The sequence below is a fragment of the Carnobacterium sp. FSL E2-0243 genome (assembly GCF_038003605.1).
Lineage (GTDB): Bacteria > Bacillota > Bacilli > Lactobacillales > Carnobacteriaceae > Carnobacterium > Carnobacterium maltaromaticum.
The window spans coordinates 3,460,289-3,517,959 of the sequence record NZ_JBBOPM010000001.1 but is presented as its reverse complement, the minus strand read 5'-3'; the positions used below and the strand labels follow the sequence as shown (position 1 = coordinate 3,517,959).

Below are 57,671 nucleotides of genomic sequence, written 5' to 3'. Positions count from 1 at the left end.
AGAAGGGTTATGAATCCCTTATTTTTTATTTTCACGTTATACTAAGATAAATAAAGAATAGAAAAGGGGAATTAATGTGGAAAATAAAAGTCGGAAGTTTAGTTTACAAGTGATTATGTATCTTTCTTTTTTTGCTATGGTCGCCGTTAATGCACTAGCCAATATTTTGCCATTTAATGGAATGAATACAGGTGAAATTTCAAATCTGTATAATGTATTATTTACTCCAGCAGGGTATGTGTTTAGTATTTGGGGCGTAATTTACATTGCTGTTTTTATTTGGCTGGTAAATCTATCTCTGAATAAGGAACCGATTAGAAAAATTTCAGCTAGTTTATTTATTTTAAGTTGTTTATTAAACGGTAGTTGGATCTTTTTTTGGCATTATCAATTTGTAGGAACGTCTGTTTTTGTGATTACTGCATTGTTTATAACATTACTGCTACTGTATTTATATGAGCGAGGACAAAAAGGACTTGTTTGGCCTTTTTCAATTTATTTAGGTTGGGTAACGGTAGCGACGCTGGCAAATATTAGTTATTATTTAGTAGCAGAGCAGCAAATATCGATGAGTAGTCAAGCGGTATCGGCTAGTTTATTCCTTCTTTTAGGGCTAGTTATAGGGGCGCTGATGTTATGGATTTATCAAGACCGAATCTTTAATTTAGTCTTTATCTGGGCTTACCTAGGAATCTTTTTCAGGGACTATGATTCAAGTCGCCTTGTTTCGTTGATTGCGTTATTTTCGGGTATTGGCCTAATTTTGTTAATTGGAATTAGTTTTTTAAAACGAGGAAAAAATCTAAGTAAGATTAAATAAAATTCATTCAAAACCTTTGATTTGTGATAAGATAAGAAGTAGAAAATGCCGCTTATTGAAAGCCTAAATGTTGAAAGGGCTAAGTAGAATTGAGGAATAAAATGAAAAAGATCATGAATCATCCAGATAAAATTGTAAGCCAAATGTTAAGTGGTTTGTTATATGCCAATAGTGATAAGTTAACTGGTATTAAAGGAACTGGGGTCATTTACCGCCAGACTAAGAGTGAAAATAAGGTTGCTGTAGTCAGTGGTGGTGGGAGTGGTCATGAGCCAGCTCATACTGGATTTGTAGGAACGGGTATGCTAGCTGCGTGTATTTGTGGACCTATTTTTGTACCGCCAACGGCAGAGGAAATCTTAGCGGGTATTAAGGTTGCAGATCAAGGAGCCGGAGTATTTTTAGTGATTAAGAATTTTGAAAAAGATGTAGCTAGTTTTCTAAAAGCAAAAGAGTTGGCTGAAGCAGACGGCTATCAAGTCAGTTATGTAATTGTTAATGATGACTGTTCGATTGAAGAAAATAGTTTTAAAAAGCGTCGTCGAGGTGTTGCTGGAACGATACTTGTTCAAAAAATTGTTGCTGCAGCTGCAGAGGAAGGCTATTCTTTAGAACAATTAACAGAACTAGCGACAAAAGTTGTTCGATCTATGAACACATTAGGTTTAGCTTTATCACCATCGGTTGTTCCGGGGGAAGATCAAGCGCAATTTCAGTTGGCTGAAAATGAAATTTCTTTTGGGATCGGTATTCATGGCGAACCAGGCTATCGAACGGAAATTCTGCATTCATCAGAACGTTTAGCAATTGAATTGGTGAATAAATTGAAAAGTCAGTTTCATTGGAAAAAAGGCGAAAAGTTTGCCATGATGATCAATGGTTTGGGCGGCACACCTTTAATGGAATTGTTTGTTTTTAGTAATGATGTCCGGCGTTTATTAGAATTGGAAGGCCTTCAAGTTGAGTTTAAAAAGGTTGGGGATTTTGTAACATCTAACGATATGTCTGGACTATCCTTGACGTTTCTCCGTTTAGAGGATGAAAAGTGGTTAGAGTGGCTAAAAGTACCTGTTGATACGTATGCTTGGTGAGGTGAAATTTAGGTAGATCAGCATGATTTTATGTGAAATCAGGCTGATGTGTTAGAAGAAATAGTTTTTTTGTAGTATACTGAATATGAAAAGAGAGACATGCTTTGAACATGCCCCTCTAGTATTGGGTTTAGATTTACTAGGCTCAATGATTCTAGTTTTATATTTTAACTATAACCACATCTTGCCTCTACAGCATGAGATGTGGTCTTTTTTTACTCTTCTGGTTTACGTAGCTCAATTGCTAGCTAGATATTCATTTATGATTCATGAGGAAAGCAGGCTCTCTAAGCTTGCTTTTTTATTTGCATAAATGGCATTCAACTCAAGGTTTAAAGCGTTCAATAATGGTTGAAAAAGATTCTTCTAAAAGCAATTGGATGTTTTGGGATAATATTCTTATGAATGTATAGGCATAAAAAGTACGTTATATTTCAATTTAATTTAAGTTATTAATATCATGTGTAGGTTGGTGAAAAAATATTGTGAAAAAAACAGTGTTAGCATCATAATATTGACGGTTCATATTATAAAAAAGTAATTATATATGGTATTATTCTAGAAATATTATTTTTTTATTATGTAGCATATAACAGATTTTAATTATAGTTTAGAGGAGGAGGGGTTATGTTTTCATCGTTCTATGTATTCATTTAATTAATAAGTGCATGTTATGAAATTTTGAAAGCGTTGACTTTTCATAGATAATGCTATATTGTAAGGTAAATATAATGTGTATAAAATTAAAAATAAAGGAGGAGGATAAATCATAATTTATAATAAAGATATTGGAATGAGATTAATAAAAATTCTTAAAGAACTTTGTATTATTGTAGATATGAATGAAGATGTTATTACTTTAGATTCTCTTCAAATTGTCAATTTGATTATTTTGCTAGAAGAAGAATTTGAAATTAGTTTTAATCCTGAAGATTTTAAAATATCGTCTTTTAACACAATTAGTTCTTTAATTAATTTAATTAACAACAAGGGAGGTGAATAGATATGGAAAAAGTAGAATTGAAAAAACCTACTTATGTGGTAGGTAATGAAGAAGTTGTTTTGTACAAAGAAGAAATGATGTAAAAAAATTGGGAAGTAACAATATATTTTTACTTCCCATTTTTTTATAAACTTTAAGGAGTAACTAATGAAAACGATAGTGGCTGTGTTAGATACAGGATGTTCTTTGGAATATAAAGAAAAAAATGAAATATATAGGTATTCATTTGAACATGAAGTAAATGATGATAGTGTTGGGCATGGAACAGCTGTACTGAGTTTAATCGATCAAAGGGTAGAAAACTGTATTATTTACTCAATTTCATTTACAAATAATAAAAATATATCTGATAATTTTAAATTGGCAAGGGCCATACATTGGACAGTTGACAATGTAAAACCTGATGTTATAAATATTAGTTCAGGTGTTAAAACTGATTCTTACGAGTATTTAAAAAAAGCAGTTATTTATGCTAGAAGTAAGCAGGTTGTGGTTGTTTGTGCAGCAGAAAATTCAGGAAATATTTCTTATCCAGCGTACTATTCTGAAAGTATTTCTGTAATGTGGTCTGATGAATGTACTGGTGTTCATGAATTTAATTTTTTAGATAATCAATGGGTTAATATTTTAGGGTTTGGAGGTATACTTAAGGTTCCCTGGAAGAATATGAGTGTGAAAAATGTTTCTGGATCAAGTTTTTCTACTCCGTTAATAACTGCTCAGGTAGTGAAAATCATTCAAGAAAAAAAAACTAAAGATATTGATTTAATAAAAAAATATTTAAAAAAGAAATCTTTTGAAAATGTAAAAAATGATTACGAATATACAGATATTCTAAGTTTGAAAGAAAATATAAGTGAAATAAAAAAAGCTATAATATTTCCATTGAATAAAGAAATGACTTCAATATTAGGAAATCAAGACTTAATTAATTTTGAGATTGTTGGAATATTTGAGCCTCCCTTTAGCTTGAAAATTGGACGATACTTAGAAGAGATAATTTTTGGATTTAATTTTCGAAAACTAAAGGTTCAATCAATAATGGAATTAAATTGGGATGAAATTGAGTTTGACACTATAATAGTTGGGCATATAGAAAAAGTTAGTAGTATCTATAAAACTGATTTTTATAATTATATAAAAGAAAAATGTCTTTACCATAAGAAAAAAGTTTTTTTTCTAGATGAAATTCAAACTATGGTGCCAAAGCAATCTTTTGAAAATAAATCTAGCTTATCATTGTTCAGTTTTCAAACACCGTCTGTAGCTATTATAGGAACATCCCCACAACAGGGGAAATTAAATTTGCAGCATTCTTTGTATAGAGAACTACTAAATATAGGATACAGTATTGGAAGGGTAGGTACTGAGCCAACTTCATTACTATATGGTATGAATTTTATGTATCATTACGGATACTCTTCAAAAATTAATAGTAATTATAATGAAGAAATATTTTATATTAATCATGAGATGAAAATGTTAGATCAAAGAAATTTTGATTTGATTATTATTGGTACGCAGTCCCAATTAGTTCCTTACTCCTTTGGAAACTTAGGATTTTATCCCTTAAATACAACCAATTTACTGTTAGCTACTCAGCCAGACGCTTATATATTGAGTATAAACTTATTTGACTCTTTTTCATATATAGAAAGAACTATTAAGTATGTAGAATCATTTTTTTGTAGAAAAGTTATTACGATTTCAGTCTATCCTTTTTCTAGAGAGTTTAAATGGAATGTTTCTTTGAATTCTCCTAAAGAGCTTGATATAGTCAGCGTAGATAAGTTTAAAAATGAAGTAGAAAAAAAATTTGGAATTCCTACTTTTTTAAACGATTTGAGCAACAAAGGTGTTGTTAAAGCAATAATAGATAATTTTGAGAATTCTTGAACTGACTCAAATGAAATTAGGTGGAAATGTATGGTTAAAATAAATATTAGCAATTTAACAAAAGATTACAAAAAACAAAGAGTTATTGATAATTTGAATTTAAGAATCGATTTTGAAAAAAATAATATTTTAGGCGTCTTAGGTCCAAATGGTTCTCGAAAATCAACAATACTAAGACTATTAGCTGGTGTATTATTAAATACGGATGGAGTTATATCTCTAGAAAATCAAGATGACAACTATGTGAAATGGACTAAACAAAATTCGATATATGTTAGTTCTGGTGAACGTGGACTTATGAGTAAGTTAAATATAATTGATAATGCTATTTACTTTGGAGCGTTAAAAGGTATTTCAAAGGAAAAAATTTTAGATAATCTTTACAAATTAAGTGAAGAGTTTAATTTTATGGATTTAATTAATAAAAAATTTGATACTATGTCTACAGGACAAAGAAAAAAAGCACAATTATTATGTGCCTTGTCATTTGATATGAAACTTATTTTATTAGATGAACCATCTAATGGATTAGACTTAGATTCTCAAAAAGAATTAGAAGCAATTATACAATCTATCGGAAAAAAAGAGGAGACCCAAATAGTTATATCCTCACATGATATTAACTTATTAAGTGACATGTGTAATCAATATATATATATTCGAGAGGGAAAGTTAATTAAGAGCATTGAGAATAAAAAAAGTAACTCTCAATTGATAGATATGTATAATAATTATTTGAAAGAAGGTGAAATTTAATGGAGTGGTTAAGATTAGCAAAAATTCAGTTCATGTTAGAATGGAAAACTAAGATAGGTTACGGTATGTCAACTATAAGTGACATAATATTGTATATAATAACGTATTTAGTCGTTATGTTTGTTTATAATTCTAATGGCATGGCAGAGTTTTATAAAGTTGATGATAATTACTCTAGTGTTCTACTTTTAATTGGATTTATTTTTTGGAATGTAGGTTGTATTTCTTTGGATATGTCTTCTCAAACTATAGAGTCTGATTCAAAAGCAGGGATAATTGAAAATGAAATTCAGAGCAAATATTCTTTCCCTATAATTATTTGGATTAGAAGTTTATGCGTGACCTTATTTAGTTATATTTATCTGTTTGTTTTGGTAGTAGCAACAAATTTTTTTGTTGGACTTTCTTTATTTAATGTAATTGCATTAATTGTAAATCTACTGCTTGTAAGTTTTATCTCTAATATTGGTATGTTTGGAATTGGTCTTTTATTTGGTTCAGCTTCAATGAGATTCAAGCGAATTGGTCAATGGATTGTTATATTCCAAGCTCTTCTTTTATTTGTATCTAATATTGCAATGCCTATGACAAATATATTTCAAAAGATTGCTCCTTTTGGATTTGGAATTGAACTTTCTCGAAATATTTTTTTAGGCTTAAGTTTAGAACTAGAAACAATAATTCTTTATATTCTTATAAATAGCTTTTGGTTTATTCTAGGTTATTTCGCATTTAATTATTCTATTTTTCGGGAGAGAAAATATGGATCATTTGAGCAATTTTAAGCCTGTAGAAAGTATACACTGTTTAAGTAGTATTGTCATAAATATAATAGACAAAATCTATTATCAGGATTTTTTGAAAGAATTTCATTTAGTATACTCCCCTACTATGCTAAATATTAAGGCAAATCGCTTAAGTTTATATTTCGATACTGATATGAATGAAAATATCCAACGATGGTGTAAGGAGAATGGAACTCTTGAAAAAGTAGACTACTCTAATTTAAAAATAGATAATAATTATATTGTAAATATTCCTCAAAAATTTTTAAACTATGCTGAAGTATACAAACAATTTAGGCAATATGATATATGGCATTTTATTCAAATTAATTATAAAGAAATTGAATCTGAAATAACGGACTTATATATTCCTACGCAACCGATTAGTTCTTATTCAGGTAATTATTCTATTCCATTAAATAATGAAATAACTACAAAAATATTTGAGTTTAGTCCTAAAATTAATTTTGGAAAAATTAACCTTGATTTAGAGGTTGTGATAACAAATTATAAAGATGATTTTTTTTGGGATATTTTCTCAAGAATTATTTCAGAAATAAATAAGAATGAAGCTAGTAAAATAGCAATAAATATAAGTAGTAGTTCCATTTTAGCATCAAGAAAAGCATATACAGAGTTGTATTTAAACCAAAATAAAGAGAGTGAATTTATTGAAATAAAAAAAGCGTTAGAAAATTTCGAAAATTCTTTCCATTATTTGAGAATTTTACTGTATAAATATTCTTTAACCGGAGAAGAGTCTGAAAAAAAATCTATAAAAAAAGCAGTTAGATATGTAAAAAAAAATGAAAAGGTATGGATTAATAATTTCAAATTTTAAGGGAGGTATCTTATGGAGATAACATTTGACAATGAGATATATAATAACTCAACATTTGAGGAAGATATTTTTATTTTAGATGATTATTTTAAAGATATTAATAATGCTATTGTCTACGTTGATACACAAAACATACACATATTAATTACATCTATTTTTTCAATTTTAAAAAATAATGGGACGGTTTTATTGACAGGAATAAATGGTTTTAATGAAGAAGTGTTTAATGGAGAAAGTTTAGTTTTACTTAATGATGAAATTTTTTTTGAGAATAAGTATAAGTTGAGAAAAAAAATAAAAAAAGATATATCTAGCTACAGTATGAAAAATATATGGGATAGTTTAGATGATTATTCTAATCAAGTTGCTTTTATTGTTCAAACAAGTGGCTCTACAGCTGCTCCAAAATTAGTTCCTATTACAGTAACGCAAGTTAAACATAAAGTGAATTCACATATAAAGGAATATGATGTAGATTATAAGACTAAAGAATTACTTTGTTTTCCAATGAATTCGTTAACGTCTTTAATAATGCAAATTTTGCCAACATGTATTGGCAATGCAAGTTTAACATATTTGGGATCCAATTTTTCCCCATATAAAATTATTGAACATCTATATATGAACTACGATGTAACTGCGCTAACTCCTACAATGTTAAGTGTTATTAATTCATTAGGAATTAATTGGGGAAAAGTAAATATGAAATATATAGCAATAGGAGGGGAGAAAATTGATTTTTCTTTAATTGAAGAAATAAAAAGCACTTCAGGATTCCGTAGTGACTTATATCCTCTCTATGGAGCAACAGAAACGACTTCATCCATATGTGGAAAAGCTAATGATTACAATAGACCGAAGCGTTCGACAGGTAAGATAGTGGACTATATTGATGTGAAAATAAAAAATAAAATTAGTGGTAAAGAATATGGAGAAATATGGGTTAGGGGAATTAGTGTAATCACTACATATTTAGATTCAGGCAAGTGTGTAGATGACGAAGGATATTTTAATACTGGTGATATTGGTTACGTAGATGGCAATAACTATCTATATATTATTGGAAGGAGAAATAACGTAATAATAGCAGGTGGAGTTAATATTCACATTGAAGAGATAGAGGAAGTATTTCATAAACATGATTCAGTTTTATTAGCTACTGTAGAAAAAGTAGAAAGTGAAATAAAAGGTGAAGAGTTTATAGTGAAAGTTGTAATTAAAAAAGACAAAAAGTTCAATAAAATGAGTTTATATAAACATTGTAAAGATCATTTGAATATAAAAAAACTTCCAATAGATATTATAGAAGATAAAGAAGTAGATTTGATTTCAATGGGTAAAAGGAGGAGAAGCCATGCTTCTAAGTAATTATTTTTTAGAAAAAAAAATAGATAGACTATTATTAAAAACGTCAAAAATAGGTAAAATTAAAATAAGAGACGAGACTAAAATAAGGGATGATTTAGGAATTGATTCTTTGAGTTTTATTACACTTGTTATTGAGTTGGAGAAAAAATTTGATACCAAACTCTTAATTACAGAGAGTGATTTCTCTGAATCACTCTCTGTAATGAGAATAAAAGAGATTGTAAAACTCTCTATAAAAAATAAGTAGTAAACAATATTTTGAGTGTTTTGGGAGGACATCTATTAAGCAATATAAAAAAGACGATAAAGGAGACGAGGTGATATATATATGTTGAAATTTTTAGAAAAAATTGTAAAAAAAATGAATCAATCAGTTGAAGAGTTACAAATTATGAGTTGGTCAATGAATAAAGGAATTTCAAATAAATAAAGCTAGGATAGATGTCCTCCCAAAGCACTCAAAATTAGTTAAAAGTAGAAGTATAGGAGTTGTTAATAAAAATGGAAAAGGTATCATTTGTGATTCCGAAAAATGAAAATGAATATAAGTTTGTTGAAGAGTGTTTTTATAATGAGAGATTTATAAAATATATCCGTATTGGTTGGGAAGCAATGAAAGATGTACATCTTATCAAGATGGAAAATAAAAATATGGGTTTGATAGTTTTTAATATATATGAATCGGGGTCATTAAAAAAAGCTGAACCAATTATTTTTTTAATGAATTCAACTAAATACACTCAAAAAATATTTATAAACATTTTTTTTGATTTATTTAAGGTTAAAAAAATTGATGTACTTATTATAAAAGTGTATTCAATTAATTTTATAATGGAGAACTTGTTGAAGAGGTTCGAATTTAAATATTGTGGAAAAATAAAAAATATTCAAAAAGATATTGATGTATCATATTTTTATTGCGATCGAGTATTGCATGAATATATGGTTGGTTGTTATGATAATTATAAATACTAGTCTTTAGGAGAGATTGCTATGAGTATAAAAGTAAGAAAAGTTAACAGTATAGGTAGCGCAGACATTATATGGGAAAGCCCCTTTACATCCGATGAGTTTCAAGGAGTTTTTGTAGTACAAGTTGATGAGCAGCCCATAATTATAATACATGAAAATGAAATATCTAGTAATATTTCAATGCTGAAGATTAGAATAGTCACTTTGAAAAGTGTAGTAAAAGTGTGGAAATATTTTATTCATAGTAGGGAAGAAAAAAGATATTTAATTCATATTTTAGATAATGATTTTTTTGGTTTGGTTTTTTTAAGAATAATTGGATTTAAAAAAGTTGTCAAAATCCCAAAATATGTTCATCAAAAAAATAAAATAGTTGGCATGTACATATATGAAAAAAGTTTATAGCTTAATTTAAGGAATTATGTGGTTTTAATTTTTATTGAACTGATTTTGTTTAGTGTGTGATTCTTTATTTAAATATGGGCTTCTCAAGATTTAAAGCGTTCAATAATGGTTGAAAAAGATTCTTCTAAAAGCAATTGGATGTTTTGGGATAATAATTCAACAGGTGTTTTGCAGTCAGAAAAAAGCCATTCTTTCGTCATTCCTACGAAGGCGTGGGCATAAAACGTGCAAAAAAACTGAATGGATTCTTCAGGAATAACTACTTGTGCGTTGTTTTGCATATCGGTAACAACCGTTAAAATTAAACTTTTGGTATGTTCGAAAAAATAAAGATCAAAGGAATTTTGTTCCGTTACCTCTAAAGCATTGAGGTAAAATGTTTTATTTTCTTTTAAATAGTAAAAAAGCCGAGTAATAACTTTACTCCAGTGTTCATAATCTAAATAGTCTTCAATATTTTCTGAGGCTTCTTGGTTATAAATCCAAGCTAGCAATTCATATTTATCTTGAAAGTGGTAATAAAAAGTTTGGCGTCTAATATCGGCATGCCCCATGATATCCCGGATAGAAATTTTTTGAAACGGTGTGAGCTGCATAAGCTCTTTTAAGGAATGAGCAATCACCTTTTTTGTAATTAATGAATCATGCATGGGATTTTCCTCCGTTATTTTGACTTCACTTATTTCTATTATACATGGTTTGGACTAAATTAAAAAATTGAGTTTTGAATTGAGTTTTGAAAGCGTATTAATTGACTTGCTAAAAGATTGCCTATACCATTTAAATAACAATAAATAGAAAAGGAGTGAAGAAAATGATTCCTATGTCTAAAGGTATTTTTTTATTGGCATCCTTATTATTATTAGGTGGCTGTATGGAAGGTTCACCAGATTCGATGAAGAACAAAACTTCTGAAATAACGAATAATTCTTCTGAGAATAGTGTTTCTAAGTCAGATCAGTCTTCTGAATCATCAGAAAAAGCAGAAGATTCATCAGTAACTCCAGAAAATGGATTAACGATTGATCAAGTAATGGATACTGTTAAAAATCAGTTAGAAACTCAAGTGGTTATTCGTTTGCCTACAAGTATTCCTTTAAGTAATCCTAATTTACATGTATCGGCAGCAACGGTTTCTGACGCTACAAGTTATCATGTGATTTTTTTTGAAAGTAAAGAACCTATTCCCATCAATAATAATGCGTTGAACGATCCGAATCAAGCTAGCCAAATTGTAACAATTTCTGCTTTACGCTATCCGTCTGTTTCGGAAGCTAATGTGGCAGTGGGGTATCAAAAAGCTGATGCTGGTTACGAAAATGGCGCAAGTGGAATTGATCTAGGTCATGGTTTGACAGGCTATGAAAATGCAGGTGCAGGTTCGCAGTTTATCGGCTGGAATGAAGGCAATTGGTATCTTGATGTGCGTTCAAGTTTGGCTAATACTACTCAGCCAGGTCGTCAGATGGCTACTAAAATTGTTGAAAAATTGGAAAAGGAGTTATTACCAGCACCTAATAGTGTCGGGAAAATTCAAGCCGATGTGACAGACAACAAACCTAATCAAACCAGTATTGTTTGGCAAGAGGAAGACAGTGTATATACGATTGAAAGTTCAATTGATGTTTTGAGTACGATTGGAATTGCAACTAGTTTTGATGATGGAGCGACAGATTAAAAATAAATTGGGGCTAGAAGCGGATGATAAAGCTACTTCTAGCTCCAATTTTTATTTGGAATAAAATCAACTAAAAAATAAAAAGTAGTAAACCTAATGAAAAACGCTTGCATTTGTTAAAGAAAAGGTTTACAATTCATTTGTAAGTTATCTTGTATATACAAGTTGAATGTTTTGCTTATTAAGAGGAGGAGAAAAGAAATGGCAGACTACAAAAATGATGCACAGTTATTGCTAGAGGATATTGGAGGAAAAGACAATATTTCTGCAGTTACTCATTGTGCTACCAGAATGCGTTTCGTGTTAGTTGATCCAAAAGCAGCAGATAAAGAAAAGATTGAAAAAATTCCAGCTGTAAAGGGAACATTTACACAGGCTGGTCAATTCCAAGTTATTATTGGCAATGATGTGGCAACTTTTTATAATGAATTTGTAAAATTATCAGGAACAGAAGGTGTTTCAAAAGATGCCGTTAAATCTGTTGCGAAGCAAAATATGAATCCAGTTCAAAGAGCGATGGCTGTTTTAGCTGAAATATTTACCCCAATTATTCCCGCAATTATTGTAGGTGGTTTGATTTTAGGTTTCCGTAATGTTTTGGAAGGCGTTGAAATGGGCTTTTTGAATGGCCAAACAATTACTGAAGTCTCTGTTTTTTGGAGTGGTGTCAATGATTTCTTATGGTTAATTGGTGAAGCAATCTTCCACTTCTTACCAGTTGGAATTACATGGAGCATTGCCAAGAAAATGGGTACAACGCAAATATTAGGAATTGTTTTAGGGATTACTTTAGTCTCTCCACAATTATTAAATGCGTATTCTGTGGCTTCAACAAAAGCAGCAGAAATTCCGTTTTGGGATTTTGGTTTCTTTACAATTGATAAAATTGGTTACCAAGCCCAAGTTATTCCAGCAATGCTAGCAGGATTTATGTTAGCATATCTAGAAATTTGGCTTCGTAAGTTTATTCCACAATCAATTTCAATGATTTTTGTTCCATTCTTTTCACTAATACCGACTGTAATTGCTGCTAATATGATTTTAGGTCCAATTGGTTGGTGGGTCGGTGATAAAGTTTCAATGATCGTAAATGCTGGGTTAACAAGTAGTGTGAACTGGTTGTTCGGTGCTTTGTTTGGTTTCTTATACGCCCCGCTAGTTATTACAGGACTGCATCATATGAGTAATGCGATTGATTTCCAATTAGTTGCTGATTTTGGTGGTACGAATCTATGGCCAATGATTGCTTTATCAAATATTGCGCAAGGTTCAGCTGTATTAGCGATTATTTTCCTACACCGTGGCAACAAAGAAGAGGAGCAAATCTCGATTCCTGCAGCGATTTCTTGTTATCTAGGTGTAACTGAACCGGCGATGTTTGGGATTAATTTGAAGTATGTTTATCCCTTTATCGCGGCCATGATTGGTTCAGCGATTGCTGGTTTGGTTTCAACCATTTTCAATGTCACTGCGAATACAGTTGGTGTCGGAGGTTTACCAGGTATCTTATCCATTCAACCACCTTACTGGGGCGTATTCCTAGTTTGTATGTTGATTACGATCGTCGTACCTTTTGGGCTAACCGTTCTCTTCCGTAAATATGGTATTTTTAATCAGTTAGATCCGATTGATGAATCTGTTTAATCAAATAGTTAAAAGTAATGTAAAAAGTTAATTTACGTGCTTTATACCAGTTCACTAGGAGAAGTTCTCTTTGGTGAACTGGTAACTTTGTTTTTATAATAGTGTTAAATAATTTTAGAAAGTGGCGATAATAGTGAGTAATTTTCATGATAAAGTAGTCTATCAAGTTTATCCGAAATCTTTTAAAGATTCGAATGGTGATGGAATTGGTGATTTGAGAGGTGTGATTGAAAAGTTAGCATATTTAGCTGATTTAGGGGTGGATATGTTATGGTTGAATCCGTTTTTTACTTCGCCACAAAATGACAATGGCTATGATATTTCCAACTACAAAGAGATTGACCCACTTTTTGGTACGATGGCTGATTTTGAAGAATTGGTGCATAAAGCTGAAGCATTGGGGATGGAAATCATGTTAGACATGGTTTTAAATCATAGTTCAACAGAACATGAATGGTTCCAAAAAGCATTAGCAGGCGATAAAGAGTATCAAGATTATTACTATTTACGTCCAGCACAGGAAAATGGCGATTTGCCAACAAATTGGGAGTCTAAATTTGGCGGGCCTTCTTGGAGCAAATTTGGTCAAACCGATTTGTATTATATGCATTTATTTGATCCAACGCAAGCGGATTTAAATTGGCACAATCCGAAAGTTCGAGAAGAACTCCACCAAGTCGTTAATTTTTGGCTTAACAAGGGTGTAAAAGGCTTTAGGTTCGATGTAATCAATTTGATTGGGAAATCAACGACAGAATTAGTAGATGATCTGACAGGTAATGGGAAGCCATTGTATACGGATCAACCAATTGTACATGATTATCTAAAAGAGATGAATCAAGCCACTTTTGGACGCGTAGCGGATACTGTTACAGTCGGTGAAATGTCATCAACAACGATTGAAAATTGTGTGCTGTATTCAAACCCAACTCGTGAAGAGCTTTCAATGGCTTTTAGTTTCCATCACTTAAAAGTTGATTATGTCGATGGAGAAAAATGGTCATTGATGCCGTTTGATTTCTTAGCGTTAAAAAACATCTTAAATGACTGGCAAACTGGGATGTCAGAAGGTGATGGTTGGAATGCTTTATTCTGGAATAACCATGATCAACCACGAGCGATTAGCCGTTTTGCTGATCCGGAAAATTATCATAGTGAAAGTGCAACGTTGCTAGCTCAGACGATTCATTTGTTACGAGGAACGCCCTATATTTATCAAGGGGAAGAGTTGGGCATGACGAATCCTGATTATGAAGCGATTGAAGATTTTATGGATATTGAAACACATAATGCCTATCGAGAATTACAGGAAAAAGGTTTATCTGAATCTGAGGCGATGGCAATTATTCGCGAAAAATCACGAGACAATAACCGGACTCCAATGCAGTGGACAGATGAGGAACACGCTGGTTTTACTACAGGGACGCCTTGGTTGAAAGTTGTTGATAATTATCGTGAGATTAATGTGGCAAAAGAAGTTGCGAAAGGTTCAATTTTCAGCTATTATCAACGGTTGATTCAGTTACGGAAGGAATTGCCGATTATTGCAAATGGAAGCTATGAAGGGCTTTTATTAGAGCACCCAAGTGTCTATGCGTATGCTCGTCATTTAAATGGTGAAACGGTGCTTGTTTTTAATCATTTTTATGCAGAACCTGTCACGATTCAAGTTCCGGAAGAATACTTGAACCGTTCTAGTCGCTACTTGATTGGAAATGGCCAAGAGCGTGAATTAACTAGTAGTTTAACTTTAGCTCCTTATGAGACAATTGCGTTTTATTTGGATGCATAGAATTTATTGAGATCTAAAAGAGTCAGGTAAGAGCCTTATAGGCTGTTATCTGACTCTTTTTTTGTTCTGTTGCAAACTTCAATCCGTTCATTTTTCATTTATACTGTAAGCATGACGGACTAAGGATGTATTCCATGAGAAATGTATTTAAAGGAAAATAATTTGATAAACGTGTAATTATTAAAGCTGTTGGCTTATACTGTCGTTTTTCTTTAAGCTATCGAGGGATTCAGGTGAACCCTACAACCATTATGCGGTGGGTTCATCAATATGGTAAACTGCTATTCGTCATTTGGAAAAAGAAAAATAAACCACCTTCAACGTCTTGGAGAATGGACGAAACCTATATAAAGATAAAAGGAAAGCAACATTACCTTGATATGTGTCTGCGAAAACATCGAGATACAAGCGCTGCTTATGCCTTTATGAAGCGGCTAATCCGATGCTATGGAGAACCAAGAGCACTGGTTACAGATAAATACGCAGCTACAATTACAGCCGTTAATAAACTGAAAAACAAAGGATTTTTAAAATCTGTAGACTATAGTTTATCTAAATATCTGTACAATGTAACCCAAAAAACTTAGACATTTCGGAATTACTGAAATGTCTAAGTTTTACTGTAAAAAATATCTCTTCGTTTAGCACCAGGGTTTATTTGGATAAACTATTTTCCACCACCAAGGCATACAATCACAGCTCCTCACTTTAATTTATAAAAATATAATCATTTATTTTTATACTTGTTATATAAATCAAACCAATTAACCAGTACTTGAATTCCGATAAGTGCTGTTGTAACTAAAATTATGATACGTTTTGTTGTAGTATAGTCACTAAAAAATAAATTGTAACCAGCAATTATAAAAGCTAAACTTAACATTAATGTAAAAATGATTTTGCATATTTCTTTGAATTCCATTAATTATCCCTCATTTAGATAAAGTTAAAAGACAAACAACATAATTGTCTTAGTAACAAAATTTGCAACCGATGATGGCATCCCAACTCTGATACAAGCTTTATAAATCCCATCTTCTAACGCTCCTGTATAATGTTCAATCAGCCCTAAAAATGCGTTTAGTCCTGTATACTGAGCAATGAATGATTTTACTTTAGACGGCAGAGCATTATAGCCTTTTCTAATAGCTTTTACAGCCCATGTAAACTTTCCACGCTCCATAGTAATAATTTCTTGACCGTTCTGAAAAGCTTTACCATCAACTAACTGAATACCAGACACTTTATATTGGTTAAACTTAGCTATTTCTGTTTCTGATAATCCAAATGCCTTAAGTTCATCTTCATTCATTTTATAATTTTCATCAAAGACATTATTTTGAGTAACTGTATCTTCAATTTTGACATTATTTTCAGAAGCGAAAGCTGTCATGCTAGGAATAATGTTCCCTCCTACAATTAAAAATGCAGTTAATGTAATAGCTACTTTTTTTATTTTTTTATTTTTCATTTTGTATATCTCCTTTATTTCTATTTTTGTTACCCTAATATTACCTCCATATTATTTATAAAATGCATTTATGTCTTAAATTATCGATGATTACTCATAATCGTATGAAATTTATCAAAAAAAAACGATAATTACAATAATAATAGATTTAACCGGGCTCCTTCATTATTTCTATGTATTCTATATATCCTAAAACGAGTAATTAGACACATTATTGTAATAATATACTTTAAAAAAGCAGTTCTGATATTAGAACTGTTTTTTTAAAAAGTATTATTTGTTATACTTAAAATAGATTTAATGAAAAAGGAGTACAATATATGACTGAACTGCTAATTAATTATATTAGTTTTTCCCATTTAATAGAATTTACACTTGCTTATTTTTTATTAGATCAACTTTACATGCAAAATAAAATCACTTATTTATTGGTTACTCTCGCACTACTATTCAGCGTATATATTGGCGGAAGCTTTACAATCATTGATACATTACTTTTATTTATTTTTTTCTTTTTTTTATCTATCAAGAATTCTAAAAGTAAGAACATTATTCATTCTCTTTTAACTGTTTCTATTGCGTATTTATTAGAAATATTCACCACAATATTAATGCGTCCACTATTTTTAAAAAGTATTGAATCTACAAAGTTAACTAACACTTTTTTTATGTTTATTTGTATAGTTGTAGGCACGTTTAGTCTGATCTTTTTAAGTTCTTGGTATATTCGTAAGTGGATACTTTCACGCATTAATTTTGGAAAAAAAGAAACCGCTCTTTCATATTTATTGACACTCTGTTTACTTGCTTATCAAACTTATTGGTTGCTTGCTATTTATTCAGGTCATACACCTCTTTTAAAAATATTTATCATAGTTTTTTATGCTATTCTAATTATCCCTATTTTATCATTCATACAAACACTGAAAAAAAACGAAGAATTGAAATTTCAAGCACACCAACGAAAAATAGAATACGATATGATGAGTAAGTATGCTGAAGAAGTTAAAGAACAGTATCAAAAAATACGCAAATTCCGCCATGATTATGTTAATATTTTGTCCTCTATTGAAAATTATCTAGAACAAAATAAAATAGAAGAACTTAAAGTATTTTATCATGCACACGTTAAACAAACAAAATCATTATTTAAAAGTAATATGCTTCGTTTAGATGATTTACAAAAAATTGAAGCTATAGAAATACAAAGTATTTTAGCAACAAAATTAATTATGGCTCAAGAAAAAAAAATTGATGTACAAATAGAAGTAAGTGAAAATATTTCAAAAAATATTCCTATTGATCCAGTTATCTTAATACGTATTTTAGGAATATTACTTGATAATGCAATTGAGGAATTAGAAACATTGACCTATGGAAAGTTACTGGTAGGTATATTTACAATAAATAGTGACCTTGTATTTATTATACAAAACAACGTTAGAGAAGACATTGAATCAGTTCAGTTATTAAAAAAACAAGGTTATTCTACTAAAGGTGAGACCAGAGGGATTGGGCTAGCTAATGTGGAAGAACTTATTTCATTAGAGCCTCGATTACTACTAGAAACAACTATTAAAGATAAGCTTTTTATTCAAAAAATCATAATTATGAAAGGATGAAATAGCTATGCTATCTATTTTTATATGTGAAGATAATGACATACAGCGATCTAACATCGAAGCTATAATTAAAAATTATATCATGATAGAAGAATTTGATATGGAACTAACTTTAAGTACAAGTAACCCCTATGACATAATAAATTTTTTAGACGAAAACCCCAGAGTAAGAGGTATTTATTTTTTAGATGTCGATTTAGGCTATGATATCAATGGGATTCAGTTGGGCTCTCAAATTAGAGAAAAAGATATTGATGGGAAAATTATTTTTATAACGACTCACAGTGAGCTCCTTATTTTAACCTTCACCTATAAAGTTGAAGCAATGGACTATATCCTAAAAGATGATACAGATATTATAAAAAAGAGGATTTACGAGGCCTTGAAACAAGCTCAAAAACATTATCACACAGAAACTATGATAGAAAAAAATCGAATAAAATTAAAGGTTGGTAGTCAGATTCGCATCTTTCCTACAGAAGACGTCATGTTTATTGAAACTTCTCCAATTCCTCATAAACTGACGTTACATTTGACAAGTAGTACTCTCAATTTTTATGGAAAAATAAACGAAATGACAGCACTTTCTCCAGTTATGTTTAGATCCCATAAATCTTATATTATTAACATTGAAAATATTAAATCAATCGATAAAACAAATCGTGAAATTACTATGAATAATGGTGAAACTTGCCTATTATCTGTTAGGCAATTAAAAAAGCTAGAAATAACGATTATGAATAAATAACTATCATTCAAGATGATTTCGTTCATTTTTTCATTTCCTCTATATACTAAGAACTATAGTTAGTATTAGGAGGAATGAACAATATGAAAAAAATAATAATAAGTGTAAGTTTAGGGCTATTTATAATTGGAGGAACTCAACCAATTTTTGCATCCGAATTGGATATTCATACAGATATCGAAATTACTAATAATTTAAATCGTGCAACATTAAAACCATGGTTTAAAAAAATTCCTCCGTTGAAATACAAAGGAAGAACGCGCATTAACTACTATCCTAATTCAGGTGGTTACATAGGTGTTTATTTATAAAAAAATCTGATTTAGTAATTATAATACTTGGATAACTAAACAATTCTCCTTACCTGTACCACTTATAAGTACGCCCTAAGGTCACATAATAGCTAAAAGAGTCAGGTAAGAGGTTATCTGACTCTTTTTTTGTTCGTTTAGAACCGAGTACATTCTCTCTAAACTGACTAATTAAGTATCAACTACATACTATACTATTATTTTTAATAAGATCCATTAGGTTTGTACCAAGCTTCAAAAGTGGCTTTTCGTGGTCCAGTAGCTGAAGCAAATGACCAAGAATTCAATCCGCCTCTAGCAGATACTGGTTTGCCTCCTACTTTACTTCTTCCCCAGTTTATTAGTTTTTAAAAATAAACCCACCTTCCAGTTGAATAATTAAGAGTAGCTCGTTTATTTTGGTTTTCATTTTTTGGTAGATTTGATTCAATAATAGTTCCTTCAGAATCAAAAATGGATAAAACCTTCTTTATCAGATGTGTATGTTACTTTACCGGCTGATTGAGATTCACTTACATGGGCTAATGCTGATTTTAGAGATGAATTAGAACAGGTTTTTTAAAATGGGTTTTTAATGATAAATGCAATCGGTTTTATCATTTATAGCCACTGGCAGTACAGATAACGCAAAATTTTTTCAGAAAAATTAGTGTTTTTATTTTTGTTAATGAAAGGCAATCAATTGTTTGAAAAGTCTGACAATATAAGGTTTTTATCTTGTTTATCGGCTGTATAAGGGTTTGGTCTTTGTTATTTTAGACTTTAGGTAGGAATAATTATGATGAAATAGGTTGACATTGCCATGGAAAAACGTTAAATTATTAATTAACACAAAGATTAGAAAGTAATTAGAAAAAAATGAGATTAACGACAAGTGTTCACTTCAAACTAAAAAATAAGGGGGTAATGACTATGAAAACGATGAATACGAAAGCAACAAATACACAAACAACATTTAACGCAGTCATTACATTATTATTAATTTAGAAGGGCTTTGAACACTGAAATATCAGTAGTTTGAGTCCTGTTTTCGATTTTTAAAACGGGATTCTAACTTTTAAACAGTTAGACATCCCATTGCCTTGGGATGTCTTTTTTTCTGGAAGAAATTAGGCAAAGAATAATGCGTGTATATATAGAAATGGGGTAAGTAAGATGCGAAGTGATACGATAAAAAAAGGAGTCGAACAGGCTCCAGCAAGAAGTTTGTTACATGCAACTGGTCAAATAAAAAGTTCCGGAGATATGGATAAGCCGTTTATTGCAATCTGTAATTCTTATATTGATATTGTTCCTGGGCACGTACATTTACGTGAGTTAGCTGACATTGCCAAAGAAGCGATTCGTGAAGCTGGCGGAATTCCTTTTGAATTTAACACAATTGGGGTTGATGATGGCATTGCGATGGGCCATATTGGAATGCGTTATTCTTTACCAAGTCGTGAAGTTATTGCAGATGCAGCTGAAACCGTTATTAATGCTCATTGGTTTGATGGCGTATTTTATATTCCCAACTGTGACAAAATCACGCCAGGCATGCTATTAGCAGCTGTGCGTACGAATGTTCCAGGCATTTTTTGTTCAGGGGGTCCAATGAAAGCGGGGCTTTCGGCAACAGGTAAAGCGTTAACGTTATCCTCCATGTTTGAAGCTGTTGGAACCTTTAAAGAGGGCAAAATGACTCAAGAAGAATTCCTTGATATGGAAGCCAATGCGTGTCCGACTTGTGGTTCATGTGCTGGAATGTTTACGGCAAATTCGATGAACTGTCTGATGGAAGTTTTAGGTTTAGCAGTTCCGTATAACGGTACAGCTCTAGCAGTTTCTGATGAACGTCGTGAGTTAATTCGTCAATCTGCTTTCCATTTAATGGATTTGGTGAAGAACGATATTAAACCACGCGATATCATTACCAAAGATGCGATTGATGATGCTTTTGCTTTAGACATGGCAATGGGAGGTTCGACAAATACTGTCTTACATACCTTAGCCTTGGCGCATGAAGCTGGGATTGACTATGAGTTGGAACGTATCAATGATATTGCAGCTCGTGTTCCTTATTTATCAAAAATTGCTCCATCTTCTTCTTATTCAATGCATGATGTTCATGAAGCTGGTGGTGTACCGGCGATTATCAATGAGTTGATCAAAGTTGGGAATGCGATTCATCCAGACCGGATTACGGTAACTGGAAAAACATTACGTGAAAATAATGAAGACAAAGAAATCTTAAATAAAGATGTCATCCATCCTAAGGAAAACGCCTTTAGTCCTGTTGGGGGTCTATCGATGTTATTTGGTAATATTGCTCCTAAAGGTGCGACTATTAAAGTTGGTGGTGTCGATCCTTCTGTTAAAGTTTTTGAAGGAGAAGCGATTTGTTTTAGTACACATGATGAGGCGGTTGCAGCGATTGACGATCATAGAGTGACAAGGGGACATGTTGTTGTGATTCGTTATGAAGGACCAAAAGGCGGACCAGGAATGCCAGAAATGTTAGCACCGACTTCTTCTATAGTAGGAAGAGGTTTAGGTAAAGAGGTAGCGTTAATTACTGATGGGCGCTTCTCAGGCGCAACACGTGGGATTGCGGTTGGGCATATTTCTCCAGAAGCAGCAGCAGGAGGTCCAATTGCGTTAATTCAAGATGGTGATCGGATTACGATTGATTTACCAAATCGGACAATCAATGTAAATGTTAGTGATGAGGTCTTGGAAGAACGCAGAACTCATTTGCCACGCTTTAAAGCGAAGGTTAGAACGGGTTATCTGGCTCGTTATGCTGCCTTAGTAACTTCTGCGCATACAGGCGGGGTCTTGAAGATTCCAGATGAATTGTTAGATTAAATCGTGAGTATTAGTTTGGACTTCTTCCTATCACTAGCATAGGGGATAGGAAGAAGTAAATTTTCTAAAAAGGAGTGATGATATGACGAATGAAACGAAGATGAAAACTGGTGCGCAGTTATTAGTCGATGCCTTGGAAAAGCAAGAAGTTGAGATGATATTTGGATATCCTGGTGGAGCAGTTTTGCCTTTATATGATGCGTTCTATGATTCGGATATTCCGCATATTCTAACTCGTCATGAACAAGGTGCTGTTCATGCAGCAGAAGGGTATGCTCGAGTAACAGGGAAACCTGGTGTTGTCGTTGTAACTAGCGGTCCTGGTGCTACCAATGCATTGACAGGTATTGCGGATGCAATGAGTGACTCAATTCCTTTGGTAGTATTTACCGGTCAAGTACATAGACCTGGAATTGGGAAGGATGCTTTTCAAGAAGCAGATATGATTGGTCTGACCACTCCAATTACCAAATACAATTACCAAGTTCGGGATGCTAAAGAATTGCCGCGTATTATTAATGAAGCTTTTCATATTGCTACGACGGGGCGGAAAGGTCCAGTTGTGATTGATATTCCTAAAGATGTTGGGATTATGCAAGTAGCAGAAAGTAGTCCCGCAATTATTGATTTACCTGGCTATACAACAAGCTATCCAGTTGATATGAAACAAATTGAAAGTGTGATGGCTGCGCTAGCTAAAGCTGAAAAACCATTAATTTTAGCTGGAGCGGGTATCAATCATGCAGGAGCCGGTTTAGAGTTATTAGAATTTTCAGAACGTTATCAAATTCCAATTGTAAATACGTTGTTGGGGCTGGGTAGTTTTCCGTATCATCATCCATTATTTACGGGAATGGGTGGGATGCATGGTTCTTATACAGCTAATATGAGTTTGACAGAATGTGATTTACTAATTAATTTTGGTTCACGCTTTGATGATCGTTTAGCCAGTTGTCCAAAAGAATTTGCCCCAGAGGCTTTTATCGTACATGTCGATATTGATCCTTCTGAGCTTGGAAAAGTTATTAAAACCGATATTCCAATTGCTGGTGATGTTAAAGAAATCTTGAATTATTTGTTGCAACAGCCTTTGCTAGAAAAGGCCGATACAAGTGAGTGGCAGGAGTTAACTCAAGCACGTAAAAAACGGTATCCATTTGGATATAAAGAGTCTGATGAAGAGATAAAGCCACAAAAGGTCATTGAACTAATTGGTGAAATTACTCATGGTGAAGCCTTAGTCGCAACAGACGTTGGGCAACATCAAATGTGGACTGCGCAATATTATCCTTATAAAAATCGCTATCAAATTGTCACAAGTGGTGGTTTAGGTACGATGGGATTTGGGTTCCCAGCAGCAATTGGAGCTCAGTTGGCTTTTCCAGATAAGACCGTTGTTTGTATTGTAGGTGATGGCGGTTTTCAAATGACCAATCAAGAGTTGTCGATTATTCACGAATATAATTTGAATGTGAAGACAGTTATTTTGAACAATGGTGTTCTAGGAATGGTTCATCAGTGGCAACAAAAATTTCATGGAGCCCGTTTTTCTCATTCAGAGTTTGATAGTCAACCAGATTTTGTTAAATTGTCAGAAGCTTATGGAGTCAAAGCCATTTCATTAAGTGATCCAGCTACATTGAAGGCTGATTTAACAGCCGCCTTTAATGAACCAGGCGCCATTGTCATTGATGTTCATATTTCACCAGATGAGGTAGTGCTACCGATGATTCCATCAGGGCAACCGAATCATGCAATGGAAGGGGTGGAGTAAATGCGCAGAGTTATTACCGCTACAGTTCGCGATGCAACTGGCGTTATGAACCGATTTACAGGAGTGATTTCTCGTCGGCAGTATAATGTTTCCAGTATATCTGTTGGGCGAACGATTGAACCTGAAGTTTCGCGAATTACGATTGTTGTAGAGATCGAAACGGAGGAGGAAGCTCAACAAGTTATCAAGCAGTTGTATAAGCAAATTGATGTTTTAAAAGTCAAAGATATCACAGATTGCCCGCATTTGGAACGAGAGTTGGCGTTAATTAAAGTAGATGCTCCGCTTTCTGTTCGGCCGGAAATCAATGCTATTTTGGAACCTTTTAGAGGCCAGATTATTGATGTTGGAACAGATAGTGTTGTTGTTCAAGTAACGGGCACTAGTGAAAAGGTGGAGGGGTTTATTGATCTGATTTCTCCATATGGGATTCTTCAAATTGCTCGAACAGGCGTGACTGGCTTCACGAGAAGTCCTAAAACATAGGAACAATGATTGACCATATAAAAAACAAAAAAATTCGGAGGTACACACACATGACAAAAGTATATTATGACAATACAGTAACAGAGGACGCTTTAAAGGATAAGAAAATTGCAGTTGTTGGTTATGGTTCACAGGGGCATGCCCATTCACAAAACTTACGTGACAATGGCTATGATGTTGTTATCGGTATTCGTGAAGGTAAATCGGCAGAAGCAGCACGTGAAGATGGGTTTACGGTCTTGTCTGTTGCTGATGCGGCTAAACAAAGTGATGTAATCATGGTTCTTTTACCAGATGAAACGCAAGGTACAATTTATGAAAATGAGATTGCTCCTTATTTAGAAGCTGGCAATTCATTAGTTTTCGCTCATGGCTTTAATATCCATTTTGACGTAATTGCGCCACCTGAAAATGTGGATGTTTTCTTAGTTGCACCAAAAGGTCCTGGTCATTTAGTTCGTCGTACTTTTGTTGAAGGAGCAGCAGTACCAGCTTTATTCGCAGTTTACCAAGATGCAACTGGCAAAGCTCGTGATTTAGCATTATCTTATGCAAAAGGTATTGGTGCTACTCGTGCCGGTGTATTAGAAACTAGCTTTAAAGAAGAGACAGAAACGGATTTATTCGGTGAGCAAGCTGTCTTATGTGGTGGAGTAACAAGTTTGATTCAAGCTGGTTTTGAAACGTTAACAGAAGCAGGCTATCAACCAGAAGTTGCTTACTTTGAAGTGTTACATGAAATGAAATTAATTGTTGATTTAATGTATGAGGGTGGAATGGGTAAAATGCGTCATTCGATTTCAAATACGGCTGAATATGGGGATTATGTTTCAGGTCCACGAGTGATTACAGCTGATACTAAAGCGGCAATGAAAGAAGTATTAACAGACATTCAAACTGGAGCATTTGCCAAAGCCTTTGTTGATGATAATAAAAATGAATTTAAAGAATTTAAACAAATGCGTGCTAGTCAACAAGGTCATCAAATTGAAGAAGTTGGCGCAAGACTACGCGAAATGATGCCATTTGTAAAACCGAATAATTAAGGATTAAAAGCGTAATGAGCTCGTATAGGCCTGACTGAAAAATAGGGAAATACATTTTGTTTTTTATGTATTTCGCCTTTTTTCAAAGGTCGAACAATAGCAGTATAAAAATATAAACAGAAATGATGGTGGAACACATGAGTTACATTCAATTTTTTGATACAACACTGCGAGATGGTGAACAAACGCCAGGCGTTAATTTTAACCAGAAAGAAAAAATTCAAATCGCCTTACAGTTAGAAAACTGGGGAGTAGATGTGATTGAAGCTGGTTTCCCAATCTCTTCAACGGGAGATTTTGAATCTGTTCAAAAAATCGCAAATACGTTAAAGAAAGCAACGGTCTGCGGTTTAGCTCGCTGCGTTGAAGCGGATATTGATTGTGCTTATGAAGCTCTAAAAGGGGCTGTTTCACCACAAGTACATATCTTTCTAGCAACGAGTCCAGTCCATTTAGAATATAAATTAAAAATGACACAGGAAGAAGTTCTGGAATCTATTGCCCATCATGTTGCTTATGCTCGAACGAAATTCGAAAAAGTGCAATTTTCACCAGAGGATGCGACTCGAACTCCGATTGATTTCTTAACAAAAGCGGTTCAAACGGCAATTGATGCAGGGGCGACAATTATTAATATTCCCGACACGGTGGGCTACACAAATCCGACAGAGTTTGGTGCATTATTCCGTCATCTTCGTGATAATATTGCCCAATTTGATGATGTTATTTTCTCAACTCATTGTCATGATGATCTTGGGATGTCCGTTGCTAATGCTTTGGCAGCAATTGAAAATGGAGCTAGACGTGTGGAGGGAACGGTTAATGGGATTGGTGAGCGTGCTGGAAATACTTCATTAGAAGAAGTCGCAGTTGCCTTGCATATTCGTCATGATTATTACCAGGCTGAGTCAGGAATTACGCTGGCTGAAACAAAACGTACCAGTGATCTAGTCAGTCGTTTGTCAGGAATGGCTATCCCTAAAAACAAAGCGGTTATTGGGGCCAATGCCTATGCCCACGAGTCAGGTATTCATCAAGATGGTGTCTTGAAAAACCCTGATACGTATGAAATTATTACCCCTGCATTAGTAGGCGTAGAAAAAAATTCACTGCCGCTAGGAAAACTTTCTGGGCGACATGCCTTTAATACAAAAGTTGAAGAAATGGGTTATCATCTTAGCGATGAAGAAAATAAAATTGCTTTTAAACGCTTTAAACATTTGGCGGATGTTAAGAAACAAGTCACAGAAGAAGATATTCATGCAATTATGCTAGGTCAAGTTGCTGAAGATACAAATTATGAGTTGACCCATTTGCAATTGCAATATGTTTCAGGTGGTTTACAAGGTGCGATTGTCAGTATTGCGGAAGAAAAGGGTACGGCTCCTTTAGAAGATGCAGCGACAGGCGTAGGTAGTATTGAGGCGATTTATAACACGATTGACCGGATTATGGAAGCTAGTGTTGAGTTAACAGATTACCGAATTCAAGCAGTAACAAAAGGACAAGATGCTCAGGCGGAAGTTCATACGACAGTTAAAGATGGAAATGGACGGACATTTCATGGAATCGGGATTGATTTTGATGTTTTAAACGCATCAGCTAAAGCTTATATTCAAGCGAGCGGAAAAGCCAAAGATCAGGTGGAAAAAGGAGCGAACTAAAGTATGGAATATAAAATTACAGCATTACCTGGAGATGGGATTGGACCCGAAATTATGGAAAGTGGCTTGAGTGTTTTAAAAGCTATTGAAGAGGTCTTTGGGCATCAATTCCAAGTGACGAAGCGCCCGTTTGGTGGTGCTGGGATTGATGCGGAAGGCGATCCATTATCAGACAAAACGTTAAATGCTTGTAAGGAGTCTGAAGCTATTTTATTAAGTGCAATTGGCGGTCCTAAATGGCAAAAAGCTAGTAAGACACCTGAAATGGGTCTATTACAGTTACGTAAAGCCTTGGGTCTTTATGCAAATATTCGTCCGATTCAAGTCCCAACTAGTATTGCACATCTGTCACCATTAAAGGCGGAAATTGTTAGTGGCAGTGACTTTGTTGTGGTACGTGAATTGACTGGTGGAATTTATTTTGGTGAGCCAAAGCACTGGAATGAAGAGGAAGCATTGGATTCGTTAGTCTATACGCGCGAAGAAATTCGTCGTATTTGTGTTCAAGCTTTTGAAATTGCACAAGGACGTAAGAAAAAAGTGACATCTGTTGATAAAGCAAACGTCCTTTCTTCAAGCAAATTATGGCGCAAAGTTGTAGCAGAAGTGGCGCAAGATTACCCTGACGTTACTTTGGAGCATCTATATGTCGATGCCGCTGCGATGCTAATTATTCAAAAACCGACAACTTTTGATGTGATTGTGACGGAGAATCTGTTTGGCGATATTCTAAGTGATGAAGCGTCTGTTATTACAGGATCGCTAGGTATGTTGCCATCAGCCAGTCACGGTATTGAAGGCCCATCTGTCTATGAGCCGATTCATGGATCAGCACCAGATATTGCTGGAAAAAATTGTGCCAATCCAATGTCCATGATTTTATCTGTAGCAATGATGTTAAGAGAAAGTTTTTCTTTAATTTCAGAAGCAGCAGCGATTGAGGTGGCTAGTAATACGGTGATGGAGGCAGGAATTCTAACAACGGATTTAGGTGGAACAGCGACAACGACTGAATTTACTGAAGCCGTTCGCAAACAAATAATTGAAGGAGGTCGAAGATAATGGGAAAAACAATGTTTGATAAATTGTGGGATCGTCATGTTATTTATGGAGAAGTTGGTGAACCGCAATTATTATACGTAGATTTACATTTGATTCATGAAGTGACCTCTCCTCAAGGTTTTGAGGGTTTGCGAGTAGAAGGCAGAACCGTTAGACGTCCCGATAAAACTTATGGAACGTTAGATCATAATGTCCCAACAGAGGATATTTTCAATATCCAAGATTTAGTTGCGAAGAAGCAAATTGAAGCTTTGCAAAAAAATTGTGCTGAATTTGGGATCACATTAGCCGATAACGGGAGTGAAAATCAAGGGATTGTGCATATGGTTGGTCCTGAAACAGGTTTAACTCAACCAGGGAAAGTGATTGTTTGTGGCGATTCTCATACGGCGACTCACGGTGCTTTTGGTTCAATTGGCTTTGGAATTGGGAGTAGTGAGGTGGAGCATGTATTAGCTACGCAATCTATTTGGCAACAAAAACCAAAAACAATGGGGATTGAAATTGTGGGAGAACTGCCACAAGGCGTGTATTCTAAAGATATTATTTTGCATTTAATTGCTACTTATGGTGTGGCTTTTGGAACCGGTTATGCAGTGGAATATTATGGCGAAACAGTGCGCAATATGACGATGGAAGAGCGAATGACTATTTGTAATATGGCGATTGAAGGCGGAGCTAAGATGGGTATGATGGCTCCTGATGAAACAACCTTTGAGTACATTCGTGGTCGTGCATATGCTCCTAAGAATTTTGAAAAAGCAGTAGCAGATTGGAAAACATTACCTAGTGATCCAGATGCACTTTATGATTTAGATATTAAAGTAGATGTCTCTGAATTAGCGCCTTACGTAACTTGGGGAACCAATCCAGAAATGGGGGTGCCTTTTACTGAGAATTTTCCAGCCATTGAAAATATGAATCATGAGCGTGCTTATCGCTATATGGGATTAGAGCCTGGTCAAAAAGCCAGTGAAATTGAGTTGGGTTATGTCTTTATCGGTTCTTGTACGAATGGTCGTTTGTCAGACTTGAAAGAAGCGGCTCGTTTTGTAGCTGGACAAAAAGTCAAAGCGGGCATTCGAGCGATGGTTGTACCGGGATCTAGACAAGTTAAGCTGGCTGCTGAAAAAATTGGGTTAGATCAAGTTTTTAAAGATGCTGGTTTTGAATGGCGTGAACCCGGCTGTTCTATGTGTTTGGGTATGAATCCAGACCAAGTTCCAGACGGCGTTCATTGCGCATCAACATCGAATCGGAACTTTGAAGGGCGCCAAGGTAAGGGAGCTAGAACACATCTAGTTAGTCCAGCAATGGCAGCAGCTGCAGCAATCCATGGACATTTCATTGATATTAGACAGGAGGTAGAAATTTATGGAAGCCATTAAAGTTCACGAAGGGCAAATCGTTGCGTTGATGAATGATAATATTGATACGGATCAAATTATTCCTAAGGCCTTTTTGAAACGAATTGAAAAGACTGGTTTTGGTGAGTTTTTATTTGATGAATGGCGCTATTTACCAGATCGTTCTTTAAATCCCGATTTTTCATTAAATGATCCTAAGCGTCAAGAGGCAACTATTTTGATTACTGGCGAGAATTTTGGCTGTGGGTCTTCAAGGGAACACGCGGCGTGGGCTTTGTTAGATTATCGTTTTAGGGTAATTATTGCTGGCGGATATAGTGATATTTTTTATATGAACTGTACAAAAAATGGCGTTTTGCCCATTCATTTGCCTAAGGATGTTCGAGAGAAGTTAGCAGCTTTGACACCGGAGCAAAGAGTAACGATAGATTTGCCTAATCAGCTTGTTAAAAGTCCAGTTGGCGATTATCCATTTGACATTGATCAAGTTTGGAAACATAAATTTATTCATGGCTTAGATGATATTGGAATTACTTTGGGAAGCCATCAGGACGCGTTACAGGGCTATGAAGATAAATACGATCAACAATATAACTAAGAGTTAGAGGGTGTCAGAGTGAGCAAAAATAAGTTAGTAACGAAGGAAGATGTGCTAAAGGCACGAGAAGTTTTGCGCTCTGTCGTAAAAGAGACGCCTTTAGAAAAAGATTTATACTTATCGGAAAAATATCAGTGTACAGTGTATTTAAAACGTGAGGATTTACAGTGGGTCCGCTCCTTTAAGTTACGTGGTGCCTATTATGCTATTTCACAGTTAAATGAGTTGCAATTAGCGCAAGGTGTTACTTGTGCTAGTGCAGGGAATCATGCCCAGGGAGTGGCTTTTACGTGTGCTAAATTGGGTATTTCGGCAACTATTTTTATGCCGACAACAACGCCTCAACAAAAGCAAAATCAAGTCAAGTTTTTTGGTAAAGACAAGGTTGAAATTGTGTTAATTGGAGACACTTTTGATGAATGTTCAAAAGAAGCGCTAGCCTTTTCGGAAAAAATGGGCTCAGCTTTTATCCATCCTTTTGAAGATCCAGATACAATTGCTGGACAGGGGACGATTGCAGTTGAAGTATTTGAGGAGTTAGCTCGAGAAGAGGCGCAGGCTGATTATTTATTTGCGGCAATCGGCGGTGGTGGTCTAGTTTCAGGCTTGTTAAGTTATACGACAGCAGTTAGTCCAGAAACAAAAGTGATTGGTGTTGAACCTAGTGGAGCAGCTTCAATGGCTTTGTCTTTAGATGCAGGTGAAGTCCTTTCTTTAGACACGATTGATAAGTTTGTTGACGGAGCATCCGTAGGAAAAGTTGGTGGTTTAAATTATCAGCATTGTGTGGAGATGGTGCATGATGTGATTGATGTTGAAGAAGGTTTGGTCTGTTCGACAATTTTAGATATGTATACAAAGCAAGCAATTGTGGCGGAACCAGCTGGCGCATTATCAGTGGCTGCTTTGGAACCTTATCGCGAGGAAATCAAAGGGAAAACCGTTGTATGCATTATCAGTGGTGGCAATAATGATATCAATCGCATGCAAGAAATTGAAGAGCGATCGTTGTTATTTGAAGGATTGAAGCTGTATTTTCTAGTCAACTTTCCACAACGTCCAGGCGCATTGAAAGAATTTGTTAGTGATGTTTTAGGTCCTGATGATGATATTACGAAGTTTGAATATACTAAAAAAGTAAATCGGAATAGTGGACCAGTTATTATTGGTATTTTACTAAAATACAAAGAGGATTCTGTTAGTTTGATTGAGCGTTTAAGTCAATTTGATCCAACATATATCTCGATTAATGATAATCAGATGTTGTATACGTTGTTGGTATAATCTAAAGCAATTTTGAAATTTATACCTAAAAAAAATCTAACTTAAAATTTAAGTTAGGTTTTTTTGTCGTAAACTAAGTTATTAAGACGGGGACAACTTCCGAGAAAATATGAATAGTGTTAGCAATTTTAAAGCTAAACTAGCTACAATACCAATTAATCCAAAAACAATAATTATAGTGTTCCTAATGGAGTTTTTTTGAAAATAAATAACTGTTTTCTTTATATTTAAAAGAGTATCGGAATCTATATTAATAACGTCTAATTTATAATTTTAGATTTAAATAACAATTAATACGGAAATATATAGGACTTGTTTTCGAATGAACACGAAGGTTATTATTTTTGTTTGTTATTTTTTAATTAAGTTGAAATTCCTTTTGTTTTTACATTTTTCTGTAAAATGTATTTAAATTAAGGGTAAGTGTTTTTACTTTTAAAGTTTATACAATGGTGCTATAGTGTAGGTAATAAATAACGAATAAAAAATAGATAAAAGGAGTGTTTTTATGTGTACAAGTATTTTTTTAGAAACCAAAGATAACAAACATTTGTTGGCTAGAACGATGGATTTTTCATTTCCATTAGACTTTGACGTAGTATACCTCCCCAAAAAGAATGAGTGGGTATCTGAAGCTGATAAAGAAAAACATCAGTCTAAATATGGGATGTTGGGAGCAGGCCGTTTACTAGGAACTTCTTATTTTGTTGCTGATGGTGTAAATGAGCATGGTTTAGCTATTGCCGAACTATATTTACCTCAAAAAGCAGTTTATCAAAAAGAACTTGATAGCGAAAAAATAAACTTAGCTCCTCATGAATTTATTACTTGGGCTTTAGGTGAATTCAAATCTATCTCAGAATTAAAAAAAGAACTTTCTAAAGTTAATCTTCTTGAAGTACCCGCCCCGCTTATTGATACAGTGACCCCTTTGCACTGGATTTTAACAGATACCACTGGAAATTGTATGGTGATAGAACCAACTGGTAAAATGCTTCATCTTAAAGAAAACCCCGTCGGTGTTATGACAAATACTCCTCTTTTAGACTGGCATATTGATAATCTAAGTAATTATTTAAATGTCCGTCCTAAACAATATGAACCTACAAAATTTGGAAAATATACTTCACATGCCTTCTCTCAAGGAACAGGAACGCTAGGATTACCTGGTGGCTATACTCCTCCTGAAAGATTTGTTCGTGCTGCTTTCTTTAAAGAATATATCGATCAAGCGGGTATAGAAATTGAAGCGGTTACAAATGCTGTGAGAATTTTAGCAACTGTTCAAATTCCTAAAGGGATCGTTGTTACAGATGACGACAAAGAAGACTATTCTCAATATATAGGGATGATGTGTAACGAAAGTAAAACGTATTACTACACGGATTACAATAATACTCGTATTTCTCAAATAACTTTAACAGACGAATTACTTGAAAGAAATTCACCTAAAGTATTTGTTACTAAAAAGACAGAAGATATCGATATTCTGAATAAAGAAATCCTATCACCTGAGGAAAAAATTTCTAGTATGGGACAAAAAGGTGAAGCAGGAATAAGTACGTTAGATATACTTCGCCAAGAACTAGCATTAGGCTTAAAATCAGCCAACAATGGTAGCTTGAATAATGATGCACATCAAACTATTGATCAAGCAATTGAGCAACTAAAACAGTTGAAAAACAATGTGTAAAGTTTTAGGATGTGCCATAAAAATTAAATAAGTTTACACAACTATTATTGTTATAAACTAAAAAGCTGAAAAATATATTTTTTAGCTTTTTTATGGCATATTAATACTCGATTTTTTGTTAAATATAGAAATATATTTGCTGTTTTTGGTTAAATAAGTGTTGAAAGTAAGATTATAAAATTAAATACTTTTTAAAGATTAAAAAAATTTAAAAGGGAGGACAGAAAAGTGAATAAAAAGAAAAACATTTCTAAATTTGGATTTTTCGCAATGACAGCCTCGCTGTTTATTACAGTTTATGAATATCCAACTTTCGCTGATTCAGGTAAAACATTAATCTTTTTCTTATTGCTTTGTGGAATATTTTGGTTTTTACCTGTTGCATTGAGTTCGGCTGAACTTGCAACGATAGAAGGGTATCAAGATGGCGGAATTTTTAGTTGGGTTGGTGAACCGTTAGGAGAAAAATTTGGTTTTGCTGCTATCTTTTTTCAATGGTTTCAAATTACTGTTGGTTTTGTCACGATGATTTATTTCATTATTGGAACAGTATCAGATGTTTTGAATGTACCGGTTTTAAATACTAACGTAGGTGTGAAATTTATTCTTGTTATTTCAATATTCTGGTTATTAACTGCACTTCAATTTAAGGGAACAAAAATTACAGAACAAGTAGCAAAATATGGATTTTCAATCGGTATTGTTATTCCAGTGTTGCTTATGTTGGTCTTAGCAATTAAATATATAGCATCAGGAAATCAAATTTCAAAGAATTTTACAGATACCCACTTTTTCCCCGATAAAAGTAATATTTCTGCGCTAGTTTCATTTGTACTCGCATATATGGGTGTAGAGGCATCAGCTCCTCATATTGCCGATTTGGAAAATCCTAAAAAAGATTATCCAAAAATTATGTTTGCCTTAGTCATTGTTGGAGTTGTCCTTAGTACGATTGGTGGTAGTGTTGTAGCTATGGTTTCACATGGAAATATTTCAGCCAATGCAGGAGTTGTAAATGCGTTAAAAGAAATAATTTCTCCAGGTAAAGAATCTCCGTTGGTCATTATTTTAGGTATACTAGTCTCATTTGGTGTTATGGCACAGGTGAGTTCTTGGATTGTTAGTCCAACAGAAGGTTTACAATTCGTTGCTTCAAAAGGTTTATTACCAAAAAAATATGAAGAAGTAAATAAGCATGGCGTTCCGGTTCCATTATTAATAGTTCAAGGAATCATTGTAACTGCTTGGGCGGCGATTTTAACTTTTGGTTCTGGTAATTCAGGTGGAAATGTTTCATTCCAAACAGCAATTTCATTGACAGTAATCATTTATTTAAGTGCATATATATTATTTTTTATCGCTTATCTAGTTATTGTTTTCAAAAAGAAAGAGTTGAAAAGAGAGTATCAAATACCTGGCGGTTCAAAAGTGAAAATTTTTGTTGCTGGTTCAGGTCTATTACTTTCGATTGCCGCCATTATAACTGCATTTATGATACCAGATACAATGAGTAAGACAGAAGGTAAAACGTATATTACTACATTGATTTTTAGTTACATCGTGACTGTAGTTGCTCCATTTCTATTTTATCAATTTTATAGCAAGAATCATAGCTTGAAAGGGGCGGCACATCATGAAGATGACCAAACAAGAATGGATTAATTTATTTCGTAATAAGATCTTATTAATCTCAGTCATCGCAATTGCCTTTATTCCGATTTTGTACTCATCTATTTTTGATAAATCAGTTTGGGATCCGTATGGTCGTGCAAAAGATTTACCTGTAGCAGTCGTAAATCAAGATAAGCCGACAGAATTATTAGGACAAAAAATGAATGTTGGGCAACAAGTTGTTGATAATTTGAAAAAAGATCATCAGTTAGACTGGAATTTTGTTTCAAAAGAAGAAGCAGAAAAAGGTATGAAAGATTTAAAATATTATATGATTGTGACAATTACCGAAGATTTTTCAAAAAATGCAGCTAGTATCATTAATCATACCCCTCAAAAAATGGAAATTATATACACAACGAATGATTCGTTAAATTATATAGCCAATGAAATTTCAACTGTAGGTGCTACTGCTCTGGAAACTCAAGTCAGGGAACAAGTTATTGAAGCATATGCAACGGCAGTTGTTGACGCGGGTCAAAAATTAGTTGGTGCTCTTGGCCAGGCCGCTAATGGAGCGAATCAACTTGCAGATGGTGGTGGTGAACTTCAAACAGGGCTAAAACAATATACCGAAGGCGTTTTTCAAGCAGATAGTGGCTCAAATCAGTTAGCAGATGGAACGGGTCAATTAGCAAATAGTATTGGCCCATTAGCTTCAGGTGTGTCGCAATTAGATTCAGGAGCGAATCAACTAAGTTCAGCTTTGAATCAAGCAAATCAAGCTTTAGGACCAATTGAAAATAATGTCGCTGGCATTGATGCTGGTTTAACTCAATTGGCTACTGGAACTCAAGATTTGGCCAACGCTTTAACCACATTTGAAAATAATTTAGATCCTAACGTAAAAATAGTCCTAGAAAATGATTTACAAAATATTCGTAATGAGATTAACTCGATTATTACCAACAAAGATAAGCTATTAGGAATTTCAAATGATGCAACAGGTGTAGCGGATCAAGCAAAAGTGGCAAGTGCTAGTTTGAGTGGCGCCAATTTGGAGATGCAAAAAATACAAACAGATATAGATTCTTATGTTGCAGATTTACTTGCAGGTACCACAATTTCGGATAATGAGAAAGCGGATATTGTAAGTTCAATTAGTAGCAAAGTTGATGCGATTTTAGATGAGCAAATTTCATCGATAACAGCACAAATAAATACTTCTTTATCGGCAGTTGAATCAGAATTAAATACACTAAGTGCTAAAGCATCAGATTTATCTGCTTCAGCAAATGATGTAAGCAATGTGACAAATGCTATGGCAGCCTCTGCGCAACAACTTTCTTCTTCTGAAGCGAGTATCCATGCTGGAATTAATTCGTTTGACGCCTTATTAGCTCAGGTACCAAATTCATCACATGCAGTAGGATTAACCAGTGGATTATATGCAATTAGTTCAGATTTAAATCTTGCGGCAACCAAGTTACCGACAGCTTTAGCTGGTGTAAATCAATTAACAACAGGAAGTAGCCAATTATCTATTGGTTTAGATCAATTGCAAAGTCAAATTCCAACTTTATCAAACGGTGTGAATCAATTAAATACAGGTGCAAACCAACTGCAAGCAGGATTAGCAGAATTAAATGAAAATTCACCTGAATTAATGAGCGGTATTGGTCAATTAGAAGGTGGGGCAAAAGAACTATCTTCTGCTTTAGATGAGGGTGTGAGTGAAAGTTCCACATTAAAAATTACGAAGAAAAATATTAATCAATTTGCAGCACCTACTTCCTTGAAAAATAATGAATATAGTAAAGTAGCAAACTATGGTGAAGCATTAGCTCCTTATATTATGTCACTAGCACTATTTGTTGGTTCAATGTTGTTCAATTTTATCTACCCAATTAGAAAAATTTCACTAGAGGGACAATCAAGTGGAGCATGGTGGTTGAGTAAAGTGAGTCTTGGATTTGTTGTTTCAAGCATAATGGCGTTAATTCAAGCAAGTATTATGTTATTAATTGGATTACAAGTTGATAACATTTTCCAATTTTTCTTAACAGCGTTTGTTAGTGCTTGGTCATATATGGCGATCACGATGTTCTTAGCAATGACCTTTGATAATCCAGGTAGATTTGTTGCGATGATTCTTTTAGTATTGCAACTTGGTGGTGCTGGTGGAACTTTCCCAATTCAATTACAAGCGCCATTCTTTAAAGCAATTCACCCCTACCTTCCTATGTCCTATTCCGTTTATGCGTTTAGAGAAGCTATTTCAAGCGGAATTGGAGCCCCGTTATTTAGAAAGAGTATTTTAATTTTAGCTTTATTAACAATCATTTTTGTAGCATTATTACGCTATTCAATGCATGTATTACAAAAAAAGAACCTGCAAAATGTTTCTGAATTAAATGATAATCAAAAGTTACAAGGTCTAGAAAATTAACTAGTTAAACAAAATTTAGAACTCAAGATAGTCAATTTTATGTATTGTAATCAAGCGAATAATTAGTTTGTACAGTATTAATTTTATAAAAAAATAGAGAATAGGGTGGTTTATAATGACAAATAAAGATTTTTCTACTCAAAAGTTACCTTCAAAAACATTCTTTGAAGATGGGATTGGTTCAGCTGTTGCGTATGATGCAATTAAAAGTTATTTAATCGATGAAGGGAATTCTAGACAAAATTTAGCAACATTTTGCCAAACGTATATGGATGATGAAGCTATCAAGTTAATGTCAGAAACCTTAGATAAAAATGCTATTGATAAATCTGAATATCCAAGAACAGCTAAAGTAGAAGCTTCATGTGTAAATATGTTGGCAAATCTATGGAATGCACCGAGTGAGAATTTTATTGGAACTTCAACAGTGGGTTCGAGTGAAGCGTGTATGCTAGGCGGGATGGCTATGAAATTCAGATGGCGCCATCTAGCGGAAAAAAAAGGAATTGATACGACAAAAAGAAAACCAAACTTAGTTATTTCTTCAGGATTTCAAGTTTGCTGGGAAAAATTCGGTGTTTACTGGGATGTTGAACTTAGAGAAGTGCCTGTTGATCCAGAACATTTAAGTTTAGATTTAGATCGAGTATTTGATTACGTTGATGAATATACGATTGGTATTGTAGGCATTCTTGGCATCACATATACAGGGAAATTTGATGATATTGAAGCATTAGACAAGATGGTTGAGGAATACAATAAAAAAAATAATGCTAATTTAGTCATTCATATTGATGGGGCTAGTGGTGGGATGTTTGTGCCTTTTGTTAATCCGGAATTAGTTTGGGATTTCCGCTTGAAAAATGTCGTTTCAATTAATACGTCTGGACATAAATATGGCTTAGTTTATCCAGGTGTTGGTTGGGTAATTTGGAAAGATCGGGAGTATCTTCCTGAAGAACTAATTTTTGATGTTAGCTATTTAGGAGGTCATATGCCAACAATGGCAATCAACTTCTCAAGAAGTGCTAGCCAAATTATTGGACAATATTATATGTTTTTAAAATTAGGCTACAATGGTTATCGTCAAGTTCATAATGAAACTAAAGAAGTCGCTATGTATCTTGCGAAATCAGTTGAAGAAACAGGGTTATTTAAAATATATAACGATGGGTCCAATATCCCAATTGTATGTTATACCTTAAAAAATGATGCACAAGTTAAATGGTCATTATATGATTTAGCTGATCGTTTACTCATGAAAGGGTGGCAAGTTCCAGCATATCCATTGCCAAAAAATATGGATAATATAATCATTCAACGCTTTGTCTGTCGTGCAGATTTAACTATGCCAATGGCTGAAGAAATGGTTGAAGACTTTAAAGAAGCAATTAAAGAGTTAGCAACAGCCACAGTGTTAGGCCATGATAGTGGTGATAAAGTTCACGGATTTACTCACTAAATATAAAGTATTTGTCCTATTTGTGGGAGTGAAAAAACTATATTAAATACAATATGTAGTTTTAAAAAATAGAAATTTATAAAATCAGTCAGCATGAATTATAAATAAAGTTGTCAGATTAGTTTCTCTTTCAGCTGATTATAATATGTCGCGCTAAGCGACACATTAAGGCACTAGTAAGTCATGTATTATCTTATAATTAGGTTAGTTAATTTAATAAAAATAGATTTAAAGGAGACGAACAATATGTATAGAAGTAATGGTAACTATGAAGCATTCGCACGAGCAAAAAAACCAGTCAGATCAGATGAAGTATCTGCCTATTTAGTCGGTTCAGGATTAGCCTCTCTTTCAGCGGCTGCCTTTCTCATCAGAGACGGTCAAGTGAAAGGTGATAAAATCCACATTTTAGAAGAACTCCCAATTGCTGGGGGATCTTTGGATGGTATTTACAAGAACGAATATGGATTTGTTATTCGAGGTGGACGTGAAATGGAGAGTCATTTTGAATGCCTTTGGGATTTATTTAGATCTATTCCGTCATTAGAAGTAGAAGATGCGTCCGTTTTGGATGAGTTTTACTGGTTAAATAAAGAAGATCCTAACTCTTCGAAATGCAGATTAATCCACAATCAGGGAGAACAATTCCCTACCGATGGACAATTAACTTTGAGTGAAAAGGCAATTAAAGAGATACTTGCATTGTGCTTAATGAAAGAGACTCAGTTAGATGACAAAAAAATCACGGACGTTTTCACAAAAGAGTTTTTTTCTTCTAATTTTTGGACTTATTGGTGTACAATGTTTGCTTTCGAAGAGTGGCATTCAGCAATGGAAATGAGAAGATACTTGATGCGCTTTATTCATCATATTGACGCTCTTGCGGACTTTTCATCATTAAAATTCACAAAATATAATCAATATGAATCATTAGTTTTACCAATGTTAGCCTATTTAAAAGAAAATGGTGTGCATTTCCAATATGATACAAAAGTTGAAAATGTATTAGTTACTTCTGAAAATGGAAATAAGAAAGCAGAGCGTCTAATTTTAAATGTAAAAGGTCAAGAAAAAATTGTCAAGTTATCAGAAAATGATTTGGTGTTTATTACGAATGGATCCATTACTGAAAGTTCAACATATGGAAATAATACTACACCTGCACCACCAACAAAAGAATTAGGAGGTAGCTGGAATTTATGGAAGAAAATGGTGGAACAAGATTCGGATTTTGGTAAACCAGAAAAATTCTGTGAAAATATTCCAGATGAAAGTTGGTTTGTCTCAGCTACAGTGACAACATTAGATAAAAAAATAGCGCCTTATATTGAAAAAATTAGTAAAAGAGATCCTTATGCAGGTAGAGTTGTAACGGGTGGTATTGTCCATGCGAAGGACTCTAATTGGAAAATGAGCTATACAATAAATAGACAGCCTCATTTTAAAAATCAACCTGAAGACCAATTAGTGATTTGGGTATATGCATTACTTTCTGATAAACCTGGAAATTATATTAAAAAAACGATTACTGAATGTACTGGAAATGAAATTGCTTCAGAATGGTTGTATCAAATGGGTGTTCCTACAGATCTGATTGATGATTTGGCTAAGAATTCTTGTAATACCGTTCCATGTTATATGCCCTATATTACGTCGTACTTTATGCCAAGAGCAAAAGGTGATCGTCCATTAGTCATACCAGACGGATACAAAAATTTGGCATTTATTGGTAATTTTGCAGAAACAGAAAGGGATACAGTATTTACTACGGAGTATTCTGTAAGAACGGCTATGGAAGCTGTCTATACCTTATTGGATATAGATCGTGGTGTACCAGAAGTATTTGCATCATCCTACGATATTCGAATGTTATTGAATGCTTCTTACTATCTAAATGATAAAAAAGGGATTAAAGAAGTGAAAGTTCCGCTATTAGAGGGAATAATCGAACGAAAAGGATTGAAGAAAATAAAAGGAACGTTCATTGAAGAATTGCTTGAGGATGCAAAATTGTTATAGTTTGAGTTGATTATAAAGTTAAGTGAATTAGTGAGAGTACTAAATCATTCATAACTTGTAATTTTATTTCTGAAGTCATGCACAATAATTTTATTTACTAAAATTATTGTGCTTTTTTACTTGCCTATAAGAAACATTTTTCCACGTAATTCTTTAATTCAGTTTGAAAGTAGTGTAAAGTAGAAGGGTAGCTTTAAGCTGAATGAAGAGAGAGGAGTTTTATTATGCAACTACCAGTTGAAAAAAATAGCAAATTAGCCAAGAATTTAACGTTAGCATCCGCTTTATCATTAACTGTTGTGACCTTATTATCTGTGTTACAAGTGCTTTACTTAGTGGCATTAAGCAATACAGATTTATCTAAATTGAAAGAATTAACAGCGGAACAAGCGGCTGTTATTCGAGAATCAATTACCTTGCCGACGATTTTATTTTTTGCAGGAATCGCCTTAATTTATTTGATTGTCACAGTTTTTATGTATCTATTTGTCATGAAAATTAAAAAAGGGAAAGCTATTTCAGTTATTCCTTACTATGTATCCATTTTAATGCTAGCTTATTCTTTTTTACAAAGTGCAATTGCAGTTAATATATTCAATGCTGCACTTTACTTTATTGTAGGCGTTGTTGTAGGTTTTGCAGTGTTTTACGGGTATAAATATAAAAAGAGTATCGTCTCAGAATAAAAAGTGAAGAAACCTCATTGCTGAATGAAGCGATGAGGTTTCTTTGTTTAGTTAAACAGGACTTTTTCTGCGGGCAAATTCAACAAAACGAAAACGGTCGAGACGATGCCGGGATTCAGTGTATTGAAAAAGAGTGGTATCTTCTAAATAAACGTCGCTACGTACGACTACAATATGTGTATCATCGCCTAAATCCATCAACTCTTGGTCTTCAGGAGTGATTGGGTCGACTGTGATTTCTTTCTGAGCATAGCTAATTGCGAGTCCCAGAGTGTGTTCAATATAGTTATAAATGGAGTCTTGCGCTGCAGCTTGAGGCATCTCAGAAATGATTGAGAGCAATAAGTAATCTTTATCTAGAATAACCACCTCGCCATTAAATCGGCGCTGTCTTTCGATGTAAATCACTTTAGTATCTGTGGGTAGTTTAAGTCTTTCAGCTAATTTTTCAGGGATTGTTTGGACTTCATTTTTAGTCACAATCGTTTCGCTTTTCATCTGTTGTGACTCTTGGAGCTCTTTGAAACTTGTTAAACCTGAGACTGGAAAATCAAATCGATTTACATCTAAAACGATAGAGCCTTTTCCTTGTTTTTTTTGAATATAGCCACTCTCGAGTAGTAATACTAAAGCTTTTCTAATTGTTTCACGGGAAACACTGTACTCTTTAGTTAACTCATTTTCACTAGGTAAAAGTTGACCAGGTTGATACTTTTTTTCTAAAATTGCTTTTTCTAAATCTAAGTAAATTTCATGGAATTTGTTCATAGGGTATCGACCCTCCTTTACTAAAAGTTCATTGAGCCATATAGGACTGGCTCAAAAGAACTAGCCTAAATAAAAAGTTCGTTGAGCTGGTTAGGCCTGGCAGAAAAATAGGAAATTCCAAGAAAAGTGGCTCTTTACTTTTTTGGGAATTTATCTTTTTTCCGAAGGACTGGCTCAAAAGAACTAGCCTAAAAAAACATTCTCTTACCATTTTAGCATAGACGGCTTTATAAATGGAGAGTGAAGTCAAATAAAAAAGACAAGCTCTAACTAGCGAGCTTGTCTTTTGATTTATTCGGATTATTTACGTGTGAAGTTAACTTCTGGTGTTGCGAAATCTTTATTTTTCAACATTAAGTCCTTACCTTGTAACGCAAAATTAAAATTCGTTAAACGATAATTAAAGTATTCATCTAAATTCGTATCTTTAAAGGCTGTTTCATAAGCAGCTTTTGTATAAACGAGTACGACTTCTTTGTCTGTTTCATCTTTAACTTTCACTTGATCGGTTAATTCTTTGAAGGCTTTGATATTTGCTTCATCAATCGTCTTTTTATCTAAAACAATTTTAACGCTTGTGTCAGTAGCCCCAAATTGATTAACACCCTTACGCGTTAATTCACTTGTGAAAACTAAATTCATACCTTTAACACCATTCATATCAACAAAGCTAAATTCAGACTTGCTCCCTTTATTGACAATTTTAAAGGTACCAGCTGTATTTTCTCCTTGCCATGTACCACCAATTTTACTGAAAAATGGGAAGACATAGTAGCCAAAGATTAAAACAGCAACAATCATAATACCTAATAAGCTATAAAGGATTTTACCCATGTGTTTAGCCAATTTACCTTTAGGTTCTTCATCTTCAAGATCCTCATCTTCTAAATCTTCTTCGTCAAATTCGCCATCAATTTCTTCACCTTCTATAGATACACCTTCAACAACACCAGAACTAGCTAGTGCTTCGATACCTTCTTCTAAAATTACTTCTTCAGCAGTATTTGTTGCAGTAGTCTCAGTTGTAGCGTCCACTTCGTTAAGATCCTTAGATGGAACTTCTTCATCAACGATTACTTCTTCGGTTACGACGTCATCTTCTACTACTGTTTCTGTATCAGAAGGTGCTACCTCATCTTCTTTGGCAGGTGTTGCTTCTGTTTCAGTACTTACTACTGTTTCTTCGCTACCTTTAAGAACTTCATTCTCAGGAGTAACAACTACCTCCTCTTCATTTTTCTTAATTTCTTCTTCGTTTGTCTTTTTTTCAGTCATTTTTTTTACTCCTTTCTGATTTTCTAATTTTGTACGTAAAGCAATGGAACGTACTATCCTTAAATTCACACTTTATAAAATAAACGAATGATTTCTTTAATCGCTATCTTGAAAATCGCAACATATCTTCTATTATATAACATTTTGGTTCCTTTATGTTTGTTTTATTTTACCTTATTGAGTGAATAAATGAAAATTTCAGTCAATAAAAAGGCTTTTTTTAGAAGGCTAGAGTCAGTGAGTTGTTTTTTTATTAGAGGGAAAATCGAATTAAACCATACATGCAAAAAGGAATTTCATTTCAGAGTATTTTGTAGCTGTTTTTTTATTAGGATTTTTAAATTTAAAATAATAGTGTTTATCAGTAGATGAAAATGAACGATTTATGTAAATAAAGATCAAATTAAGTATTGAAACACCCATAGATCATTGACAAAAGCTTTTACGAACGGTATATTTTTAGTATAGTTAGAAATGACTTTTGTTTTTTACTAATTTAATTTTAGATAAGAGTAGTCGAGTATACATAAAAAAGAGTCAGGTATTCATTCCCTTTTTAGTAAAATAAAGTCGGAAGGGATGCTTTTGTGTTGGTATAAAATTGAAGGAAGTGTCCGTTCAGGTATGTTGGATTTAAAAAAATTTAAAATCGGATTGCGCACATTAAAAACAGGGATTAGTGTGTTTTTATGCATGCTTATTTTCACCATATTTGATCGTGGTACACCGATTGTTGCTACGTTAACGGCGGTTTTTGCGTTAAGGGAAGATATGAATAACACCTTGAAGTTTGGTCGACATCGGATCGTGGGAAATACCTTTGGGGCGATTTTTGCTGTTGTTGTCATTTTATTATATGAATGGGTTGGCAATATTGTTTTAGTACAGCTAGTAGGTATTCCACTATTAATTATGATTATGATTACGTTTTGTGTCGCAACAGGGCATAGTGAAGGTGTAGTTGGAGCTTGTGGTACATTTTTAACGATTATTTTTATGATTCCGGAAAACGAGTCTTTTGGTTATGCGTTGCAACGTGTAGTCGATACCTTTATTGGCACTGGGATTGCTTTAGGTGTGAATCATTTTATTCGTCCTAAAAAAGCACGAGCTTCTTCTATCGAGTAAGTAATTATTCGTCAAATCCACAAAAAAACCACTTAGAAAGTTAGATTTCTAAGTGGTTTTTTAATGTAGTTAGAGAACTATTTTAGTTAAAGAAACCAGTCAGCCAGTTAACAAAGTTATCCCAGTTTGTTCGAACATTTTGTAAGAAACCTTGTGCTTGCTCTGAATTTAAACTATTTCGTGCTTCGCCTAACCAGTTTTTAGCATTATTCATGACATCTTCACCAAAACGATTTAATTGATTAATCAATTCTTTATTATCGATGGCAGATGAATTTTGAAAACGAATCATAAAATTGACAATCTCCGTTTTTTGTTCGGGTGTGACTACATTTTCTAAACTATTATTTTTTAAAGCGTCATTCACGATACGTTCTACGTCAGCTTTGGTAGCAAGCTCATCTTGCTTTTTACGGATACTCGCAAGCTCCGCTTTGATTTCAGCAAAAGCCACATTTAAATTGGCATCACTAAACTTAGAGTTATCACTATTCGCATCACTAATACTTGAAATAACCCCTAGCTCTTCTTGTCCAACTGCAATGGCTTCTTTATCAAGTGCTTGGCCGTTTTCATCGAAAGCCATAAATACACCCGCCAAAGCTCCTTCGCCAGTAACTGGAACAGCGGAAGCTACTTTGATAGTGGCATCTGTGACACCGGCCGTAATACTAGCATTACGATATTGTTCTGTTGTGATTAATGTAATATTTTTAGGTGTAACAATTTCAACTTTAACGCCATCACCAGCAGATGTTCGTTGAATTAATGAGCTTGAAAATACTTGAGCTCCGGGGTTATTGCTATTTTGTAAATATTTCCCAATTACTGTCCCATCTACAACAAATTCATCTACAGAATCATCTTTTTTGATGCCTAGCAAATCCCTAGTTTCTTGAATTTGAGCATCACTCAAAGTTACTCCTCTAGTAAAGGCCGGTTTACCCCAAGTTTCATTAATAGGTGTTTGAGCAAAAGCAGTGGTTGAACTAACTAAAAATCCTGTAGCCAATAGTCCTACGAGCCCCGCTGTGATTATTTTTTTAAGTTTCATATCCATACTCCTTCATAGTCAAAATAAGTAAATAATTCTTTTATACAAGTAGTAGGTACATTGTAGCAATATTCCTGCTGGTTCTACAACTGATAAGACTACTTAATAAAAGAATCTTACAAATTTTAAGAGAAATTTAGAGTAATCAGAGCATTTCTTTTGCAAGTAAGCGATAGACATTTAAGCGTTTTTCTTGGCTATGAGGGGTACTGATAATCATCGCTTCTTGAAATCCATAGTACTCGCTTTCTTCTACTAAACGATCTGCCACGGCTTTGGCTGTTCCTACAAAATGAATTTTGCGACTCTCCTGTATTTTTAAACGGTCCATTTCGGTCAAACTGAAATTTTGGGCTTCTTCAGGAGTGATAATTCCAGTTAATTGGCCTTTGGTCATCATTAGACGCTGGATATCTGTTGGTCTAGCTTCAAATTCAGCTTCTTCTATGCTTTCTGCAACAGTTGCTAAATAAGCGACATTGATTTCAGGTTTTTCCATAAAATAAGAGGGGATGAAACGATCTTTATACAGACTTAAGATTTCTTTAGTCATGGAACCACTGAAAAATTGGGCAAAGGAATAGCCGACTCCCATGCGTGCTGCTTCTAAAGCACTATCGCCACTAGAGCCTAAAAGCCAAGCTTCAGGTAAAGTAACTGGTGTAGGCGAAGCAATAGTTGTTTGGTAAAGTTCATCTACCGGGACTTTATCATTGATTAAGGCTAATGTTGTTTCTAGTTTTTCGTATAGTTCTCGCATTTGCGGCCGTTTGCTTTGTGCTAAAGCGTAAATAGCTTTCATATCTCCACCAGGCGCACGACCTGCGCCGAAGTCAATTCGTCCTGGACTTAAGGCACTGAGAGTTTTAAATGTTTCTGCCATTTTTAACGGCGAGTAATGCATAATCATAGTTCCACCTGTCCCTAAACGGATATTTTTAGTTAAGGCAGCTAAATGAGCGACAATGATTTCTGGGGCAGCACTGGCGACAGATGCAGAACCATGATGCTCTGCAAACCACATCCGGTGATAGCCTAATTCGTCAGCTAACAGGGCTAATTCTTTGGCTTTATCTAGTGCTGCAACGGCAGTATTTCCTTTAGTAACGGGTATTTGATCGAGTACACTTAATTTCATTATTTGTAGGCCTCCTAGGTTCCACTTATTTTAAATAAGATTACTACTTATTATAACCTTCCTAGTTAGATAAGTGAAATAAGTTATCTTCAAAAAATTAACTAAATTCAATGGTTTAAATTAGACAAAAGTGATGTTAACGGTTAGGATTAACATGAATAACATGCTTCATAATTGAAAGGGGTATTTTACTATGTCTGAACAAACTAAAAAAATCTCTACTTTTCTCACATTTTCTGGAAATGCTGAAAAAGCGATGAATTTATATGTCTCTTTGTTTGAGGATGCTAAAATTCTTTCTTTAACGCACTTTGGAGAAGGTGATCGTGGAGTTGTGGGTCAAGTGATGAACGGTGAATTTGAAATCAATGGTCAATCGTTTATGGTGATGGATATGGAAAAACAATATGCTCCAGAGCTTAATTGGGGAGTATCAATTTTTGTACGTTGTCAAGATGAAGCTGAATTTGATCGTTTATTTACAACGTTTTCTGAAGGTGGTTCTGTAATGATGGGACCAGAAGCTGTGAATCATTTGCGTAAAGTTGCTTGGGTGACAGATTCGTTTGGTATAACTTGGCAGCTAATTTGGGAATAGGTATTGATTAAGTTAGTGCGCTTAAGATAAAGCTGTAATTAAAAATATAAAGGAGGGTTTATAATGAAACATATTAAAAAAGAATTCCTGCTTAATTGCAAACCAGAAGAAGCTTGGCAACTAGTTGTTGACCGTAATAAGTATGAAAAATGGGCATTTGCATTCCAAGAAGGGTCAACTTACACAGGCGATATGGGATTGAATGAAACAATCTCATTCGTTGATGGTTCAGGGGATGGTTTAGTTTCTAAAGTGGTTGTTTTTGACCCAGAAAAAGAAATCAAATTCTCATTTTTAGGTGAAGTCACTAGTGGTAAATACGTTGAAGTTCCAGCATTTGCCGATATGCTTGAACATTATATTTTTGAGCCGGTGGGTAATCAGACTAAAATGTTTGTAGATGTTGCGATGGATGATGAATATTACGACATGATGAATGAAATGTGGGATCAAGCTGGAATTGAGCTTATAAAACTAAGCAACTAATTAATAAGTACAGAAATTTTAACTCGTTATCAATATGACTGATTGTTGATTTTTCTAAAGATAATGAATGAGGAGTTCGTCTCACATTTATTATCTTTTTTCGTTTAATAGAATATAGGTGATGAAAGGATTTAAATATGACTAAAAAAGAAGATATATTAATGCAACTAAATAATCCGCCGACTAGTTTGGGGGACTTGCGAAAAATAGCTAAAGATATAAAAAAAGATCATGCATTAGCTATGGAACTGTGGGATACAGAAATATATTTAGCACGACTGTTAGCCATTCTCATTATGGACAAAAATATGCTTACTCAGGAACTAATTGATAAATTAGATAAAGATAGTGAAGAATATAATACTAGTGAAAGAAATCAGTTAATCGATTGGCTAATGGCAAACCAACTAGCTAAAAGTAAAAAAACAATATCGCTTATGGAATCGTGGCAAAACAGCCAATCATCGCTCCAAAGACGTGTTTTTTGGTATTATCAAGGTCGGCTGCGCTGGATGGGGAAAACGCCACCTCCAAATACTGAAGAGCTACTGTTATTGATTGAAGCTCAAATTGAGAATGAAGCTCCAGAAGTACAATGGGCAATGAATTTTACTGCCGCACAAATCGGAATCTTTCAAAAAGAATATCGCCCAAGATGCATTCAATTAGGCGAGCGAACAGGTTTGTATAAAAATCAAAAAGTAGCAAAAAATTGTACGCCTGATTATTTACCGCTCTATATAGCCATGCAAGTTGATAAATTAAATAAATAAGTGGAAAATAGAAGCTTGGATCAATCATTCAACGAGGTTTTTAAATACTATCGATGAATTGTTTGAGACTATCAGAAAAAGTCACACTATTGTAGCTAGCCTAGCTACAATAGTGTGACTTTTTAATTTTTGGTAATTGTATTCAAGTATTTTAAAGTTAAGTGATGAACTGAATGATTTTAAAAATTTACATAGGTTAATACGGACAACGGAAGAGGGGCAGTATCTGATTATAAAAGAAATTCTTAATTTTTATGATTGTTATTTTTAACTGCTTGAATCTAAGTTGGTATTCGTAAATTTGAAAAATAACTATCAATAATAGTTATTATCTGACAATTGCTAAAAATTGAGATTTCCTGTACAATAAATCATCATTTAAGTGTTATTTTAACAGATGAATCAACAGTAATTCTTGATTTAAACAAATTTTTTTGAGTAGCCGAAATTTTAATTAAAGGAATTAACTTGAGTAGCGTTTATTAGAAAATTGTGATAAAGTCTATAAAATACGAAATGGAATTTTGAAAAGGTTGTGATAATAACTGCCAAAAATTAAATTAAGGTATTTGAGAAAGGGGCATGAAAGTGATTATTTAGAACTATTAGATATAGGGCTAACTATGTAAAAATTGTTATCATGTATGAGATTTATCGGAAGTTGTAGGTAATTAAGGAGAAAATCAACGACTGAAGTTATAAGAATAGCTTGTTTAATACAGAAGTTAAAGTAAAAAAAAGAGAGTTGATTAGATATGAGAAGAATACTGTCGCCGCAAGACGGTCGCATTTTAAAATTAGTTGAGTTTTTGTATGATAAAGATGAGTTATTCATGGGCGATCTTTGTACTAGCCTGAATGTCTCTTCTAAAACATTAAAAAGAGATATCGAGCAGGCGAGGTTAATTCTATTTCCTATTGATATTAATGTTAGTGGGAATAAAGGTGTGAAAATTGTCATTCCTTCTAGCTATTCGATTGTGTATATTTATTCTGCTTTGCTTGCTTCAAGCCCTGAATATAATTTACTTGAAAAACTTTTTTTATGTGAAACTTATACAGTAGAACAGTTGTCAGAAGAGTTGTTTCTTAGTTCATCATCTTTGAGAAGAATGATCAGCAGAATTAATGTTGTACTACAGGAAGAAGGAATGGAAATCAATTTAAGCCCGTTGCAAATAACGGGGGATGAACAAAGAATCTGTACCTTGTTTACTTATTATGTGTTAGAACGTTATTATTTGAATAAAACTATTTTCACAGAGGCACAAATAGCTGCGGTTAAGGCGCTTATTAATTTTACATTTAAACAATATGATGTTGATTTTGAATTAGAATGTCGAAGTAGAGAACAAACGGAAGTGTTTATATTAGTGCAATTAATTCGACGAAAAAATAATCATTTTTTTGTTGATAGGTCAATTCTTACTCGGGAAAATGTTTATTCTGATGTTGACACTTCGGCAATAAGAGAACAATTAAAAGATGCTTTTGATACAGATATTAATAACCAAAATCTACTTCAATTCTTTGCTATATTTTTAGATGGGAAATGGTCTTTTAGTTACAACCAATTAGTAGAGCACGAAAAGATAAATAATCAGCTTAAAAAAACAAAAGAAAAATTTGAAGAATTAATTGATAACATAGCTTTTAGGTATAACATTGAACAAACGAACAGAGAAGAATTATTAACGCGCCTTTGTAATAGTCGGATGATTGAGTATGGAACGCATCATGTTTTATATGAGCAATCCTTAGATATTGTCAATCATTTTTGCCATGACTATTTTGAAGGGATTGAGTTTATCCGTTTGAAATTAAAAGAAATTTTTCAAGATGAAGGGTTAGAAGAATATAAATTAAATGACTATATCCGTATATTGATCATCTATTGGGACGATTTTGTAATCGCACTTGAGAGTGAAGTAGTACCATTGAAAATTGGCTTTATTTATAATACAGAAGAGAAGTTTATGAAACATATTCAAAATAAAATTACTTATAGATTTAAAAAACGCTTTGATGTTAAAATTATGGATTGTTGCTTAACGGACATAGAAAGTATCAAAAATCAATGCGATTTAATTCTCACGAATATACCTGGACTTGTTATTCCAGATGTAGAAGTCCTTTGTTTTCCAACATATCCAAGGGAAAAGGACTGGTCCAAACTAGAAACCTTTTATTCCAATTTCTATTTTAACAATCAAGGTGAATGATTTTTTTGTTATTTATTAATTTGGTTTTAATTGTAATTGATCAGAATTAGATACATTAATCGAAATGAAACAATAATTTAATAGCGTTATTAATTAGAATGCGTTTCAAAAACTCCATATCGGTTAGGAGTTTTTGAAATGTATTTTTATTATTAAGTAGACTAAAATTAAATTTGTTGAAGCAACAATATTTTTTTGAAATTTAAAATAACGAACGTAAAAGGTTTTTTTATTTGAAATTAGGAATAGTTAAGTATCCATGATTTATTCACACAAATACATATCTGATTGGAATAAATTGTCTATGCTATCTAAGAATAAATGTATGTTCAAATTAATAATTGTGAGAGAAACGAAACGAGATGGAGGAAAGTAACGTTGAGAATAGAAGATAAGTGGGAAGATGGAATATTATACTCTGTTGAGTTTCAAGTATCTTTAGAGGGTACGGTGAAAAACATTAGAAGGAATGTTGTTCTTCCAGAAGAGTTAGACTTTTCAGAATTAGAAAAACTAGTTAAAAAAAGTTTTAATTTAGTGACGAAAGTGCTATTCGTCGAATATTGTTCGGATGTCTTATTGTTAAAAAATAATGGTTAATTTAAATAGATGAATCATCAATCTAACGCGGGTTTTAGGTAACCCCTTACTAAAAACCTAAGGCAATAAATTAGTGGGAGGTGAAAAAATTGAAGTAATTAAAGCGTTTTTTATAGGGGGACTTAGTTTATTTTGTTTTTTTACTTTTTCGTCAACAAGTATGGCAAATACAGCAATTAGTCAAGCAGGTATTTATTTTACTGAGAAAGAAGAAGCAGGAGATGTAGATCTGCAAAAAAGTAAAAAGCTGCCTAATACGCAAGCTGATAGAACCAAGTCAACGTTACCACAAACGGGAGAAAGTGAAAATTTCACTATACTTTCAGTCGGATGGATCCTGTTAATGGTAGTAGCAATAATAAAAAGAGGAGGAATAAAAATGAAATTAAAAATGATGACAGTAGTAGGGTTAATTGGGAGTGGTATGTTAGTAGGTACAAGTTTAGTCCATGCAGCAGAAACAGCTGCACCACAAGATGAGATTACAGGAAGTGTTGATGGAAAAGGTGGAACGTCCCGTGGATATATCAATTTAACAGCTGGTGATACAGGCCCTAAAGAGCCTCTTGAACCAACAGTTCCACCAGGTGGCACAGGAAATGAAGGAGTTTTAACCTTAGATAATATCGCTCCTCTTCACTTTTCTACACATAAACTAGAAGGAAAAGAACAAGTGTACACATCAGTTGTAGAAAATTCAAATATTCAAGTAACAGATGTCCGTGGCGAAGAAACAGGTTGGAACGTTCAAGTATCACAGACACCATTTAAAGACATGACAGACGAAACAAAAGTCTTGAAAGGGGCTAAATTAATTTTACCAGCAGGAGTCGTAAAACCAGATGAGGGCAATGTCTCTCTCGCACCGATAGTTCAGTCTGTTGAAGTCAATGCTGATTTAGCGGTAGTAATGAATGCAGCTGCAGGAACAGGCGCGGGAACATGGAGAACGGTTTTTGATAAAGATGAAATCAAATTAACTGTTCCAGCCGGAAATAAAAAAGGCGAATATATGTCGACAGTTACATGGACATTAATGGATGCACCAAAATAAAAATAGAGAATAAGGAGAAATAAAAATGAAATTAACTAAGTATTCTATCGTAGGTTTAGGACTTTTAATAAGTGTTGCAGTTTTAGGAAATCAATCTGTTGAGGCAGCTGAGGCAAGTGCAGGTTCTTCGAAAGCAAATTTTGAATTACAAGCAGGCGACGATACAACGGTTCCGGAGCTGTTAGATCCAGAAATTCAACCTCCAACATTAAATAAAGGCCCATTAAGTTTAGATTCGGTTTCTAGCTTTAATTTTCCAACTAAAAAATTAGGCTCTGAAGCAAAAGCTCCACTTGAAGCAACACCAGTTGAAGGCACGAAGCTAGGTTTACAAGTAACGGATTCTCGTGGACAAGATTTAGGTTGGAATTTAAAAGTTAGTGCAACAGCTTTTGAAACGGCAGATAAATCATTAACCTTAAAAGGTGCTGTTATGACGATTCCGAAAGGGAAATTAACGACAGAAGATGGCGTCGACCCGCTTTTAACACCAACAGCTTTCAAAGTAGATTTATCAGCAACAGCAACAAGTATCATGAGCGCGACAACCACACAAGGTCGTTCAAGTTGGAGTAATGCCTTTGAAGGAAATGGAGAAAAAGTCACGTTAGCGGTTCCTGCAGGGAATAAAGTAGCGAGTTATGTTTCAACGATTACGTGGTCATTGGAAGATGCACCGTAAACAACTAAAAGAATAAAAAAGGATGGTAAAGAAAAATGAAAAAAAGTTCATACATTATGGCGACAGTAGTCTTGGCTTCTTTAGCTTTTGGAGGAGCAGAAGCACAAGCAGCAGTATCAAGCACACATACATCAGAGAATAAAATCAATTTTACAGCAGGTGAAGGCGTTGTGACCCCGCCTGTTGATCCAACCAATCCAGACAATCCAAATGTACCAAGCCCAATTGACGAAACAGATCCAGAAAATGCAGGAACTGGTCAAACCGGACCATTATCGATTGATTATGTTTCCAATATCAAATTTGGCGAACATAAAATTACAGGGAAAGACATTGCCTATAAAGCGAAGAATGCCAACCCATTTATCCAAGTAACGGATTTACGAGGGGCAGGAGAAGGCTGGCACTTATCAGCTAAAATGAGCGAATTTAAAAGCGGAAATAAAGTGTTGAGAGGTGCAACGTTAGCCTTTAAAGATGGTGTTGTCAAAGCAGGAAGTTCAAGCAATATTTCTGTAGCCCCAACTAAATCAGATGTTTTATTTGATAATACAGATAGTAAACCGTTTATGAATGCGATGGATAAAGGTGGACGTGGGACATGGGTAACAGTCTGGTCTGGAGCAGATCAAGCCAATGAAGCTGTTCAATTAAATGTGGTAGCAGGAACGCCAGAAGCGGATACAGAATATACATCTTCTATTACCTGGGAATTAGCAGACGCACCAAAATAAGCAACTAAATTTAAAATTTGATAGAAAGGGTCGTTTTTTTCAACGATCCTTTCTATTCTAGTTAGGAAAAGGGGAACACAATAAGATGAAGAAAATCATTTCGATACTCGCTTTATGTCTACTAGGGATCCATTATATGCCGATGACAGGAGAAGCTGCAGAAACAATGGCCTACTCCGTTAAAGCGAATATACCAGAAAACCAAATCAACAAAACACTTACTTATTTCGATTTAAAAATGGAGCCAAATCAAAGACAAGAGTTGACGTTAACCGTCAGCAATTCTAGCGATGAGAAAGCCACGATTCTTATTTCTCCAAATGTAGCGATGACCAACCAAAATGGAGTGATTGATTATAGTAAAATGGATGAGAAATTGGATTCTACGTTAAAAAATCCAGTCACATCTCTTATTTCTAAAGCACAGGAAGTGACATTAGAACCGAAAGAAAGCAAAGAAGTTTCCTTCACTGTGCAAATGCCTGAAAAAGAATTTGATGGGTTGATTTTGGGTGGTTTCTATATTTCTAAAAAGGAAGACGATTCAGCTTCAAAGGATAAAGAAAAAGATGTGCAAATAAAGAATAAATATTCCTATGTGATTGGACTCCAAATACGAGAAAATACCAACGAAGTGAAGCCTGTGATGACTTTACATGATATTAAACCTGTCTTATTAAATTACAGGACAGCGGTCACCGCGAATCTTAAAAATACGGAAGCAACGATTATGAAAGATTTAGCTGTCGATGCAAAAGTGATGAAAAAAGGGACTACAAAAGTGCTTCATGAAACAAAAAAAGAAGGAATGACAATGGCGCCGAATTCGAATTTTGATTTCCCGATTAGTTGGGACAATCAAAGTTTAGACCCAGGGACCTATATGTTGCAATTGGTTGCACAGTCAGGTGAAGAGAAGTGGGAATTTGAAAAAGAATTTACTATATCTGCAAAAGATTCAACCGACTTAAACAAAGAAGCTGTTGAATTAGAAAAAACAGAACCGAATTGGATCTTGATTATTTCAATAGTTATAGGAGTGATGTTCCTTCTTATTCTAGTGGTTGTTTTCTTTATTTCTCGTCATCAGAAGAAAAAAGCCGCAGAAAAACGTGCACGTTTAATCAAACAGAGAAAACGAAAGAAACAACAAGAGTTAAGAAAAAGAAAAAGTAGTTCAGAAGAACTACCTAAAAAAAGACCAAATAATCAGACCACAAAAAAATAAAGTCAACTAGATTAATTCTTTATGAAAGGAGAATTTATCATGCTAAAAAAACATAAAAAACAAATAGTGTTTTTTTTCTCAATTAGTTTAATTTGTGTTACTTTGTATGGGAATTATGAATTTTTAAAAGGGCGTATATTTGCGGAAACAGCTGAAGAAAGCAATGTACCAGAAATTAAGAAAATTGAAAGCAATGAGGACACTAGCTTAGAAAGTCCTTCAGAAGAGAGTCAAGCTAATTCACAACAAGTTGAAAAAGTAACTAGGGAAGCTGCTGAAGACGGTTGGGTGGCTACAAAATACTCCGATTCTATTGAAGAAGGTGGTAATAAAATTAGTTGGAAATATGGTGAATCTTGGTATTACACATACAATAACAATAGCTGGATAGAGGGTGATTTACTCTATACAAATTTGATTGTTAACGATAGTATTTTAACAGATTTTACGAAAGGATTCGTATGGGCAAATCAAGCTGGATCTTCGTATGCTAAAAATCCTACAACGAATACATTACGTCGAAGTTTTGAGTATCAAAGTTTTCAAATTGCTATTCTTCAACAATTGTTAGATGACGGGGCGGTAGTAGTCAGTTATCAAGTGACGAATAAGGCTTCAGTAGCTAAAAAAATTGGAGTTTACCAAAGAGTTAATCTATTAGATAAGTCCTCAGTACAGGTTCTTAACGGATTCAAAGGACTAAATGTTGCACCGAGTTCATTGGCACTGGTGCCAGACTCGGGAACTATGCCAAATTGGACAGCTGGAGTTAATGGAAGAGTAAGTAACTTTGCCGGATACAATCCAAATTCCGTCAATGGGGTTGGCTGGGAGTCAGGGAAGAAGCAACCAGATTCATCTATCGACTTGAAAGAAAATAAAGGACTATATCTAGGTAATACAGATGTAGTGATGAAAAATCCAGGGGTTATGGTGCAGCCGAATGAATCGACTACTTTTAAACAAATTGTAAAATTGGGTAGAATGGTTCCTCCAGCTGTTACATTAGATCAAAAAAATACGGAAATGTATAAAAACGAAAGTATAGATATTACAGGAACTATTTTCGATAGTAATAATCATAATTATCGGTTGTATCTGGAAATGGATGATATAGATAAAACGCTAATTCCCTTAAAGGATTTTGCCAATATACCTTATCAAGAAGTGCAGAATTATCAAGTAACTATTGAAGGGAAACATTTTAAAAAAGGAGATCATATCGTTTCAATTGTTGGGATTGATGAATATGGAACTCAGTCAGTAGCTCAAAAATTGTCCCTTACAATTAAAGAAATAAGTGGAACACCACTTCTACAAAAGGTTAAAATTGGCGATAAAATTCAAGCAGATATAACGAAATTATTTGCAAACATTGTTGGAAATGAGACGAAGTTGAAATCGGTCTCCCAAATAGATTCTACAACAGTAGGATTTCAATGGGCAGAGGCAGTCTTGATTGATGCGGATTTAAAAGAAGAATCTTTTAAAATACCTGTAGCAGTGTATGATGCTGAAACGACAACATTTAATGATATAGATCATCTTGTGCTAGATGTAAAAGATGATCTAGAAATTACGATGTCAGAAGTAAGTGTAGCGGTTCGAGAAAATCGTTTAGATGAATTAATTCTTCAAAAAAGCGAAGCCAAAGCTTGGCAAGCAGAAAATGGAGAAGCAGTCACTATGGAAGTCGCGCATAATGTGAAGTTGCAATTCGGAAAGTATGAAGCAACAATTAGAGCAATAAGAAAAGACACAAATAAAGTCCATACAAAAAAAATCAGTCTATTTATAATAGACGGGCCCTTAAAAGATGGCTGGGAATTTGTATCAGCTGATGAATCGGTTTCGAAGGCTGGATACAAAATTGAATGGGATCAAGGTTCTTGGTGGTACACATTTAATGGGAATAGCTGGATATATAGAAATTATCTTGAAACGAGCTTAATAATAAACGGCGTATTTCCAGCGGGAACATCAGATGGTATGGCTGGGTATAATCCAGTTGGGCAAGGGTTTTTAAGAAAAAAACAGACGGAATCAATTTATAGCATTCAGAGAGAAACGAACTCCCTTAGACGGACGTTTCAGTATTTAGACCGCTATAAAATTGATATAACTCAAAGATTATTAGAGAATAATGGGGTTGAAATTACGTATCAAGTTACAAATTTTGGTTCAGACACTCAAAAAATCGGTCTTAGTCAATTTTCTGCTACGTTTTTTGGTTCAGCTTCATATCCAGTAGTTGTTACACCAATCAATAACTTTAAGGGAATTAATTTAACTTACAATGGGTCTTCTATGGTTGTTATACCAGATCCAGAAACCATACCCAATTGGGCAGCTGGCCAATTGGCAGATAAGTTTCAACAATACAATGTACAAAACGCGAATGGCGTTGGTTGGGAAACGGGAAAACGATACCGTAACGATGGTGGAGGTTTGTTGTCTCCACCGGCTGTTTTAAAAGAAAACCAGCCTGTTAGAGTATCGAATACAAGTATTTCAATGAAAAATCAAGGTGTAGACATTGCAAGTAATGAGAGTACATCATTCAAACAAATTTGGAAGTATGGTGTACTTGCACCTCCGAAAGTTACGCTGAATCAAACAAAGGCTTCCATGTATCGGGATCAAAAAGTTGAAATTGATGGAACCATTTCTGATGAAGATA

51 protein-coding genes (1 of these 51 cut by a window edge) are annotated in these 57,671 nt (G+C 34.0%); 44 read left to right on the top strand and 7 right to left on the bottom strand.

Annotated features, from left to right (window positions below; all coding sequences use genetic code 11):
* The first annotated feature begins 76 nt into the window (after positions 1 to 76).
* The 11 genes from MHI00_RS16415 to MHI00_RS16365 all read left to right on the top strand — a co-directional run bounded on the left by MHI00_RS16415 (position 77) and on the right by MHI00_RS16365 (position 9,937).
* Positions 77 to 820, top strand: coding sequence for a TspO/MBR family protein (locus MHI00_RS16415; RefSeq protein WP_015077919.1), 744 nt, complete (start codon positions 77 to 79; stop codon positions 818 to 820).
* Between the two features lie 101 nt (positions 821 to 921).
* The gene (dhaQ, locus tag MHI00_RS16410; RefSeq protein ID WP_135057657.1) at positions 922 to 1,911 is read left to right on the top strand and encodes a DhaKLM operon coactivator DhaQ; all 990 of its coding nucleotides are present in this window, start codon (positions 922 to 924) and stop codon (positions 1,909 to 1,911) included.
* A 793-nt stretch (positions 1,912 to 2,704) separates the two neighbouring features.
* Positions 2,705 to 2,914 (top strand): acyl carrier protein, encoded by a 210-nt coding sequence (locus MHI00_RS16405; protein ID WP_041555074.1) that lies wholly within the window; start codon positions 2,705 to 2,707, stop codon positions 2,912 to 2,914.
* 147 nt (positions 2,915 to 3,061) lie between these two features.
* Positions 3,062 to 4,810 (top strand): S8/S53 family peptidase, encoded by a 1,749-nt coding sequence (locus MHI00_RS16400; protein WP_341114990.1) that lies wholly within the window; start codon positions 3,062 to 3,064, stop codon positions 4,808 to 4,810.
* Positions 4,811 to 4,840: 30 nt separating this feature from the next.
* A complete protein-coding gene (locus MHI00_RS16395) occupies positions 4,841 to 5,566 on the top strand; it encodes an ABC transporter ATP-binding protein (RefSeq protein WP_341114988.1) in 726 nt (241 codons plus the stop codon).
* Positions 5,566 to 6,351, top strand: coding sequence for a hypothetical protein (locus tag MHI00_RS16390; RefSeq protein WP_341114986.1), 786 nt, complete (start codon positions 5,566 to 5,568; stop codon positions 6,349 to 6,351). Before MHI00_RS16395 ends, MHI00_RS16390 begins: the two co-directional genes overlap by 1 nt.
* Positions 6,329 to 7,192: a hypothetical protein gene (locus MHI00_RS16385; RefSeq protein WP_015077912.1), complete on the top strand. Its 864-nt coding sequence runs from the start codon at positions 6,329 to 6,331 to the stop codon at positions 7,190 to 7,192. The genes MHI00_RS16390 and MHI00_RS16385 overlap by 23 nt, the downstream gene beginning before the upstream one ends.
* Positions 7,193 to 7,204: 12 nt before the next feature.
* Positions 7,205 to 8,560, top strand: coding sequence for an ANL family adenylate-forming protein (locus MHI00_RS16380; protein WP_341114983.1), 1,356 nt, complete (start codon positions 7,205 to 7,207; stop codon positions 8,558 to 8,560).
* A complete protein-coding gene (locus tag MHI00_RS16375; RefSeq protein ID WP_341114981.1) occupies positions 8,547 to 8,807 on the top strand; it encodes a phosphopantetheine-binding protein in 261 nt (86 codons plus the stop codon). The genes MHI00_RS16380 and MHI00_RS16375 overlap by 14 nt, the downstream gene beginning before the upstream one ends.
* Positions 8,808 to 9,061: 254 nt before the next feature.
* Positions 9,062 to 9,535 (top strand): hypothetical protein, encoded by a 474-nt coding sequence (locus tag MHI00_RS16370; RefSeq protein WP_341114978.1) that lies wholly within the window; start codon positions 9,062 to 9,064, stop codon positions 9,533 to 9,535.
* 18 nt (positions 9,536 to 9,553) lie between these two features.
* Positions 9,554 to 9,937, top strand: coding sequence for a hypothetical protein (locus MHI00_RS16365; protein WP_041555071.1), 384 nt, complete (start codon positions 9,554 to 9,556; stop codon positions 9,935 to 9,937).
* Between the two features lie 83 nt (positions 9,938 to 10,020).
* Here the strand turns inward: MHI00_RS16365 and dhaS are convergent, their stop codons facing one another.
* On the bottom strand, positions 10,021 to 10,587 hold the full coding sequence (gene dhaS, locus MHI00_RS16360; RefSeq protein WP_341114974.1) for a dihydroxyacetone kinase transcriptional activator DhaS: 567 nt from the start codon (positions 10,585 to 10,587) through the stop codon (positions 10,021 to 10,023).
* Positions 10,588 to 10,751: 164 nt separating this feature from the next.
* Between dhaS and MHI00_RS16355 the strand changes: the two genes are divergently transcribed.
* The 4 genes from MHI00_RS16355 to MHI00_RS16340 all read left to right on the top strand — a co-directional run bounded on the left by MHI00_RS16355 (position 10,752) and on the right by MHI00_RS16340 (position 15,638).
* On the top strand, positions 10,752 to 11,615 hold the full coding sequence (locus MHI00_RS16355) for a hypothetical protein (protein ID WP_341114971.1): 864 nt from the start codon (positions 10,752 to 10,754) through the stop codon (positions 11,613 to 11,615).
* A 201-nt stretch (positions 11,616 to 11,816) separates the two neighbouring features.
* Positions 11,817 to 13,259 (top strand): PTS system trehalose-specific EIIBC component, encoded by a 1,443-nt coding sequence (gene treP, locus MHI00_RS16350; protein ID WP_010052265.1) that lies wholly within the window; start codon positions 11,817 to 11,819, stop codon positions 13,257 to 13,259.
* Between the two features lie 133 nt (positions 13,260 to 13,392).
* Positions 13,393 to 15,051, top strand: coding sequence for an alpha,alpha-phosphotrehalase (gene treC, locus MHI00_RS16345; protein WP_317912706.1), 1,659 nt, complete (start codon positions 13,393 to 13,395; stop codon positions 15,049 to 15,051).
* 233 nt (positions 15,052 to 15,284) lie between these two features.
* Positions 15,285 to 15,638: a DDE-type integrase/transposase/recombinase gene (locus tag MHI00_RS16340; RefSeq protein ID WP_341114962.1), complete on the top strand. Its 354-nt coding sequence runs from the start codon at positions 15,285 to 15,287 to the stop codon at positions 15,636 to 15,638.
* 140 nt (positions 15,639 to 15,778) lie between these two features.
* Here the strand turns inward: MHI00_RS16340 and MHI00_RS16335 are convergent, their stop codons facing one another.
* A complete protein-coding gene (locus MHI00_RS16335) occupies positions 15,779 to 15,973 on the bottom strand; it encodes a hypothetical protein (protein WP_341114960.1) in 195 nt (64 codons plus the stop codon).
* 24 nt (positions 15,974 to 15,997) lie between these two features.
* Complete coding sequence (locus tag MHI00_RS16330; protein WP_187959090.1) at positions 15,998 to 16,522, bottom strand: hypothetical protein; 525 nt, start codon at positions 16,520 to 16,522, stop codon at positions 15,998 to 16,000.
* Positions 16,523 to 16,842: 320 nt separating this feature from the next.
* On the opposite strand from MHI00_RS16330, the gene MHI00_RS16325 reads away from it, so the two are divergent.
* The 18 genes from MHI00_RS16325 (at position 16,843) to MHI00_RS16240 (ending at position 41,251) form a co-directional block, all read left to right on the top strand.
* Complete coding sequence (locus MHI00_RS16325) at positions 16,843 to 18,144, top strand: GHKL domain-containing protein (protein ID WP_057000823.1); 1,302 nt, start codon at positions 16,843 to 16,845, stop codon at positions 18,142 to 18,144.
* A gap of 7 nt (positions 18,145 to 18,151) precedes the next feature.
* Positions 18,152 to 18,892 carry a LytR/AlgR family response regulator transcription factor gene (locus tag MHI00_RS16320; protein ID WP_057000822.1) on the top strand — a complete coding sequence of 247 codons (741 nt, stop codon included), beginning with the start codon at positions 18,152 to 18,154 and terminating at the stop codon, positions 18,890 to 18,892.
* Positions 18,893 to 18,975: 83 nt separating this feature from the next.
* Complete coding sequence (locus MHI00_RS16315; RefSeq protein ID WP_057000821.1) at positions 18,976 to 19,203, top strand: hypothetical protein; 228 nt, start codon at positions 18,976 to 18,978, stop codon at positions 19,201 to 19,203.
* 1,155 nt (positions 19,204 to 20,358) lie between these two features.
* Positions 20,359 to 22,050 (top strand): dihydroxy-acid dehydratase, encoded by a 1,692-nt coding sequence (gene ilvD / locus MHI00_RS16310; protein ID WP_010052260.1) that lies wholly within the window; start codon positions 20,359 to 20,361, stop codon positions 22,048 to 22,050.
* Between the two features lie 82 nt (positions 22,051 to 22,132).
* Positions 22,133 to 23,824, top strand: coding sequence for a biosynthetic-type acetolactate synthase large subunit (gene ilvB / locus MHI00_RS16305; protein WP_035064995.1), 1,692 nt, complete (start codon positions 22,133 to 22,135; stop codon positions 23,822 to 23,824).
* On the top strand, positions 23,825 to 24,310 hold the full coding sequence (ilvN, locus tag MHI00_RS16300; RefSeq protein WP_010052256.1) for an acetolactate synthase small subunit: 486 nt from the start codon (positions 23,825 to 23,827) through the stop codon (positions 24,308 to 24,310).
* Positions 24,311 to 24,315: 5 nt separating this feature from the next.
* Positions 24,316 to 25,356, top strand: coding sequence for a ketol-acid reductoisomerase (ilvC, locus tag MHI00_RS16295; protein WP_080639170.1), 1,041 nt, complete (start codon positions 24,316 to 24,318; stop codon positions 25,354 to 25,356).
* Between the two features lie 137 nt (positions 25,357 to 25,493).
* Complete coding sequence (locus MHI00_RS16290; protein WP_341114944.1) at positions 25,494 to 27,020, top strand: 2-isopropylmalate synthase; 1,527 nt, start codon at positions 25,494 to 25,496, stop codon at positions 27,018 to 27,020.
* A gap of 3 nt (positions 27,021 to 27,023) precedes the next feature.
* The gene (gene leuB, locus MHI00_RS16285; RefSeq protein ID WP_341114941.1) at positions 27,024 to 28,082 is read left to right on the top strand and encodes a 3-isopropylmalate dehydrogenase; all 1,059 of its coding nucleotides are present in this window, start codon (positions 27,024 to 27,026) and stop codon (positions 28,080 to 28,082) included.
* A complete protein-coding gene (gene leuC / locus MHI00_RS16280; RefSeq protein WP_056999179.1) occupies positions 28,082 to 29,470 on the top strand; it encodes a 3-isopropylmalate dehydratase large subunit in 1,389 nt (462 codons plus the stop codon). The genes leuB and leuC overlap by 1 nt, the downstream gene beginning before the upstream one ends.
* On the top strand, positions 29,457 to 30,047 hold the full coding sequence (gene leuD / locus MHI00_RS16275; protein ID WP_010052250.1) for a 3-isopropylmalate dehydratase small subunit: 591 nt from the start codon (positions 29,457 to 29,459) through the stop codon (positions 30,045 to 30,047). The genes leuC and leuD overlap by 14 nt, the downstream gene beginning before the upstream one ends.
* Positions 30,048 to 30,065: 18 nt before the next feature.
* Positions 30,066 to 31,331 carry a threonine ammonia-lyase IlvA gene (gene ilvA / locus MHI00_RS16270; RefSeq protein WP_010052247.1) on the top strand — a complete coding sequence of 422 codons (1,266 nt, stop codon included), beginning with the start codon at positions 30,066 to 30,068 and terminating at the stop codon, positions 31,329 to 31,331.
* A 508-nt stretch (positions 31,332 to 31,839) separates the two neighbouring features.
* Positions 31,840 to 33,024, top strand: a complete 1,185-nt coding sequence (locus MHI00_RS16265; RefSeq protein ID WP_035065007.1) for a choloylglycine hydrolase family protein — start codon at positions 31,840 to 31,842, stop codon at positions 33,022 to 33,024.
* 228 nt (positions 33,025 to 33,252) lie between these two features.
* Positions 33,253 to 34,686 (top strand): amino acid permease, encoded by a 1,434-nt coding sequence (locus MHI00_RS16260; protein WP_187957940.1) that lies wholly within the window; start codon positions 33,253 to 33,255, stop codon positions 34,684 to 34,686.
* Positions 34,658 to 37,084 carry a YhgE/Pip domain-containing protein gene (locus MHI00_RS16255; protein ID WP_341114938.1) on the top strand — a complete coding sequence of 809 codons (2,427 nt, stop codon included), beginning with the start codon at positions 34,658 to 34,660 and terminating at the stop codon, positions 37,082 to 37,084. Before MHI00_RS16260 ends, MHI00_RS16255 begins: the two co-directional genes overlap by 29 nt.
* A 115-nt stretch (positions 37,085 to 37,199) precedes the next feature.
* Positions 37,200 to 38,546, top strand: coding sequence for a glutamate decarboxylase (locus tag MHI00_RS16250; RefSeq protein WP_341114936.1), 1,347 nt, complete (start codon positions 37,200 to 37,202; stop codon positions 38,544 to 38,546).
* A gap of 246 nt (positions 38,547 to 38,792) precedes the next feature.
* Positions 38,793 to 40,565 (top strand): oleate hydratase, encoded by a 1,773-nt coding sequence (locus MHI00_RS16245; RefSeq protein ID WP_035065018.1) that lies wholly within the window; start codon positions 38,793 to 38,795, stop codon positions 40,563 to 40,565.
* Between the two features lie 224 nt (positions 40,566 to 40,789).
* Complete coding sequence (locus tag MHI00_RS16240; protein ID WP_010052166.1) at positions 40,790 to 41,251, top strand: hypothetical protein; 462 nt, start codon at positions 40,790 to 40,792, stop codon at positions 41,249 to 41,251.
* 51 nt (positions 41,252 to 41,302) lie between these two features.
* Here the strand turns inward: MHI00_RS16240 and treR are convergent, their stop codons facing one another.
* Together treR and MHI00_RS16230 are read right to left on the bottom strand one after the other, a co-directional pair.
* Positions 41,303 to 42,019 (bottom strand): trehalose operon repressor, encoded by a 717-nt coding sequence (treR, locus tag MHI00_RS16235; RefSeq protein WP_035065021.1) that lies wholly within the window; start codon positions 42,017 to 42,019, stop codon positions 41,303 to 41,305.
* A gap of 300 nt (positions 42,020 to 42,319) precedes the next feature.
* Positions 42,320 to 43,294: a hypothetical protein gene (locus MHI00_RS16230; RefSeq protein ID WP_341114933.1), complete on the bottom strand. Its 975-nt coding sequence runs from the start codon at positions 43,292 to 43,294 to the stop codon at positions 42,320 to 42,322.
* 585 nt (positions 43,295 to 43,879) lie between these two features.
* On the opposite strand from MHI00_RS16230, the gene MHI00_RS16225 reads away from it, so the two are divergent.
* A complete protein-coding gene (locus MHI00_RS16225) occupies positions 43,880 to 44,422 on the top strand; it encodes an FUSC family protein (protein ID WP_010052174.1) in 543 nt (180 codons plus the stop codon).
* Positions 44,423 to 44,504: 82 nt separating this feature from the next.
* Here MHI00_RS16225 and MHI00_RS16220 read toward each other — a convergent pair whose 3' ends face one another.
* Both MHI00_RS16220 and MHI00_RS16215 read right to left on the bottom strand, forming a co-directional pair.
* A complete protein-coding gene (locus MHI00_RS16220; protein WP_035065027.1) occupies positions 44,505 to 45,476 on the bottom strand; it encodes a DUF1002 domain-containing protein in 972 nt (323 codons plus the stop codon).
* Positions 45,477 to 45,621: 145 nt separating this feature from the next.
* A complete protein-coding gene (locus tag MHI00_RS16215) occupies positions 45,622 to 46,614 on the bottom strand; it encodes an LLM class flavin-dependent oxidoreductase (protein ID WP_201734241.1) in 993 nt (330 codons plus the stop codon).
* A 193-nt stretch (positions 46,615 to 46,807) separates the two neighbouring features.
* Here MHI00_RS16215 and MHI00_RS16210 point away from each other — a divergent pair, with 193 nt between their 5' ends.
* The 10 genes from MHI00_RS16210 to MHI00_RS16165 form a co-directional block, all read left to right on the top strand.
* Positions 46,808 to 47,212 (top strand): VOC family protein, encoded by a 405-nt coding sequence (locus MHI00_RS16210; protein WP_015077888.1) that lies wholly within the window; start codon positions 46,808 to 46,810, stop codon positions 47,210 to 47,212.
* A gap of 63 nt (positions 47,213 to 47,275) precedes the next feature.
* On the top strand, positions 47,276 to 47,698 hold the full coding sequence (locus MHI00_RS16205) for an SRPBCC family protein (protein WP_119906981.1): 423 nt from the start codon (positions 47,276 to 47,278) through the stop codon (positions 47,696 to 47,698).
* Between the two features lie 137 nt (positions 47,699 to 47,835).
* A complete protein-coding gene (locus MHI00_RS16200) occupies positions 47,836 to 48,471 on the top strand; it encodes a DNA alkylation repair protein (protein WP_201730081.1) in 636 nt (211 codons plus the stop codon).
* A gap of 755 nt (positions 48,472 to 49,226) precedes the next feature.
* On the top strand, positions 49,227 to 50,693 hold the full coding sequence (locus tag MHI00_RS16195; protein WP_341114928.1) for a helix-turn-helix domain-containing protein: 1,467 nt from the start codon (positions 49,227 to 49,229) through the stop codon (positions 50,691 to 50,693).
* A gap of 378 nt (positions 50,694 to 51,071) precedes the next feature.
* Positions 51,072 to 51,293 carry a hypothetical protein gene (locus tag MHI00_RS16190; RefSeq protein WP_010052192.1) on the top strand — a complete coding sequence of 74 codons (222 nt, stop codon included), beginning with the start codon at positions 51,072 to 51,074 and terminating at the stop codon, positions 51,291 to 51,293.
* 73 nt (positions 51,294 to 51,366) lie between these two features.
* Positions 51,367 to 52,347 (top strand): WxL domain-containing protein, encoded by a 981-nt coding sequence (locus MHI00_RS16185; RefSeq protein WP_233638232.1) that lies wholly within the window; start codon positions 51,367 to 51,369, stop codon positions 52,345 to 52,347.
* A 25-nt stretch (positions 52,348 to 52,372) separates the two neighbouring features.
* On the top strand, positions 52,373 to 53,029 hold the full coding sequence (locus MHI00_RS16180; RefSeq protein ID WP_015077882.1) for a WxL domain-containing protein: 657 nt from the start codon (positions 52,373 to 52,375) through the stop codon (positions 53,027 to 53,029).
* A gap of 35 nt (positions 53,030 to 53,064) precedes the next feature.
* Entirely contained in the window at positions 53,065 to 53,763 is a 699-nt protein-coding gene (locus MHI00_RS16175) for a WxL domain-containing protein (protein ID WP_035065044.1), read from the top strand.
* 85 nt (positions 53,764 to 53,848) lie between these two features.
* On the top strand, positions 53,849 to 54,991 hold the full coding sequence (locus MHI00_RS16170) for a DUF916 and DUF3324 domain-containing protein (protein WP_015077880.1): 1,143 nt from the start codon (positions 53,849 to 53,851) through the stop codon (positions 54,989 to 54,991).
* Positions 54,992 to 55,030: 39 nt separating this feature from the next.
* Positions 55,031 to 57,671: the 5' portion of a hypothetical protein gene (locus tag MHI00_RS16165; protein ID WP_341114913.1), read on the top strand. Its footprint extends 1,103 nt past the window's final position; only the first 2,641 of its 3,744 coding nucleotides appear in the window; it begins with the start codon at positions 55,031 to 55,033; the stop codon falls past the right edge of the window.

Bases quoted from the DNA above. Each gene is read 5' to 3' on its own strand.
- ilvB (WP_035064995.1), top strand. From the start codon at position 22,133: ATGACGAATGAAACGAAGATGAAAACTGGTGCGCAGTTATTAGTCGAT.
- MHI00_RS16215 (WP_201734241.1), bottom strand. From the start codon at position 46,614: ATGAAATTAAGTGTACTCGATCAAATACCCGTTACTAAAGGAAATACT.
- MHI00_RS16375 (WP_341114981.1), top strand. From the start codon at position 8,547: ATGCTTCTAAGTAATTATTTTTTAGAAAAAAAAATAGATAGACTATTA.
- MHI00_RS16240 (WP_010052166.1), top strand. From the start codon at position 40,790: ATGCAACTACCAGTTGAAAAAAATAGCAAATTAGCCAAGAATTTAACG.
- ilvC (WP_080639170.1), top strand. From the start codon at position 24,316: ATGATTGACCATATAAAAAACAAAAAAATTCGGAGGTACACACACATG.
- MHI00_RS16330 (WP_187959090.1), bottom strand. From the start codon at position 16,522: ATGAAAAATAAAAAAATAAAAAAAGTAGCTATTACATTAACTGCATTT.
- MHI00_RS16335 (WP_341114960.1), bottom strand. From the start codon at position 15,973: ATGGAATTCAAAGAAATATGCAAAATCATTTTTACATTAATGTTAAGT.
- MHI00_RS16320 (WP_057000822.1), top strand. From the start codon at position 18,152: ATGCTATCTATTTTTATATGTGAAGATAATGACATACAGCGATCTAAC.
- MHI00_RS16250 (WP_341114936.1), top strand. From the start codon at position 37,200: ATGACAAATAAAGATTTTTCTACTCAAAAGTTACCTTCAAAAACATTC.
- MHI00_RS16205 (WP_119906981.1), top strand. From the start codon at position 47,276: ATGAAACATATTAAAAAAGAATTCCTGCTTAATTGCAAACCAGAAGAA.
- MHI00_RS16400 (WP_341114990.1), top strand. From the start codon at position 3,062: ATGAAAACGATAGTGGCTGTGTTAGATACAGGATGTTCTTTGGAATAT.
- MHI00_RS16210 (WP_015077888.1), top strand. From the start codon at position 46,808: ATGTCTGAACAAACTAAAAAAATCTCTACTTTTCTCACATTTTCTGGA.
- MHI00_RS16255 (WP_341114938.1), top strand. From the start codon at position 34,658: ATGAAGATGACCAAACAAGAATGGATTAATTTATTTCGTAATAAGATC.
- leuC (WP_056999179.1), top strand. From the start codon at position 28,082: ATGGGAAAAACAATGTTTGATAAATTGTGGGATCGTCATGTTATTTAT.
- MHI00_RS16180 (WP_015077882.1), top strand. From the start codon at position 52,373: ATGAAATTAACTAAGTATTCTATCGTAGGTTTAGGACTTTTAATAAGT.
- MHI00_RS16175 (WP_035065044.1), top strand. From the start codon at position 53,065: ATGAAAAAAAGTTCATACATTATGGCGACAGTAGTCTTGGCTTCTTTA.
- MHI00_RS16220 (WP_035065027.1), bottom strand. From the start codon at position 45,476: ATGAAACTTAAAAAAATAATCACAGCGGGGCTCGTAGGACTATTGGCT.
- MHI00_RS16395 (WP_341114988.1), top strand. From the start codon at position 4,841: ATGGTTAAAATAAATATTAGCAATTTAACAAAAGATTACAAAAAACAA.
- MHI00_RS16265 (WP_035065007.1), top strand. From the start codon at position 31,840: ATGTGTACAAGTATTTTTTTAGAAACCAAAGATAACAAACATTTGTTG.
- ilvD (WP_010052260.1), top strand. From the start codon at position 20,359: ATGCGAAGTGATACGATAAAAAAAGGAGTCGAACAGGCTCCAGCAAGA.
- MHI00_RS16245 (WP_035065018.1), top strand. From the start codon at position 38,793: ATGTATAGAAGTAATGGTAACTATGAAGCATTCGCACGAGCAAAAAAA.
- MHI00_RS16385 (WP_015077912.1), top strand. From the start codon at position 6,329: ATGGATCATTTGAGCAATTTTAAGCCTGTAGAAAGTATACACTGTTTA.
- MHI00_RS16365 (WP_041555071.1), top strand. From the start codon at position 9,554: ATGAGTATAAAAGTAAGAAAAGTTAACAGTATAGGTAGCGCAGACATT.
- MHI00_RS16380 (WP_341114983.1), top strand. From the start codon at position 7,205: ATGGAGATAACATTTGACAATGAGATATATAATAACTCAACATTTGAG.
- MHI00_RS16170 (WP_015077880.1), top strand. From the start codon at position 53,849: ATGAAGAAAATCATTTCGATACTCGCTTTATGTCTACTAGGGATCCAT.
- MHI00_RS16230 (WP_341114933.1), bottom strand. From the start codon at position 43,294: ATGACTGAAAAAAAGACAAACGAAGAAGAAATTAAGAAAAATGAAGAG.
- leuB (WP_341114941.1), top strand. From the start codon at position 27,024: ATGGAATATAAAATTACAGCATTACCTGGAGATGGGATTGGACCCGAA.
- MHI00_RS16200 (WP_201730081.1), top strand. From the start codon at position 47,836: ATGACTAAAAAAGAAGATATATTAATGCAACTAAATAATCCGCCGACT.
- treP (WP_010052265.1), top strand. From the start codon at position 11,817: ATGGCAGACTACAAAAATGATGCACAGTTATTGCTAGAGGATATTGGA.
- MHI00_RS16195 (WP_341114928.1), top strand. From the start codon at position 49,227: ATGAGAAGAATACTGTCGCCGCAAGACGGTCGCATTTTAAAATTAGTT.
- MHI00_RS16370 (WP_341114978.1), top strand. From the start codon at position 9,062: ATGGAAAAGGTATCATTTGTGATTCCGAAAAATGAAAATGAATATAAG.
- MHI00_RS16315 (WP_057000821.1), top strand. From the start codon at position 18,976: ATGAAAAAAATAATAATAAGTGTAAGTTTAGGGCTATTTATAATTGGA.
- treR (WP_035065021.1), bottom strand. From the start codon at position 42,019: ATGAACAAATTCCATGAAATTTACTTAGATTTAGAAAAAGCAATTTTA.
- leuD (WP_010052250.1), top strand. From the start codon at position 29,457: ATGGAAGCCATTAAAGTTCACGAAGGGCAAATCGTTGCGTTGATGAAT.
- MHI00_RS16355 (WP_341114971.1), top strand. From the start codon at position 10,752: ATGATTCCTATGTCTAAAGGTATTTTTTTATTGGCATCCTTATTATTA.
- MHI00_RS16325 (WP_057000823.1), top strand. From the start codon at position 16,843: ATGACTGAACTGCTAATTAATTATATTAGTTTTTCCCATTTAATAGAA.
- ilvN (WP_010052256.1), top strand. From the start codon at position 23,825: ATGCGCAGAGTTATTACCGCTACAGTTCGCGATGCAACTGGCGTTATG.
- MHI00_RS16390 (WP_341114986.1), top strand. From the start codon at position 5,566: ATGGAGTGGTTAAGATTAGCAAAAATTCAGTTCATGTTAGAATGGAAA.
- MHI00_RS16405 (WP_041555074.1), top strand. From the start codon at position 2,705: ATGAGATTAATAAAAATTCTTAAAGAACTTTGTATTATTGTAGATATG.
- dhaQ (WP_135057657.1), top strand. From the start codon at position 922: ATGAAAAAGATCATGAATCATCCAGATAAAATTGTAAGCCAAATGTTA.
- MHI00_RS16290 (WP_341114944.1), top strand. From the start codon at position 25,494: ATGAGTTACATTCAATTTTTTGATACAACACTGCGAGATGGTGAACAA.
- dhaS (WP_341114974.1), bottom strand. From the start codon at position 10,587: ATGCATGATTCATTAATTACAAAAAAGGTGATTGCTCATTCCTTAAAA.